We start from the raw sequence: 57,671 nt of genomic DNA, 5'->3' as shown, positions 1-57,671 counted from the left end.
GCGGGGTTGGCGGACTGGCAGTTGGGGTTGGGGCACGCGTTCGAGATCAACCCGGATGTGCCGGAGTCGTTCCGGCTGGAGTTGGCGCACGCGTTGCTGGCGCGGGAGTTGTTTCCCGACGCGCCGTTGAAGTGGATGCCGCCGACGAAGCACATGACCGGGGACGTGTTCCGCGGGAACCTGCTCGACGGGTTCTTCAACCTGGCGGGGACGATGACCGGGCAGGGCATCCTGCTGGTGGGAATGATGACCGAGGCGGTGGTGACGCCGTGGTTGTCGGACCGGGACATCGCGCTGCAGAACGTGCGGTACGTGCTGGGTGCGGCGGGTGGGCTGCACGAGGATTTCGTGCCGGCGCCGGGTGGGTTCATCCAGCAGCGGGCGTACGCGGTGCTGCGTGAGGCGGTGGACCTTTTGGAGCGTATCGGTTCGCAGTCGTTGTTGACGGCGATCGCCGAGGGCACGTTCGGCATCATGAAACGGCCGCCGGACCGGGGCAAGGGCCTGGACGGGGTGGCGCGGCACGAGGCGGACTACTGGAATCCGGCCACGGAGATCCTCGAGGCGCAACCGGCGGTTGTGCGTGGTGACGTGGCGGGCGCGGGCGTGACGGCGGGCCGGTCGTGAGCGCGGACGGTGTCGAGAAGAAGATCGTGCGGCCGTACGGGGACACCACCGGCGACGGGATGGTGCAGGTGTCGTTCACGCTGCCGGTGCCGCACGACAAGCGGGCCGAGGGCGCGGCGATCCAGTTGGCCGGGAAGATGGGCATCGACCCGGCGATGCTGGTGCACGCGAAGCAGATGGGCGACGGGTACACGTTCTTCGTCGTGTACGGGCGGGTGAACCATCTGGTGGACGTGTCCGCGGTGCAGGTGGTGGAGCGGGACTATCCGCTGCTGTCGGCCAAGGAGGTCAACGCCCTGGTGCGGCAGAAGCTGCGGCGCAAGTTGTCGGTGGTGGGGGCGTGCATCGGCACGGACGCGCACACCGTGGGCATCGACGCGATCCTGAACGTCAAGGGCATCGCGGGGGAGAAGGGCCTGGAGTACTACCGGGAGTTGAAGGTCACCAACCTGGGTGCGCAGGTGAGCGTGCCGGAGCTGGTGGAGGCGGCCCGGGTGGAGAAGGCCGACGCGGTGCTGGTGTCGCAGGTGGTGACGCAACGCGACGCGCATCTGCACAACACGCGGGAGATGTCGGCGGCGTTCCGGGAGGCCATGCCGGCGGGGCGGCGTCCGTTGCTGATCGTGGGTGGGCCGCGGTTCGACGAGACGATGGCCGAGGAGTTGGGTGTGGATCGGATCTTCGGCCGGGGCACCACACCGGGCGAGGTGGCCAGTTACCTGACGCACGCGCTGGTCACGAACAGGAAGGCGAAGGCATGACGGGGCAGGATCCGCGGTTGGGGTTGACGGTGACGCACCGCCGGTACGTGCCGTACTCGCACGCCCACTATGCGGGGAACCTGGTCGACGGGGCGTACGCGTTGGGTTTGTTCGGGGATGTGGCTACCGAGGTGTGCATCCGTACCGACGGCGACGAGGGGTTGTTCGCCGGTTACGCCGATGTGCGGTTCCTCGCCCCGATCCGGGCCGGTGACGTGGTGGAGGTGACCGCGCGGGTCGCCCGGGTCGGCACCCGCAGCCGGACGTTGGAGTTGAGCTGCGCGGTGGTGTGCCGGGGCCGCCCGGACCGGGGTGAGTCGGCCGCGGAGGTGCTCGACCCGCCCGTCGTGGCGGTCACCGCGACCGGCACGGTGGTCGTGCCGCCTGCGGCGTGAACGTCGCGGTCTGCGCCGACGTCGGGTCGACGTACACGAAGGTGGCGGTGGTCGACCTCGACGGCGGTGAGCTGGTGGCGGCGGCCGCGGCGCCGACCACCGTCGGCACGGACGTGCTGCACGGCCTGGACGCGGCCGTCGCGGCGGCGACCGCAGGCCTGGGGGTGCGGGATCCGGCCTGGTACGTGTGCTCGTCGGCCGGCGGTGGGCTGCGGTTGGCGGTGGTCGGCTACGAGCAGCTCGTGACCGCGCAGGCGGGCTGGCGGGTGGGTTTGTCGGCGGGCGCGAACGTGGTGCACGTGGCCGCGGGCCGGTTGGGTGCCGCGGAGCTTCGCGCGTTGCGGGCGGCCCGCCCGGATGTGGTGTTGCTGGTCGGTGGCACCGACGGCGGGGACGCCGAGGTGTTGACGCACAACGCGACCCGGCTGGCCCGGGCCCGGTGGCGGGTGCCGGTGGTGCTGGCCGGCAACGTCGAGGTGCGGGCGGAGCTGGCGGCGGTGTTGGCGGCGGCCGGGGTACCGGTGACGGAGGCCGGCAATGTGCTGCCCCGCATCGGGGTGCTCGCGCCCGAGTCGGCGCGGGCGGCGATCCGGGAGGTGTTCCTGCGGCACGTCATCGGCGGGAAGCGGCTGTCGCGGGGGGCCCGGTTCGCGCGGCTGGTGCGGGCGGCCACCCCGGACGCCGTGCTGACCGGGGTGGAGGTGCTCGCCGACCGGGTCGGCGGGGACCTGGCGGTGGTGGACGTCGGTGGGGCCACCACCGACGTGTACTCGGTGCTCACTCCCGACGAACGGGCCACCGGGCCGGGCCGTGAGGTGGCCGGTTCGCTGTGGCGGGCCCGCACCGTGGAGGGGGACCTGGGGATGCGGTGGAGCGCGCCCGGGGTGGTGCGGGCGGCGGCCGAGGAGCGGCTGCTCGGCCCCGGGGAGCAGGAGGAGCTGACGCCGGCGGCGGCGGTGCGGGCCGCCGAGCCGGGATTCCTGCCCGTCGGCGCGGCGCAGCAGGCGGCGGAGCGGCGGATCGCGGAGCTGGCCGCGACGGTGGCGCTGCGCCGGCACGCGCGCGGTGGCGCCACCGGCGAGCGGGCCGGCCGGGACCTGCGCGACGTGCGGCTGGTCGTGGGTTCCGGTGGTGTGCTGCGGCACGCCCCGGCCGGGCAGGCGGTGCGGGTGCTCAGCGCGGTGCTGGCCGATCACGCCGGTGGGTGGCCGTTGCCGAGGGCGGCGCGGCCGGTGGTGGACGTGGAGTACGTGTTGGCTGCCGGTGGGTTGCTCGCGGCGGAACATCCGCAGGTGGCGGGGGTGTTGCTGGGTCGACATCTGGGCGCGGATTGATGTTTCCCGTCACGACACGCCAGTCTGCGACACGCGACAGGCCGGGGGCGGGTTGACAGGGCCTGGGGGGCAGCACGTACCGTCTTTGAGTCCTACTACGGGAAGCGGCTGTTGTTCGCTTCGTCCCTTCGTCCGCTGGCCGAGCGACACAGTTGTTCGTCGCGGCGGCCAGGTCCAGCGGGCGGGGGTCGGCGGGGCGGCGCGAACCGGCCGCGGTAACCGGTGTACGGGTGGAGTGAGGCGCACGGCCAGTAGACAACGGCCCGGCGGGGGCAGCCAGTCCGCGTCTGGTCGGTCCGAAGGTCGGCGTGCCGCATTCTTGCCCCACCGGCCGGGAAGGGCCTGGGAGCATCGGGGCGCGGCGCTGGCCGCGCCCCGATTTTCATGTCCGGGCACCGGTCGTGGTGGGGTCAGCGGGCGTGAGGTCGGGCCCGTACGTGCAGGCGTTCCCCTTGCGGGCCGAACAGGTTGATCACCTCTGCGGTGTCGGGGCCCGGGTTGAGCAGTCGGTGCGGTACCCGGGTGTCGAATTCGGCGACCTCCCCCGGGGTGAGGATCAGGTCGTGGTCGCCGAGCAGCAGCCGCAGCCGGCCGGAGAGCACGTAGAGCCACTCGTAACCCTCGTGAGTCTGCTGGCCGGGGTCGCCGGTGGGGGTGCCGGGCGGCAGGATCTGTTTGAACGCCTGCGGTCCGCCCGGGCGGCGGGTCAGCGGCAGGAACGTCATGCCGTGGCGCACGATCGGGCGGCCCTGTACGCGCGGGTCGCCGACGTGGGGTGCGCCGACGAGTTCGTCGAGGGGCACCTGGTGGGCGCGGGCCAGCGGCAGCAGTAGCTCCAGGGTGGGGCGGCGGCCGCCGGACTCCAGCCGGGACAGGGTGCTCACCGAGATGCCGGTGGCGTCGGCGAGCTGGCTCAGTGTGGTGCCGCGTTGTTTACGCAGGGCCCGTAGCCGCGGGCCGACCTCGGCGAGCAACACCTCGTCGTTTGCCATACCAGCAACAATACTTGTCGCCATGGTGGTGGTGGGTGCAGCGTGGGCGGCGAGCGGAACACGACCGGGAGGTGCCTCAGGTGGGCGACAGGTATGACGTGGTGGTGGTCGGCGGCGGCGCGGCCGGACTCGCCGGGGCGGTCGCCCTGGCGCGGGCGCGCCGCTCGGTGCTGGTGGTGGACGCCGGTGAGCCGCGCAACGCCCCCGCCGAAGGCGTGCACAACTACCTGACACGGGAGGGCACCCCGCCGGGTGAGCTGCTGGCCGCCGGACGGGCCGAGGTCACCGGCTACGGCGGGAAGATCGTCACCGGGGCGGTGGAGGCCGCCGTCCGCGACGACAGCGGGTTCACCCTCACCCTCGCCGACGCGACAGTGGTGCGGGGACGGCGGCTGCTGGTCACCACCGGGCTGGTCGACGAGCTGCCCGACGTGCCCGGCCTGGCGAAGCGGTGGGGCCGGGACGTGCTGCACTGCCCGTACTGCCACGGGTGGGAGACCCGCGACCGGCGGATCGGGGTGCTCGCCACCGGCCCGACCGGCGTGCAGCAGGCGCTGCTGTGGCGGCAGTGGAGCCCGCACGTGCTGCTGCTGGTCCACGACGCGCCGCAGCCCAGCGGCGACGAGCTGGAACAGCTCGCCGCCCGGGAGATCACCGTCGTGGACGGCCCCGTCGAGGAGCTCCTGGTGGCCGGTGACACGCTCACCGGGGTGCGGCTGGCCGACGGGGGTGTCGTCGACCTCGACGCGCTGGTGGTGGCGCCCCGGTTCACCGCCCGTGCCGGGCTGCTCGCCGAGCTGGGCCTCACCCCGGTCGAGGTGGAGATGGGCGGGCACGTGTTCGGCACCCAGATCCCCGCCGACCCGGGCGGCGCCACCACCGTGCCGGGGGTGTGGGTGGCCGGCAACGTCGCCGACGTACGCGCCCAGGTGATCAGCTCCGCGGCCGCCGGCCTGACCGCCGGCGCGGCCATCAACGCGGACCTGGTGGCGGAGGACACCCGCGAGGCCGTGCGGGAACGCCGACAGCGTGTCGCGACCATGTTCACCGAGCAGGCGTGGGAGCAGCGCTACTCGTCGCGGCCGTCGGTGTGGAGCGGACGACCCAACCCGCAGCTGGTGGCCGAGGCCACCGACCTGACCCCGGGCCGGGCCCTGGACGTGGGCAGCGGTGAGGGCGCCGACGCGGTGTGGCTCGCCCGGCGCGGCTGGCAGGTCACCGCCGTGGACATCTCCCGGGTCGCGCTGGAACGGGCCGCCACGCACGCCGGCGCCGCCGGCGTCGCCGACCGCATCGACTGGATCCACGCCGACGTGCGGGAGCAGCCACCCGCCGAGTCCGGGTTCGACCTGGTGAACGCCCAGTTCGTGCACCTGCCCGGCAACGACCGCGACGTCCTGTTCGCCCGGCTGGCCGCCGCCGTCGCCGCGGACGGCACGCTGCTGATCGTCGGACACCACCCGTGGGACCTGCGCACCAGCATCAACCGGATGCACCTGCCGGAGATGATGTACACCGCCGAGGAGCTCGCGGCGGCGCTCGACCCGACCGGGTGGGACGTGCGGGCCGAGGCGCGGCCCCGTACGGCGGTGGACCCGCAGGGGCGGGAGGTCACCATCCACGACGCCGTACTCGTGGCCCGCCGCCGTTCGTGACGGGCCTACCCGGCCGGGTAGCCTTCACCACCGTGATCGTGCTGAGGCGCCCGTGACGACCGTCGACCCGGACGAGAAGCGAACCGACGCGGCGCAGCCGCGCCCGGCCCGCCCGCGCCCGCTGCCGCTCGCGGTCGCGGTGCCGGTGGCGGTCGCGGCGGGCCTGGCGCTGCTGGTGGCGTTCCCCCCGTACGGGGTGTGGCCGCTGGCGCCGGTCGGGGTGGCGTTGCTGGCCGCCGCGACACACCGGCGGCGGCTACGCGCCGGCGCCGGTCTGGGTTTCCTGACCGGTCTGGCGTTCTTCGCGCCCCTGCTGGCCTGGACGAATCTGCACACCGGTCTGCTGCCGTGGCTGCTGCTGTCGCTGCTTCAGGCCGGCTATCTGGCGCTGCTCGGCGTCGCCACGGCCTGGGTGTCGCCGCTGATCGACCGGGCCCGGTGGTGCTGGGCGCCGCTGACCGGGGTGCTCTGGGTGGCGCAGGAGGCGCTGCGGGACCGCACACCGTTCGGTGGGTTCCCATGGGGGCGGCTGGCGTTCAGCCAGGGCGACTCGCCGCTGCTGCGGCTGGCCGCGCTCGGCGGCGCACCGCTGGTGACGTTCGCCGTCGCCACGGCCGGTGGGCTGCTGCTCGCCGCCGGGTGGCGACGGTGGGACGTCGGCCGGTGGCGGCAGACCCGATGGTGGCTGCCGGTGGCCGGACTGACCGCCGGGGCGGTGCTGCTGTGCGCGGCGGGACTGCTGGTGCCGGTGGGACGCGCCGGCGGCGGCGCGACAGCCACCGTGGCGATCGTGCAGGGCAACGTGCCGCGCCTGGGCCTGGACTTCAACGCCCAACGGCAGGCGGTGCTCAACAACCACGTCGACGCCACCCTGGAACTCGCCGGCCGGGTCGCCGCCGGCACGCAGCCGCACCCCGATCTGGTGGTGTGGCCGGAGAACGCCAGCGACATCGATCCGCTGCGCAACCCGACCGCCGGGGCGCGGATCTCCCAGGCCGCCGACACGATCGGCGCGCCGATCCTGGTCGGCGCGGTGCTGCTCGGCCCCGACGCCGGGCAGGTCCGCAACGCCGGCATCCTGTGGCGCCCCGGCAGCGGCCCCGACCTGGACCAGCTGTACGTGAAGCGGCACCCGGTGCCGTTCGCCGAGTACGTGCCGCTGCGGAACATCGCCCGCATGGTCAGCAAGCAGGTCGACCGGGTACGGACTGATTTCGTGGCGGGCAGTACCCCGGGCGTGGTGCGGGCCGGCGCGGTGCTGCTCGGCGACGTGATCTGCTTCGAGGTGGCGTACGACGAGGTGGTCCGGGACACCGTCACCGGCGGCGCGCAGCTGCTCGTGGTGCAGACCAACAACGCCACCTTCGACGCGGCTGAGGCCCGCCAGCAGCTGGCCATGGTGCAGTTGCGGGCGGTGGAGCACGGCCGGCCGGCCCTGATGGCCTCCACGGTCGGGGTGTCCGGGTTCGTCGCCCCGGACGGGCGGGTAAGCGACGCCACCGGGTTCAACACCCGTGAGGTGGTCGTGCGGCAACTGGCCCTGGCCGACGGGCGCACGCTGGCCACCCGGGTGGGGCTGTGGCCGGAGGTGGTGTTGGCCGGCCTGGCCGTGGCCGCCCTGGCCGCGGCGGCGGTGTTGCGCCGCCGGCAGCGCGTCGGACCCGGATAGGCCCGGCCGGTACGCCGGCGGGGAGCGGAGGGGGGACCGTGAGCGAGGCGACCGACCCGACACGTCGCGCAGGCGTCAACGGCGTCGGCAGGGTGCTGGTGGTGATCCCCACCTACAACGAGGCCGACAATGTCAGTGACATCGTGGGCCGGGTACGACGGGAAACACCCGCGGTGGAAATTCTCGTCGCCGACGACAACAGCCCCGACGGCACCGGGGTGATCGCCGACGCCCTCGCCGCCACCGACCCGCGGGTGCACGTGCTGCACCGAGAGGGCAAGGAGGGGCTGGGCGCGGCCTACCTGGCCGGTTTCGAGTGGGCGCGGGAACGCGGCTACGACGCGGTGGTGGAGATGGACGCCGACGGGTCACACGCCCCCGAGGACCTGCCGGCGCTGCTGGACGCCGCCCGCGACGCCGACGTGGTGATCGGGTCGCGGTGGACCAGGGGCGCGCGGGTGGTGAACTGGCCGCTGCGGCGCCTCGCGTTGTCCCGCTGCGGCAACCTGTACGCGCGGCTGGCGCTGGGCATGCCGGTCTCCGACGCCACCGGCGGCTACCGCGTCTACCGGCGCGGCGCGTTGGACGCGATGGACCTGTCGTCGGTCTGCTCGCAGGGCTACTCGTTCCAGGTGGAGCTGTCCCGTCTGGCGCACCGGGCAGGCATGCGGATCGTCGAGGTGCCGATCACCTTCGCCGAGCGGGAACACGGCAGCAGCAAGATGAACGCGCTGATCGTGGCCGAGGCGCTGTGGCGGATCACCAGCTGGGCCGTTCAGGACCGGGGGCGGGCGTGGCGGCGCGGCACGGGTCGGGCGTCGTGACGTTGAGCCCAGGCGTGTCATGCTGGACGGGGGCGCCCGGCGCCGAGGGCGCCACGGGACGACCGATGGGGTGAGATGCGCCGAGGACTGAGGTTCGTACCACTGGCCCTGCTGGGCGCGGTGGCGATCGAGCTCGCGGTGTTCGTCCTGGTGGGGCGGGCCGTCGGGTTCGGGGTGGCGGTGCTGCTGGTGTTCGCGGTGTCGCTGCTGGGGCTGGTGCTGCTGCGTCGCGAGGGGATGCGCGCCTGGCGGGGTTTCCGCGCCGCCGCGCAGGCCGGGCAGCCGCCGGGACGGCAGGTGACCGACGGGCTGGTGGGTTTGCTGGGGTCGCTGTTGCTCGCGGTTCCCGGGCTGGTCAGCGGCGTCGCCGGTCTGCTGCTGCTGGTGCCGCCGGTGCGTGCGCTGGCCCGTGCCGGGGTGCAGCGGGGCGCGGAGCGGCGGGTGTCGTCGATGGTCGCCGGTGACCTGTTCGGGCCGCGCCGGGTGCGGGTACGTCGAGGCGAGCCGCAGCCGCCGCCTGGCCCCACGCCCGCCGAGCAGCCTGTGCTGGTCGACGAGGGCCGGGCGATCGAGGGTGAGATCGTCGAGCGTTGAACGTGCGAAAAAGGGCGGCGCCCCCGAGGGAGTGATCCCCGGGGGCGCCGCCCTTTTCGGTGCTCGCTGTTCGTCAGGCCCGGCCGCGTCGGGTCCGGACCTCCTGGAGCCGCTCGGCGAGGATGTCCTCCAGCTCGGCGATCGAGCGCCGCTCCAGCAGCATGTCCCAGTGGGTACGCGGCGGCTTGGCCTTCTTCTGCTCCGGCTCGCTGCCGTCGACCAGCCGGGCGACGCTGCCGTCGAACTTGCACTCCCAGGTCGTCGGGACCTCGGCGTCGACGGCGAACGGCACCTCGAACTGGTGGCCCTTGGCGCACAGGTACTCGCGGGTCTGCCGTGGCGCGAGCTCGGTGTTGCGGTCGGACTCGTAGCTCACCGCGCCAAGGCGGCTTCCGCGCAGCATACGCTCGCCCATGATCGACTTCCCCTCGTTCGTGGTGCTGGTCTTCTCGTGTAACGGTCCGGGCCTGCCAGCCCATTCCCGCCGAAAGGGCGCGCAGCGCCCACGGCCGAGCCTGGACAAGGGTAGCTGGCCGTCACAGCGGCCCGGCGAGGTCGCCCCGGCCGAACCGCGATGATGAAGCTGTGACTGTCCCGGCGATGTTAACCGCCGCGGCGGCACGCAGGTTGCGGCGGGCGGCGCAACCTGCGTCATCCGGTAGGTGAGACCCCGGTCACGCCGCCGGTGTCGGAGGCAGCGGCAACGGCAGGCCGGGCAGCCCGTCGATGCTGCTCGCGACGTGCTGCTTACCGGCGAAGTAGTCGCTCAGCGACGCGTCGTCCTCCCGGGTGAACCGCTTGCCGTGCAGGTCACGGTCACCGTCGTAGGTCATGAACGGCACCGCGTAGCCGCAGGTGTCCCGGATCAGCTCGGCCCGCACCACGATGATCGCCCGCAGGCCGTGCACGCTCGGGTCGATGTCGGGGAAGTGGCCGATCAGCTCCCGCCAGCGCGGGTCGTCGCGGAACACCGGTTCACCCCGCCCGTGCACGCGGACGATGTTCGGCGGCCCCTGGAACGCGCACCACATCAGCGTGATCCGGCCGTTCTCCCGCAGGTGCGCGACCGTCTCGGCGTTGCTGCCGGCGAAGTCCAGGTATGCGACAGTCTGCTCGTCGAGCACCGCCCAGGAGCCACGCAGGCCCTTGGGGGACAGGTTGATGGTGCCGCCGCCGGCCAGCGGCGCGGTGGCGGTGAAGAACATCGGCTGGGACTCGATGAACGACCGCAGCCGTCCCTCGATCCGCTCATGCGTCTTGCCCACCTGGGAAGCCTCCCACGCGGCCGGAACCCGCCGCTGCCCTGCCGGTCGGCGTCCCAACCCGCGGATCGACCGGCACCACGCCCCGGCCGGGGGATGATCCCCGCCGCGCTGACCGGGGCGCACGTCCCGATGGGTCGGCCTCGGCGCCGCCGGTGGCCGGGCTCAGCGTGCCGGGACGTCGGGGCCCGCCGCGGACGCGGCACCCGAACCGAGGCGCGCCAGCGCCGCGGCCAGGTCACTGACCTGACCGGCGAGTTGGGCCACCCGCTGCTGAGCGGAGTCCCGGTCGGCCTCGGCGGCGTGCAGTCGTACGGTCAGCTCGGTCAGCCGGCCCTCGGCGGTGGCCGCGGCCCGCCGCGCGGCGGCCAACTCGTCGGCGAGCGTGTCGGCGCGCGCGGCGGCGGCCGTCAGCTCGGAGCGCAGGTGACCGGCCGTGGCGTCGGCCTCCAGGCGGGCGGCCTCGGCCTGCCGGGCGGCCGTCTCCGCCCGGTCCCGGGCCCGGTCGGCCTCCTCGCGCGCCCGGACGGCGTCAGCGGCGCCGGTGCGGGCCCGGGCTGCGTCGGCGCGGGCCTGCTCCACCTGCCGGCGTACGTCCTCCACCTCCGCCTGCCACCGCTGCGCGCGTTCGTGCGCCTCGGCGGCGTCGCGGGTGGCCCGGTCGGCGTCGGCGCGGGCGGTGTCCCGCTCCGCGGTCAGGTCGGCCACCCGGCTCCGTTCGGTGTCACGTTCCGCGCGCACCGTACGCAGTTCCTGCCGCGCCGCGTCCCGGTCCCGTTCGGCCTGCACCCGCAGCGCCTCCGCCGCGGTGGCCGCGCGGCGGGCCTCGTCCCGGGCCGCTTCGGCCTGCCGCGCCCGTTCAGCGTCCCGGTCGGCCTGCTCGGCGCTGCGGGCGGCGTCGGTACGGGCCGTGTCCCGCTCGGCGGCCGCGGTCCGCGCCTGCTCACGGGCCCGCGCGACGGCCGCGGCGGCGTCCTCGGCCTCGCGGCGTGCCTCGTCGCGTTCGGTCTGCGCGGCGGCGATCTCGGTTGCCGCCGCGGCGCGGGCCTGGGCGAGCTGCCGTTCCACCCCGACGGGGGAGAGTTCGGCGTGCAGCGCCTCGGTCAGCGTCTCGACGATCTGGTCGAGGCGGTCCACCGCCTCCCACGTCCGGGCCACCTGGCCGGGCAGGCCGGGCGCGTTGCGGTGCCGCATGCGGCTGTTGCGCGAGGCTCGCTGGCAGGCGCCGTCGTTGTCGCGGCAGTAGCGGAACGGCCGGCCTGCGCCGACGCGCTGCGGCACCGGGCGTCCACAGTGGGCGCAGGGGCGAAGGTCGGGGGCGGGCTGGGCGTCCATCGAGGGCGAAGTCTAGTGCGGGCCCCCGCAACCCGCCCTCACGTACTCCCGGGCCGGTCGGCCGGCGGCGCACGGCGACGCGGGACCCGCCGACGGGTCGCCACGCCGGCGCAGCAACTGTTCGAGGGCATCGCTACGCCGGCGCGAGATCAGCAACCGTTCAGGGGGTGGCCACGGCGGCGCGGGACCGGTCGGCGGCGATGCGCACGGCGAGCGAGCCCAGCACGCTGCCCATCACCCAGCGCTGCACGCGCAGCCACAGCGGCCGGCGGGAGAAGAACCCGGCGAGCGAGCCGGCGGTCAGCACGATCAGCCCGTTCACGGCCACGGCGATGCTGACCTGGGTCAGACCCAGCAGCAGACTCTGCATGGCGACGTGCCCGCGCTGCGGCTCCAGGAACTGCGGCAACAGCGACACGTAGAGGATCGCGATCTTCGGGTTGAGCAGGTTGGTCACCAACCCCATGGTGAACAGCCGTCGCGGCCGTTCCGCCGGCAGCGGCGCCGGCGTGAACGGCGAACTACCGCCGGGCCGCAGCGTCCGCCAGGCCAGCCAGAGCAGATACGCCGCGCCGGCCAGCTTCACCGCCGTGTACAGCGCCGGCACCAGAACGAACACGGTGGCCAGCCCGGCGACCGCAGCCACCAGGTAGACCCCGAACCCGGCGGCGACGCCGAGCAGCGAGATGAAACCGGCCCGTCGCCCCTGGGTCACCGAACGGGACACCAGGTAGACCATGTTCGGGCCGGGCGTGAGCACGATGCCGATCGCCACGAGCGATATCCCCACCAGCGCACCCGTATCCACCATTGACCACACCTTCCTGTCACTGATCAACAATTGGACTCTACGGTCCCGTTACCGGTCGGGGAAATGCCGCCGGACCGGCGGGTGGCCCACCGCCGCACGCCCGTACCGGGAATGCGTGGCGGCGGCTCGGACGCTTCGACTACCGGGCCGACGCCTGGGCGGCGGCGCGTTACGGTGGGCCGGGGAGGGGGTCGGATGACGAACATGTGGGAAGCGGCGGTCGAGGCGGAGATCCGCTCGGCACAGGAGCGCGGCGAGTTCGACAACCTGCCAGGTGCGGGCAAGCCGATCCCCGGCCGGAACCTGCCGTACGACGAATCGTGGTGGATCAAGAGCTTCATGCAGCGGGAGAAGCTCCCCAGCGACCTGCTGCTCCCCACCCCGCTGCAACTGCGCCGCCGGGTCGAGCGGGTGCCCGACGAGGTGCGTGACCTGCCCACCGAGCAGGCCGTACGCGACTTCTGCGCCCTGCTGAACGCCGACATCATCGCCTGGCTGCGGCTGCCGACCGGCCCGCGGGTCGTGGTGCGCCCGGTCAACGTCGACGAGGTGGTCCGCCGCTGGCGCGACGACCGCCGCAGCGCCATGGCCCCACCCACGCCGTCGACCGTGGGCGACGACGACCGTACGCCCCGGCGGGGCTGGCGGCCGTGGCGTCGCCGTTCCGCCGCCTGAAGGACAGGCTTCGGGGTACCCGGTCGGGGCGTTCGATCGCGCAGAATGAGCTTGTGTCGATCATCCTGCGCGCCCCGGCGACCGCGTCCGCTCCGGAACTGCTTCTGCGTCCCTGGCGCGACGACGACCAGGACGCGCTGATCGTGGCGCACCAGGACCCGGTGCTGCGCAGCCGCACCCGGTTCCCGGTGCGCACCACGGCGGACGCGCGTCGCTTCCTCGACGAGGCACGCGAGGACTTGCAGGCCGGCGTACGGTTCGCGTTCGCCGTGTGCGAGCCGGACCCACACGGCGGCGACCGGCCGGTGGCGAACGTGGTGCTCAAGAACGTCGCGCCGGGCCGACCGGACGCCGAGGTGGGCTACTGGACGGCCGCGCCGGCCCGCGGACGTGGCGTGGCGGGCCGCGCGGTCGACGCGGTCAGCCGCTGGGCGTTCGCGCACTTCGCCGGGCTGACCCGGCTGGACCTGCTGCACCAGATCGACAACCCCGCCTCCTGCCGGGTCGCCGAGAAGGCCGGCTTCGGGTTCGTCGAGGTGCTGCCGGCCCGACCACCGTTCCCGCGCGACGGGCACCGGCACGTACGCCACGCCACTGCGGTCGGATGAGCCTCGGCGCCCTGCCGCCACCGACGATGAGATCTTGAAATTGACTTGCCGTGGATCCGGTGCCTGTTACCGTTGCCCGGCGACCGACCGATACCAGGGAGACCAGACATGGTGGGCGAAGACGACATCTCCGGGTGACACCGGACAGTGAGTGGCCACCGGCGGCGCGGGTAAGCGTCGGCGTCGTGGCCTGACCATCGTCTTCCTGATTCGCCTCCCGGGCCGCGCCCGCGGCGCGCCCGCCAGCCTTCCGAGGTCCACCCATGTCCAGCGCGTCCATCATCTGCTCCAACCTCTCCTTCTCGTGGCCGGACGACACCCCGGTGTTCGAGGAACTCTCCTTCACCGTCGGCGAGGGCCGAACGGGGCTCGCCGCGCCCAACGGGGCCGGCAAGAGCACCCTGCTGAAGCTGATCGCCGGCGAGTACCAGCCCACCGGCGGCAGCGTGTCCGTCGACGGAGTGCTCGGCTACCTGCCGCAAACCCTGCCGCTGGCCGCCGACCTGACCGTGGCCGAAGTGCTCGGGGTCGCCGCGCTGATCGAGGCCCTGCACGCAATCGAGTCCGGCGACACCAACGAGGAACACTTCACCACCATCGGCAACGACTGGGACATCGAGGAACGCACCCGCGCCGAACTCGACCGGCTCGGCCTCGGTGACGTGTCGCTGCACCGACGCCTGCACACCCTCAGCGGCGGGCAGGTCATCTCCCTCGGCCTCGCCGCGCAGCTGCTGAAACGTCCCGACGTGCTGCTGCTCGACGAGCCCACCAACAACCTCGACGCCGACGCCCGGCGGCGGCTGTACGAGGTGCTCGACGACTGGCACGGCACCCTGCTGCTGGTCAGCCACGACCGGGCGTTGCTGGACCGGATGGACCGCATCGCCGAACTCGACCGGGGCGAGCTGCGCCTGTACGGGGGCAACTTCACCGCGTACTCCGAAGCGGTGCGCGCGGCCCGGGAGGTCGCCGAGAAAAACGTGCGCAACGCCGAACAGGAGGTCAAACGGGAGAAACGGGAGATGCAGCAGGCCCGGGAACGGGCCGCCCGCCGGGCCAGCAACGCCAACCGCAACCTCGGCAACGCCGGGCTGGCCCGGATCGTCGCCGGCGGGTTGAAGCGCAGCGCCCAGGAGTCCGCCGGCCGGTCGAACGAGGTGCACGCCGCCCGGGTCAACGATGCCCGCGCCCGGCTCGACGAGGCCAGCCGCGCGCTGCGCGACGAGCAGAAGATCGCCATCGAGCTGCCGGACACCGCCGTACCGGCCGGCCGTACCCTCTTCGAGGGCGAGGACATCCAGGTGCGCCTCGGTGACCGGGCTGTCTTCGGCGGCGACGGCGTCGACCTGATCATTCGCGGCCCGGAACGGATCGCCCTGTCCGGCCGTAACGGGGCCGGCAAATCCACACTGCTGCGGCTGATGAACGGCGACCTGACACCGGAAGGCGGCCGGATCCGGCACGCCGAGGGACGCGTCGCGTACCTGTCGCAGCGGCTGGACCTGCTGGACCTCGACCGCACCGTGCTGGAGAACCTGGCCGCGTACGCTCCGGCCCTGCCCGAGGCGCAGCGCATGCACCTGCTGGCGCGGTTCCTGTTCCGCGGTCCCCGCGCGCACCTGCCCGTCGGGGTGCTCTCCGGCGGCGAGCGGCTACGCGCCACCCTGGCGTGTGTGCTGTTCGCCGAGCCGGCGCCGCAGCTGCTGCTGCTCGACGAGCCCACCAACAACCTCGACCTGGTGAGCGTCGCCCAGCTGGAGAACGCACTCGGTGCGTACCGGGGCGCGTTCGTGGTGGTCAGTCACGACGACCGGTTCCTGCGGGAGATCGCGGTGAACCGCTGGCTGCGCCTCGACGACGGCCGGCTGCAGGAGACCGGCCCGCCCGAACAGGCCTGAGGTCACTGCCGGCCCGTTGGCGTCGCCCCGCAGTCGCGTATCGCTTCCGCCACGTCGGCCGGGAGCAATACCCGGTGGCCGGACGGGTTCGGCCAGCCCGGCCGGTCGCGCCGCGACACCGGCCGTGGGCGCGCATCGGCTCAGCCGAGGGCGGCCCGCCAGCTCCAGGATGTGCGCCGGACCCGGCCGGGCAATTCGCCCCGGCCGGTCAGCCAGCGCAGCACCTGCGGCGGCGGGCCGCTGGGCGCCTCCGGGAACAGCCGGTCGATCACGGCGGCGCTCAGGTCGGCGGGTGGCTCCCACGCCAGCCCGAGACCGGTGGTGATGTCCCAGGTGTGCAGTAGCGTCTCGGCTACCCCCATCGCCGCGAAACCGCCCGGGTCGCACGGCCCGTAGTGCCAGGCGCGGGTGCCCGGGTCGGCCGTATCGATTGTCGCGGCGAGCAGGCCGGCGCAGGCGGTGACCACGGTCAGCACCTCGCGTGGGTTCGCGCTGGGGGCGACCCGCAGGTCGAACGGCAGGTAGCCGCCCGTGGGTCGGGCGCTGACCTGCCCGGCGTACGCCAACAGGTCGTGGGCGACGTGCGCGGCGGTGGTCCAGCAGCTCCAAGTCAGCCCGCTGGCCGGCACATCCCACTGCGTTTCGGTGTGCGGCCCGAGCACCCGGACCATCTCAACAGCCGCACGTACGACCTCGCCCCCGGTCATCCCCGCCACGCCCCGACCTTCGCACAGCAGCCGTGGGTCGAGCGGGAAGGGGTCGGCTCGGAGAGGCCCGGACGCGGGAGCCGCTCGAGTACCTACGTCGGACTGGCGGTGAGCAGCAGCGGGGTCGTGACGCCGTGCAGTGCGCTCAGGTCGGCGAGGAAGCCGCCCAGCCAGCCGATCGCGTCCAGGGACCACTCGGCGAGCGTTCCGTGCAAGCTCACCCGGTGCAGCGGCGGGCCGTTCCAGAGGCCGTCGTCGAACGGGGGGCGCGTCGCCAGCGGGTCGTGCTCGGTGAGGGAGTACGACCCGCAGGCGAACACCCTCTGGTCCAGCCGGTTCATCGACTCTCGCAACGCGGGGGCCGTCGCCGGGACGGCCGGGTCCTGGCCGCTGTCCAGCGTGATCCGTACCTGAGTCCGCGAGCGTGGATCGCCGTCAGCGAACCAGCCGGGGGCGCGCATTGACGGGATTCGCGCGGATGCCGGGTGCGATGTGCCGCCGAGGACCTGGACGGGCAGCAACACCTGCACCGCGTGCAGTTGCAGGGTGCCGAGTCGCGCCGCCGTGTCACCGGCGCAGCGCAGGAACGGCTGCACCGGCAGCGGCCGGTCGTCGGCCACCGGCTCGACTCCCACCTGGAACCACGCGACCAGCGACGACTCCGGTGCGGCGAGCGGGTGATCCTGCCCGGCGTCGTTCATGCCCCACAGGCCCGCCGCCCCGGTCCGCCGCTCCTCGACGCCTGCGGCGGTGTGCCGGACGACCCCGCCGACGTCGTCGAGCCAGCCCATGGCGAGGGACCGGTCGTAGAAGAGCGAATAGGCGTCCTGGTCCGTGGTCCGCCACGGGTGCGGGGTCAGCTCGCCGTACAACGCCGCGAACAGGGTGCCCACCGGACCGCCGGCACCGGGTGCCAGACCGGGACGAGCCTGCTCGGTATGCGGGTACCAGCCCGGCATCCGGCTGTCGGGGACGTCCATCGCCGCACTGTACGTCCACCGGCCCCGCCGCAGACGGCGATCATGCTGGACGCCGTTCGGGATCACTTCCACGACCGGACGGTTGAGCGGCTGGCGGCACGTCCAGCGGCCTGGCATGAAATGACCCCCACGCCCGCTCGACGTGGGAGACCGTGTCCGCACCACAGCCGGTGCCGTTGCCCGTCCCCGCTTGCGGGACTAGGGTCGTTGGCGTGACTGCCGGGTCGGCCTTGGGCCACGAGCGAGTGGGGCACCCGGCCGCCCAGTGACCGCGCGGCGGGCCCGTGGCCCGCCCTGCCACGCCTGCGCATCCGCCTCACGCCTGCACTCACGGCCACGCCGGCCTTCTTCTCCGAACTCTTGCGTCGCGGACGTCACTCACCTGCGTCACGCGCGTCTCCGTGTACCCGCCGAATCGAAGAAAGCGGAGCATTGCCCAACGACTTCAACACCCAGATCATCGCCGAGTTCCGTGCCAACGGAGGCCGGGTCGGTGGCCCGTTCGAGAACGGACGGCTGATCCTGCTCACCACTACCGGATCGCGTTCCGGCGCGCCGCACACCACCCCGCTGGGCTACCTGCCCGATGAGGGGGGCCGGATCCTGGTCATCGCCTCGGCCGGCGGCGCCCCCCGGCACCCGCACTGGTTCCACAACATTCTCGGCGATCCGCAGGTCACCGTCGAAGATGGCATCTTCACCTACCCGGCCCGGGCCACCGTCCTCGTCGGGGCGGAGCGGGACGAGGTGTTCGCCCGCGCGACCGAGGCCGACCCGGGCTGGGCGGCGTACCAGGCGAAGACCAACCGCACCCTTCCGGTGGTCGCGCTCGAACGCACCGGCGGTGGTCCACCCCAGGCGTCGTCCTGGGGTGCGGCCCTCATCCGGATCCACGACGCGTTCCGCCGGGAACTCGCCCTGATCCGCCGTGAGGTGGCGACGACGGGCTCCCGGCTCGGCGCCCAGCTGCGAGTGAACTGCCTGGCGGTCTGCCAGGGGCTGCACCACCACCACACGCAGGAGGACGGCGGAATGTTCGTCGGGCTCGCCGCGCAGCACCCTCAGCTCGCGCCGACGCTGGACCGGCTGCGCGCGGAACACGTCCGCGTGGCGGGCCTCGTCGACCAGCTCCAGGCAGTGGTTCGCGACCAGACGGCCGACCCCGCGGAGGTACGACGGCAGGTGGATCAGCTCACCGACGAACTCGAGCGCCACCTGGCGTACGAGGAGGAGCAGCTCGTGCCGCTGCTCGACGCGATGGGCTGACGTACGTGTCCTGTGCCGCCGGTCATCGTCCGGTGGCACAGGGCGCCCCGGCGCGCAGAGGCGCGACGGCCGTCAGCGATGCGATGCGCAGGCGACGGTGAGCAGGTGGCTGCTCGCGCCGAACAGGCTCGGCTCGTCCTCCACCGCGCGCAGCATCTCCAGCAGCAGGTCGGTCCGGCCCGGATCCGCGAGGATCTCCGGCAGCCGGGCCCCGGTCATCCACAACGGCCCCTCGACGGCGACACGCCGCCGCAGGATCAGTCCCGCCTCCGAAACCTCCGCCGCCGGCTCGTCCGGGTGATGGAAGTAGGCGCTGGTGAACCACGTCCGGCCGGCGTCGGTGTTGTGGTGCACCCCGTCGGCCAACGCGCGCTCCACCAACGGCCGGAACCGCGCGTCGCTGAAGTAGTCCCACACGAAGCCGTCGAGCAGCGACGCGAACCGGCTGATGGTCGCGCCCACGACCACGCCGCCGGGGCGTACGGCGCGGGCGGCCTCCCGCCACGCGGCGACCCGTTCGGCCCGGACCGGCAGGTGGTACAGCGGCCCGAGCAGCAGGACGGCGTCGACGCCCCGGTCGGCGACGGGAAGGGTGCGCGCGTCTCCGCGTACGGCGGTCACTCCCGGGCGGGCCGCCGCCTCCGCCACGTGTTCGGGCACCGGGTCGACGACATGTACCCGGTAGCCGGCCCGGGCGAGCGGCCCGGCGTACACGCCGGTGGCCCCGCCGACGTCCAGCACCACCGCGGGCGGATCTGGCAGTACCCGGGTCAGGACGTCCCACGTACGCAGGAACTCCAGTCTGCCCGCGCCTGCGACCAGGCGGTCCCGTTCGCCACCCTGCCGGTAGTAATCCATGATCTCTGGGGTCAGCACCCCGCAGATCGTGCACCGCGCGCCGGCGTCGGACCACCGAATTCCCGGCGCCGGCGATCCGACACCCTGGAGCCGTATGAGCCAGCCAGCCCATCGTCCCCGTACCCGTGACCTCGGCATCGTGGTCGGGACGTTGCCCACCGGGCGGCACAACGCGATCACCGACGTACCGGGGGTGCTGGTCGGGCACACCACCGTCGAGGACGGCCACGACCTGCACACCGGCGTCACGGCGGTCGTGCCGAGCCAGCTCGGCCCGCAGCGGTGGACGTTGCCGGCTGCCGTGTACCGCGGCAACGGCTACGGGAAGCTGGTGGGCTCGACGCAGGTGGACGAGCTCGGGGTCCTGGAGTCACCGATCGTCCTGACGGCCACCCTGTCGGTGTTCCGCGCCGCGGACGCGCTGCTGACCTACCTGATGGACCGGCGGCCGGACGGCGTGTCGTTCAACCCGCTGGTGGGGGAGACCAATGACGGGCACCTGTCGGACATCCGGCAACGCCCCATCACCGAGGAACACGTGCATGCCGCCCTCACCTCAGCAGCCGGCGGCCTGCCGGCGGAAGGGTGCGTCGGAGCCGGGACCGGCACCACGGCCCTGGGCTACAAGGCGGGAATCGGCACCTCGTCCAGACTGGTGGACGGGTTCGACCGCCCGGTGACCGTCGGCGCGCTCACGCAGTCCAACTTCGGGGGCGTGCTGACCGCGCTCGGCGTACCGCTGCCCGTGGACGAACTGATCCCGGACGCCGACCGGACCGAACCGCCCAGCAACTCGTGCATGATCGTGGTGGCCACCGACGCACCCCTGGACGCTCGGCAACTCGGTCGCCTGGCCCGCCGAGCCATCTTCGCCATGGGCCGGGTCGGCGCGTCGTACAGCAACGGAAGCGGCGACTACGCGATCGCGTTCAGCACCGCCGCGCCGGACCGGCCGACGATCCCCGACGCACAGATCAACCCGATCTTCGCCGCTGTTCTCGATTCGGTCGAGGAGGCGCTGCTCAACTCGGTCTTCACCGCCACGACCACCAGGGGAGTGGGTGGTCGCACCAGCCACGCCGTACCGCACGAGGCCGCCGTACGCCGATTGGCGGCCGCGGGCCGGCTGACCGTGCCCGGCTGACGTACGGTCGCGGTCGAGCGCGCTGCTGGGTGACCGGCGCTACCGGGATCGTCGGCCCTGCCGGCGCCTTGACCCGCCGCCGGGGTCAGACCGCGCGGAGGGTGGCGCGTCGCGGACGGTGGCGCAGTTGCTCGACCGCCGTGGCGGTCGCTTCGTCGGCGGGTAGCCAGATGACCAACTGTTGGGCGTCCGGGGTGGGAAGTTCGAGCGTCTCACGATCCCAGCTCAGTTGGTGGGCGCGAGGGTGGTGCATCGTGAGCGGCACCCGAGGCGGGGGAAGGTGGCGGTGGAGTCGCCGGGTGAACTCGGCGCCGGCGACGGGCGCGAACTCCGCCGTGAACCATTCGAAGCTCTCGGTCGAGGGCCCGAGCCACAGGTTGAAGACCTGCTCGTCCGCTATCTGATCCCAGTTCGTGAGGATCGCCCGGGCCTGCGGGTGCGCGAAGACGTACCTGGTGAGGTTGGGCTCCTCGGCATCCAGCAGCCCGGTGTCGCGCATGACCGTGGCGAACCCGTCGGTGTGGGCGAGCACGTCGCCCAGCCGGTTGGTGACGAAGGCGATGCCCGGTTCCAGGAGTTCGAGGATCTGGCGGACGGTCGGCCGCACGGTCCGCTCGGGTGGTACCGGCCGCGAACGGTCGGGGCAGAGGCCACCGCTGATCTTGGCAAGGTAACGCAGATGCGTGCGTTCGGCCGCGTCGAGGCTGAGCGCGTCGGCGAGCGCCCTGACGATGGGGTCGGACGGATTACGGTCGCGTCCCTGCTCGATCCGGGTGAGGTACTCGACACTGATGCCGGCCCGCGTGGCCAACTCGGAACGCCGAAGCCCCGGGGCGCGTCGTCGCTCGTGTGCCGGCAGCCCCAGATCCTCCGGCCGGATGCTGTCGCGCTTGGCCCGAACGAAGTTCCCCAACGGCGTACCCATGCTCCGAGCGTACGACTCAATCGGCCCACCGGACGGGGCTCAGGGTGGCCGTGTGGGGGCCAGCCTGCGCCCGGTCTGGTTGCGAAGCCGAGAACGGCCGACCGTTTACGGCATGAACGCCAAGAACAAACTTGTGATCATCATCGGCAGCGTCCGCGAGGGCAGGTTCGGGCCGGTCGTCGCCGGGTGGGTGGCGGAGCAGGTGCGGACCCACGGCGGCTTCGAGGTCGACATCGTCGACCTGGCGGACGCCGACGTTCCGCTGTCGCTGCCGGCCGTGCCACCGAAGTTCGCCGGCGAGAACTACCCCCGGCCCGAAGGCATGCGGGACGTCACCACGAAGCTGGTCGACGCGGACGCCTTCATCATCGTCACGCCCGAGTACAACCACAGCTACCCGGCCTCGCTGAAGGCGCTCATCGACTGGCACTTCACCCAGTGGACCGCCAAGCCGGTCGCGTTCGTCAGCTACGGCGGCGCGGGCGGCGGCCGGCACGCGGTGCTCCACCTGCAGAACGTGCTCACCGAACTGCACGCGGTCACCATCCGTGACGGACTGGCCTTCCCGAACTACTTCACCGCCTGGCAGGACGGCGTGCCGCTCGACACCGCGACGGCCGGGTACGCCAAGATCCTCCTGGATCAGCTCGCCTGGTGGGCGAACGCCTTGCGCGCCGCCCGGACCGCCGCGCCGTACCCCGGCGGAGCGTGACTGCTGGTCGGTTGGCAGTTCGCCTGAGGCGGCAGGACGGCCTGCCGGCCGCCTCGGGCGCCGCGCCGGGCGGATCCGTGCGCTCCTGCTGTGCGCGTCAGCGCCACGGCTCTTCGGAGGTGCCGGTTCGCCGGTTGTGGTGGTCCAACAGCCGGGACAGCAGCTCGGTCAACCGCTGCCGTTCCTCGGGTGAGAGCGGAGCCAGCAGCTCGTCCTGGCGTTCGGCCAGTCGCTTCTCCAGTCGCCGCAGCTGCTGTTTGCCCGACGGCAGCGCGGCATGGCCGGCTGCCGCCGCTGGCACGGCTATCCTCCGCCGTGCCAGCGGCGGTCGCTGTCCCACGAGAACGCCGACCCTGCCAGCTCCTGGCCGACGGCGTCTCAGATCTGCTCGGGGTCTCGCCAGCCGCGGCCGGGTGACCACGCGAGCCCGTCCCTGTCATCGCCTCGGCCACCCGCACCCGGACGCCCCCAGCGGCCACTGTCGGCCCGAGACCGCTCAGGCGGATCAGTTGGGCGTGCCGAACCAGCGGGAGAGGTGATCGTCCAGGTCCTGCTGGTCGTCGCCGATCCAGGCGACGTGGCCGTCGGGGCGGAGCAGGACGCACGGAACGTCCAGCGCCGCAGTGGGATCCGCGAGGTGATCGACGCGGTCCGACCAGCCGCCGACGGTCAGGCGTTCGGTGCGGTCCAGCAGCAGGCCGCGGCCGCGATGCAGCAGACCGTAGAGGTGGCCCTGTTTCACGTCGATGTCGGGCAGGCGGCGGCCGAGCAGGTCGGGGCCCGCGCCGAAGTCGTAGCGGACGCCGATCGCGGTGATCTTCTCGAGCAGGTAGCGGTTCACCTCGTCGAAGTCCATCAGGTCGGTGAGCAGCCTGCGCACGGCCTTCGGGCCCGGTTCGGTGGACATCAGCTCCGTCTGGGCGCGGGTGTTGTCCAGGACGTCCGCGGCGACCGGATGGCGTTCGGCCTGGTAGGTGTCCAGCAGTGCCTCCGGCGCCCAGCCGCGGACCTGTGCGGCCAGTTTCCAGCCCAGGTTGAACGCGTCCTGGACGCCCAGGTTGAGGCCCTGTCCGCCGGTGGGTGGATGGATGTGTGCGGCGTCGCCGGCGAGCAGCACCCGCTCGACCCGATAGCGTTCGGCCAGCCGGGTGGCATCCCCGAAGCGGGACAGCCAGCGCGGGGAGTGCACGCCGAAATCGGTGCCGGCGATGGCGCGCAGCTGTTGTTTGAACTCCTCGAGGGTAGGCGGTTGCGCGTGGTCGCTGACTCCCGCGGCGGGGACCACTACGCTGTAGATCCTTTCGCCGAACGGCCTGAGCCACCATCGCTTGTCGGTGTCGCGGATTCCGGCCATCTTGGCGGCGATCTCCTCCGGCGGCACCCCCACTTCCATCTCGCCCATCAGCGTGTCGTTCCGCGAGGGCTCACCGGGGAAGCCGACCCCGAGCAGTTTCCGCACCATGCTGCGCGCCCCGTCACAGCCGACGAGATAGCGCGTACGCAGCTGCTCCCCGCCGGCCAGCTCGACGGTCACACCGTCGTCGTCCTGCTGGAAAGCGGTCACCGCACTATCGCGCCGGACCTGCGCACCCAGCTCGATCGCGTGTTCTTCGAGCAGGTGAACGATGACCGGCTGCGGGATGCCCAGCAGATAGGCGTACGCGGAATCCAGGCCCGCGGGCGCGGGCTTGTCGATGCCGGCGAAGTAGGCGCCGGCCGGACGCCGTCTTCCGCGTTCGAGGATGCGCTCGAGTAGCCCGCGCATGGCCATCAGTTCGAGACTGCGAATGTGCAGACCGACAATGCGGACGAACGACGCCGGCTCGGTTTCCTTCTCCAACACGAGTACCCGCACGTCGTGCAGCCGCAGTTCGGCGGCCAGCATCGCACCGGTCGGCCCGCACCCGGCAATGATCACGTCGAACAGGTGGGGCGCTGGGTCGGCGTCGGAGGCCGGCGCTGGGAGCCCGAGGACGTCACTCACGTCGCCCCCGGTCGAAGCGGTGGACGATGGCTCGGCGGTGAATCGCAGAGAGGGCATAGGTGTTGCCTTTCGGGAGTGCCTTGTTGGCGAGGCGCTCCCGGCGACACCTACGTCGATCGCCCGACCGTGACGGGAAGGGGGAGCACCCACATCGATACAGCGTTCATGGGTCTCACCTCCTCGGGCGGCGTCACGGGCAACCGCAAGCTACAAGCCTGAGCACCACCTGGTCCACTGCTTTTCCCGCCGCCCGGGTACGACTCCGAGCGGGCCGGTGCGGTGCAGCGAGGGTTCGGCATGGCGGCCCGGCCGGTCACGGTCGACGGTCCGGCCCTGCCGTCGACAGGGACCGGCTCCGGCACATTTGATCTTGTGGCAAGATCGCGGGGTGCTGCGACTCACCGACTTCATCATCGACTGCCCGGACACGATGGCGCTGGCAGCCTTCTATTCAGAGGTGACGGGTCGCCCGGTCAAGGAGGGCAGCCACGGCGACTGGGCCGGTATCCGGTTCGGCGAGATCGAGCTGGCCTTCATCCGGGTGGAGGACTACCGCGCCCCGCAGTGGCCCGACAGCGAGCACCCCAAGCAGTTCCATCTCGACTTCGAAGTCGACGACATCGAGGCCGAACAGAGCCGCATCCTGGCCCTCGGCGCGACCCTGCGGCAGGACTCCATCGGCCCCGACGGCTACGGCTGGCGCGTCTACACCGACCCCATCGGCCACCCGTTCTGCCTCTGCCGCAACAAGGGTGTCACCTGGACCGACCAGGGCCCCATCTGGCGCAAGAGCGAGTAGAGCGGCCGCCGGGCTCTCCTCGCCAGGCCGAGGAGAGCCCACCACGCAACCAAAGGTCAGAAGCCGAAAGAGTTGAACGGTTCGGGGTCAACGCGGAAGACGCGGGCGGTGTCGGTCACCGCGCTGAGCCGGTGAGGGCGGATGCGGCCGGCACCGGCCAGCACGGCGGCGGACATGCCGCCCAGGTATAGGGAGCTCAACGACTGGATGTCCGTGGTGAGATCCGGTCGCCGGTCCGTTCGAGTGCAGGTCGCCCCCGCGGGAGACACTGCCAGCCGCCAGGTGCCGACGTTGTGCGGGCACATGCTGTCGTCCTCGATCGCGAACGTCAGTTCGGCGGTGGTGTCGTAGGCGCGCGCGGTCAAGGCGCCCGGCAGGTCGAGGATGCGCAGCCATAGGTTGTCGGACTGCCGGGTGATCCGCATGGCACGGGGATTACGCAGCATCCAGCGCAGTGGTTCGTCTGTCGGCCGGGAAGGCGCGACGATCTTCCGCGTGAGGTCGAAGTCGGTCAAGAGCATCCACATTGACCGATAGGCGTCCGGGGTCGAGGCTTGCAACGCCTCGACGACGAGCGTCCCGGCGTGTTCCGGCAACGGCGACCACGGGAGCCGGAAGTTCGCCACGCCGTCAAGGTTGCCGTCCACGTCACGGTGCAGTAAGTACCGCATCGGCCCGTCGGTGCCGGTGGCCTCATCGGACAGGCGGTCCCACTGGCCCGGCTGGGGTGTGAGTTCACCAATCTGGCGTTGCCGAATCTGCTCATGGATCTGCGGCCATGCCTGTCGCGCCGCGGCCGCGTCCACCAGCTCCAGCGAGCCCGATGGAAATTCGGAATCCCTGAAGCGGGCGTCGCCGCGCTCCAACTCCCAACGGGTGCGCATCGTTGCGGGGGAGAACCCGAAGCGGCCGTAAATACTGCCCTCACTTGCGCTCAAAGCAGCCAGCGGTTCGCCGCGCTCCAGGGCTTCATCGAACATCGCCTGCATCATGCCGCGCAGGAGCCCGCGCCGACGGTGGGTCGCGATCACCGCAGTCGCCGTGACACCGCCGAACGGCACAGCACGCAGCCCCGGCACGGTGATGGCCAGCGAGAGCATCGCCGAGCCGCCCACCAGCTTCCCGTCCACGAAGGCGGCCTGAGGATGGAAGTGGTCATCCATCACCTCCTCCGCCCAGATCTTCAGCTGCTGCTCGGTGGCCGGCTTTCTCGGCGGCGGCCACGCTTCCGGGCCGCCGTGCCCCGCGCTGGGGGCCGGCTCCCAGTTCGGCAGTCCGTTGACGTACGGCAGGACCTTGAGGTAATCGGCCACCTCGGAGCGTTCGACGGGCCGGATCTCGGTCTTCACGGTCGGCATCCTTCAGGTGGGCCAGCGCCGAGGCAACGGAGATTCGGTCTCCGCCAGGTCGCCGACGGCCTGCCAGAAGACGGGGGACCGCATTGGTTGTCGTCGGCTCGCCACTTCAGCTGAGGATGTGCCACCCGTGTCGCGTCCTGCGCGTTGCTCTGGCCGGGTGAGGGGGTTGAGGAACATCGGAACGAAAACCGGCGCTAAGGATCTGTCGGCCCTGGTGGGCGGCTGACGGAGTGTCGGGGGCGGACCCGTCTGAAGTTGTCCCACAGATAACGCCCTATTGTCTGCGGCAACGCTGATCACGACCTGCGGCAAGGACTTCGGCGAGAGTCGGCCGCTGGCGTCCGTTGCCGCTGACGAGATCGGTGAGGCCCTCGAACTGTTGTAGGGCGAGGCCGCGGTCAATACCTGGAACGCCCGTCGTGCCGGAGTGCTGTCCTGGCTCGGCTGGTGCGGCGAGCGCGGGTACGAGGGCCCGTCGGTCCCGGCCTGGGCGAAGCGGATGACTCCGCCGGACTCGGAGACCCCGGCCCGCTCGAAGATGGCGATCGACAGGCTGATCGCGCGGCGCGAGGTGCATCTGCGGGAGAAGACGCTGTGGCGCATGCTGTATGAGACCTGCGCGCGGGCGGAGGAGATCCTCAACGTCAACATCGAGATCCGGACCTCGCCGGCCGCCGCTGCCCGGTCAAGGCCAAGGGCGCCCGCCCGCGCGCCCGCCGCCGCGGTCAGGTCCGCGAGGACTTCGTGTTGGAACCCGTGTACTGGGACGCTGGCACCGCCCGCCTTCTGCCCCGGCTGCTCAAGGGCCGTACGCGGGGGCCGGTGTTCGTCACCCACCGCCGTCCGGGTCCGGGCAAGGTCGTCAGCCCGCGCGACGTGTGCCCGGACACTGAGTTCGCCCGGCTGTCGTACGGGCAGGCCCGCGCTCTGCTGGACGAGCACACCTCGGTCGGCGGCACACCCGGCACCGGGTGGGACCTGCATGAGTGGCGGCATTCGAGCCTGACCCACCTCGGCGAGGCCGGGGCGAGCCTGCTCATGCTGATGGCGAAGTCTCGGCACAAGAAGCCGGAGAACGTGCGGAAGTACTTCCACCCTCCCCGGAGGCGATCGCCGAGGTCACCAGCCTGCTCGCCCCCGGCGACAGCCGGCGGTGATCGTCAAGTGCTGGCGAGGCGCCAAAGCGAAGTGACTTCCGTGGCTCGGGCGGCGTGGAGGGGATCAGTGGTGTCCATCGCTCGTGGATGCCGCGGCCGAGTATCAGTCCTGTCCACCACATGCAGACCCGCTGCCTTGATGTCGGCCAGAAGTTCGCTGCGCGTCCTGAGTCCGAGGCGCTCGGCCAAGTCCGACAGGATGAGCCACCCTTCACCTCCCGGTTCGAGATGCGCGGTGAGTCCGTCCAGGAAGCTGCGGAGCATGCTGCTGCCCAGGTCGTAGACACCTTGCTCCACGGCGGAGGTGGGCCGGGCTGGAATCCAGGGTGGGTTGCAGACGATGAGGTCCGCGCTCCCGTCCGGAAAGAGGCCGGGGCCCACGATGTCGATGCGCCCGGTGAAGTGCAGTCGGCGGACGTTCTCGCGTGCGCAGGCCAGGGCACGCGGGCTGATATCGGTGGCCACGACGTGGTCGATCCCCCGGCGGGCCAGGACGGCGGCGAGTACTCCCGTCCCCGTCCCGAGGTCGAATGCGGTACGGCGACCCGCGCGATGGGCCGCTGGCGCGGGGAGCGGTGCATGTGCAACGAGGTCGACGTATTCGCCCCTGATTGGGGAGAACACGCCGTAGTGAGGGTGAATGCGAGCGTCGAGGGCGGGTACCTCCACGCCCTTTGTGCGCCACTGGTGCGCTCCGATCACGCCCAGTAGTTCTGTGAGCGGGACGGCCATCGGCTCGGACGGTGGACCGTACGCCTCGGTGCATGCCTGGCGCACATCGGGGGCCCTGCGCAGGTTCAGGCAGTAGTCGTCTTCCAGTAGAACGAGGAGCCTGCCGAGCACGCGGGCCCGGCGGCCGCGGGCCCTGCGGTGCAGGTGGAAGGACTCTGCTGGGCTGCCGCCTTGCCAGGAAGGTTTCCGGTCGATGCGGCGGCCCATCGCTTGCAGTAGTTGACGTGCGTTGTGGAAGTCGCCCTGCCACAGCAAGGCGGTGCCTTCGCAGGCCATACGGTAAGCAGCGTCGGCTTTCATACGGTCGTCCGCGCCGATGATCCGGCTGGGAGGCGGTGTCGCGCTCTCGGAATGCCAGCGGGCGGAACGGGGGGTGTTCGTCTCGGTCCAGTGGATCGTGGACACCGCGTACTCCTCGTGATCGAACGTGCAGGGGCACGAAGAGCACTTCGACGAGGAGCAGGGCAAACGGCCCGTGCTGCAGCACGGGCGCGTGTGTCAAGGCAGGTAGGGCTACCGCTCCCGCGTCGAAGCGCGAGAGGAGTAGTCGCCGAGAACCATGCCGAGCGTCACGACCAGCCCTTTCAGGGAGATGAGGTAAGAGGCTCGCACAGCGACCTCTCCGCAGGCAAACCAGCCTATGGGCTGGGCGGGGAGAGCTCCCACAGCCGCTGGTTCGCCGCCGCCCGCGCCGAGGCCACCAGCCAGGCGAGCGTCGTCACGCCGGGCAGCAGAACACGGCGCTCGCGCAGCCACCCCACCGCCGCGTCGAACAGCGCCTTCGGACCCTCCCCGGTCGTCCAGGCCCGTGCGTCCGCCCACACCCACAGCTCGGCTTCCGCCTCGGCGAACTCCGTGCACTCCAGGACCCGCCGCAGCTCACGGACGTGATCGAGCCGGGTGTTCTCCCGCTCGCCGTACGCCTTCAACGCCGACGCGTCCGCGACGCCCAACTGCTCGGCGAGGTAGTCGACCACCTCAGCCGGCACGTCCGTCGGATCGTCCAGGAACACCCCGAGGAACGGCACCGTGGTCATCTGCACCGTGAACCCGAGCCGGTTGTGAGCCCGCCGCTTTGGCTCGATCAACTCCCGGTCCGCGTCGTCCAGGAAGAAGAACCGCTCCAACTCCCTACGGGACGGCGCCCCGTCGCACTCCGCATACTTCGCGGCTTGCTCATCCGTCAGAAACTCGACCGGCACCCCGGACCTCCAGACAGTCAGTGATCAACACGACTGCCGAAGGCTCCGCCCCCGCCGAGCCCCAGGTCAAAGCGCTCTCAAACCCTCCAAGGGCTTAGCGCCGGTTTTCGTTCCGATGTTCCTCAACCCCGGTGAGCCGCGAACCGACAGACCCGACCTGTCGAAGGCCTGTGGCGACTCCATGTCTAGCCATTACTGAATTACTGGTAATGCTAATCGGATAAAAGACGCGGACTATCCGGACATAACGTCAGCACACCATAATGACTGTTATGTGCGGCGCAGGATTCCGTTCAGCGGGCCGCACCGTTCAGCAGACCCGCCGAGCAGGTCTGCTGTGCGCCGAGTGCGACTACGGCCTACGCCAGCGGGGCGGGGCGCCACGGACCGCCAGCCCTACAACGTCCCCCGGCCCGAGAGTCCGGGACGGGTCCGCCGGGTGTGCCGGCGGTGCGCCATCCACGAGGGCCTCGTCTCCGGTGGGCCGGAGCGCCAGTGGTTACCAAGCATTGGCTCATCGCTCGAAGTTCCGGCCGGGCCGACAAACGAGGGCGCCGGCTCCGGCAGCGTCACCAACCGGTCGGGGTTGCTCATGATCCCGAGTGCGGGGCCCGCGGCCGGTGACAGGTTCCACTCGGGCCCGGCCGGGCCGAGCATTGAGGGCCGCCGCCGCATCCGCTGTGTCGAACGCGAGTTGTGAATCGTCAGCTCTCCACGACCGACGATGCCGTCAAACTCGAGCCGCCCGCCCCCCGGGGTCCGATCGATGGACAAGACGAGCGAGACGTCGAAGCGGCCGGTCGTCGAATTAATTCATCGTTCTGAAGGTTCCGATGGGACACACGACACCGGCAGCAGGCTGCTCACAGCGTCAGGGTCTTCTCGATTGTTCAGCTGGATTTCCTGAGCGGCGAGTCGGCGGCAGCGGCGAATACCCCATCAGAGCAGGATCGGGGCGCGCGCTCCCTCGCTGGGCATTCAAGGCCTGGTCAGGGCGGGTTCACCTGGGGTTCGCTCAAGATCATTAAAGTTGCGCGGTCCCCGACCCCATTGGGGCGGAGCGGGCACTTCGACGCCTGCTGCCGCTCCGAGTTAAGGATCGCAGTGAAATCGAAAACCCCAAACGCCAGGAGGGTCACACCACTGGTGGGCGTGCTCGCCGCAGCGGTCACGCTGATGGCGTTTCCGGCGGCCGCGCAAGCCAATCCGCCTCAGCCTGACGCACCCGTCACCGGCGGTCTGCCGTTGGTCAACACGAATGAGAAGATCGGTCCGGGTATCGGTCTTCAACACGTCAAGGCGCTGGACCAGCGCGGTTGGTACGACGCGCAGTTCCTGACCGTGGACCTGTCGAACCACGCGGTCAGCACGGACCTGCTGACCTCCGGCCCGGTCGCGTCGGGCGGTCCGTTGAGCGTCGCGGCCAACAAGGCAGGCGCCGCGGCCGGTGTCAACGGTGAGTTCTTCGACATCGGCGGCAGCAACGCGGCGCTCGGTGGAGAAATCCAGAACGGCCAACTGGTCAAGACAGCGGACATCGGCGGACGCCAGCACGTCGGCGTCAGCCAGGACGGCATCGCCCAGCTCGTCGACCTCACGGTCGACTCGACCGCGAACTTCGCCGGCGCGGATCACAAGGTGCTGTCGATCAATGCCGCCAACGGCGGCGGCGTACCCGCCGACGGCCTGATCGCCTTCACCGCGGCGTGGGGAACCTACAGCCGCAACCGGGGGCTCAGCGGAGTCGACGCCAGCCGGATCGCCGAGGTGGTCGTCTCCGGCGGCAAGGTGGTCTCCGTCGCGCCGAACGGGCCGGCCGGCTCGGGGGCGATTCCGGAGGACGGCTTCGCTCTCGTCGGTCGCGACGCTGCGGCGACGGCGTTGCGCGAACTGCACCCGGGCGACCCGGTCACGCTGAAGTACTCGCTGTCGAACGACGTGACCAAGAAGATGAAGTTCGCGCTCGGCAACGGCGGGACGATCGTCTCCGGCGGCAAGGTCGCCCCCGGCCTGGACACCTCGATCGCGCCACGCACCGCGCTCGGTTTCAAGGACGGCGGCCGTACCCTGATCCTCGCCACCTGGGATGGCCCAGGCGGTACCGGCAAGGGTGGTGTCGGCATCGACAAGGAGGCCCGCGACCTCGCCGCTCTGGGTGTCGAGACGGCAGTCAACCTCGACGGCGGCGGCTCCACGACGATGGTCGCCCGCGCGCTGGGCGCGACCGAGGCGACCGTACGCAACGTGCCGTCCGACGGCCACGAGCGCAACGACCCGAACGGCGTCGGCGTGTTCGTCGCACCGGGTGATGGCAAGCTGCACCAGCTCGTGATCAAACCGGCCGAGGGTGGGACGTCCAGCGACGGCGGCGTGAAGGTCTTCCCGGGGCTGCACCGTGCCCTGGTCACGCAGGGTGTCGACGACCACGAGGCGCCCGTCGCGGTGGATCCGAAGTCGGTCCGCTGGCACTCCCGTGGCGCGTCCGTGAAGTCCGGCGTGCTGGCGGCCCCCACGCGCGCGGCGGGCGCCGTCTCGGTCACCGCCGGCGTCGGGCACACGGGTGCCCTGATGAAGGTCGATGTGCTCGGCAAGCTCGACAGCGTGGAGCTGTCGGCCAGTCGCCTCTCCATCGCCGACGCGACGCCCGAGGCTGCGGCCACGGTGAGCGTCACCGGCCGCGACGACCAGGGCTACACCGCGCCGATCGACCCGACCGACCTCACGCTGGACTACGACCACAGCGTCGTCGACGTTCAGCCGTTCGCCGGCAAGCTGAAGGTCACTCCGCTGAAGGCCGCCGGCACGATCCTGACCATCTCCGTCTCGGGTAGGTCGGTGCAGCTGCCGATTACAGTCGGCGTGCAGACGGTCTCGGCGTACGACTTCAGCGACGACGTGCTCGCCCGGTGGCGCAACAACAGCACCGCGGCGACCACGTTCTCGAAGGACCCTGACGGCCTGCGGATCGACTTCGCCGCGATGCGCAACGTCGGGATCGCCGCGACCTCCGTCGCCAGCCGGGTGACGGTGCCGGGTCAGCCGCTGCGCGTACGGCTGCGGCTCAAGTCGAGCATCGCCGTGCCGAGTGGATTGACCTACCTGGGTTACTCGGACGCCAACGGCAAGGGCACGGGCGTCTACGGAACCGCGCTGGTGGCCAGCGACGACTGGCAGTACGCCACGTTCACGCTGCCCGCCGGCACGGCGTTCCCCATCTCGATCTCAGGCTTCCAGGGAATCAACACCAACACGGCCGAGCAGCACGCGGGCACGTTCATCCTCAACCGGATCGAGGCCGACGTCCCGACCTCGGTCGAGCTTCCGGCACAGCCCGCACTGCGGGCGGACCGGCTGGTGTCGCCCGACGGCTCGTTGGAGCACGGTGCCGGCACCTGGAACTTCGCGTCGCTGTCGGATGTGCAGTTCACCGCGGACAACCCGAACCTGACCCAGGTCGCGACGGCCGCCCTGCGGCGGATCCGCCAGACCAAGCCGGACCTGGTGATCCTCAACGGTGACGTCACCGACCGCGGTCTGCCGCAGGATCTCGCGTTGGCCCGGCAGGTGCTGACCGATGCGGGGTGCGATCTGATTCCGGTCGGCCAGGAGCCGGCTGAGAACAGCACGCCCGACCCGCGCACCGGGAAACTGCCCTGCTACTACGTCCCCGGCAACCACGAGTCGTACGGGCTCAACAACACCCAGTCGGATCTGTCGGCGTTCAAGGCCGAGTTCGGACAGCCGTACCGGACGTTCGACCACAAGGGCACGCGGTTCATCCTGCTGGCCAGCTCGCTGGGTACGCTGAGCGGCACGGCTTGGGAGCAGCTGCCGATGATGCAGAAGGCGCTCGACGAGGCCGAGCGCGACCCGTCGGTGCACAACGTCGTCGTGGCCGCCCACCACCCGGTGGACGACCCGGCCGAGACGAAGTCCAGCCAGCTCGGTGACCGCGACGAGGTACAGCTGGTCGAGAAGCTGCTGACCGACTTCCGCGACGATTCCGGCAAGGGTGCCGTGATGTTCGGCTCCCACGCCCAGGTCGCGAGCGTCCACCGCGTCGAAGGCGTTCCGTACGTCGTGCTGCCGTCGTCAGGCAAGGACCCTTACGGCACGCCGGACCGGGGCGGCTTCACCGGCTGGGTGAACTGGTCGGTGAACAGCGATCGCAACGCGGACCAGCAGTGGCTGGAGGCGGACGTGCGGGCCTTCGCGCAGTCGGTCACGCTGAACGCGCCGGAGAAGCTCGACCTGAACAAGACGGCGCAGCTCAGCGGCAGCATCGTCCAGCCTCAGGGGGTGTCCACCGGCACCCGGGTGGTGCCTCTGCAGTACCCGATGTCCGTGCATTGGAGCGGATCGTCGAACCTCGCGATCGGCAGCGGTGCCGCGGCCATCGTGGAGGCCCACCGCGCCGGCAAGGCCGCGATCCTCGACCCGCAGACGCGGACGCTGACGGCGCTGCGTCCCGGTTCGGTGACGGTCACCGTGACGAGCGACTCGATGCGGCAGTACACCGACGACACCTCGCTCGCGCCGATCACCACCTCGAAGACCATCCAGGTCGGACCGGCGGTCCCGGCAGGGCCGCGCGGCGAGCACTGAGCTCCGATGGAGCTGTAGCAGCGGAGGTCCGGCCGGGTACCCGGGCCTGACCGGTCCGCCCCGGGTCGAATAGATCCGGACGCGGGAACGGTTCGGAGTCGGGCCGCGACAGCCGGCGAGCCACCACCGGGTTCGGGGTGGGCAACAGGTGCCCACCCCGAACCCGATCAATCAGCCCGGTCAACGCCTCACCGAGGCCGCGATCCGAGGTGGACGCCGAAGCCCCCGGCGTGACAACGACATAAGCGCGCATCCGGAACTGAAGCTCGCCCGCTGGGCAGCCCGCGAAAACGCCTTCGCCGAGTTACGAGACGTCCGTTAGCCAGGCCCTGTTCCGCTGTTCCCGTCGTCTGCCGCGTTCAGTCCGCCCGCGCGGCGTGGATCGTGGTGAAGGCCATGAGGAGCGCGGCGGTCCGTGGCGGATCCTCGAGCATGGGCGAGTGCCCCACACCGGGAAGCGACTCGACTCTCGCGCCCGCCACGGTGCGGTAGTCGTCAGCGGACGAGGGTCGCCATCTCTGGTCCTCCGTCCCGAAGATCACCAGCAGTGGCTTGCCAAGGGGTGCCAGTCGGTCCGGGAGCGGTCCCTGCGTCAGGTAGTCGTCGGTTGCCCGCGACGTCGTGGTGAGGGCGTGATAGGTCATGGCCCGCACATCGTCGACGATCTGTTGCGGGATCTCGTAGCCATGGTTACCGAACGCGGTGCTCAGGCCTTGGCGAACAACCTCGTCGGTGCGAAACCGCCACAGCAGTTGTCCGAGGATGGGGACGAACAAGAGTCGGCCGACGAGTCCGTCCGAGATGTAGGCGTCCAGGCGAGGCCCGGAACCGATGAGCGCGAGCGCGGTAACCAGGTCGCGTCGTTGCTCGGTGAGAGCGGTGGCGACGGAACCGCCAGTGGAGTGCCCAACCACTATCGCTTGCTGTACGCCCAGCCGGTCCAGTGCCTCACCGACTCGGCGTCCCTGCTCCGGGATCGCATAGCCGCCGCCTGCCGGCTTGGCCGACTCGCCATGTCCGAGCAGGTCGATCCGGATGACGCGGTGGGACTTCGCCAGCATCGGAACCACCGGATCCCACCAGTGCGTCGACCCGGCGAGTCCGTGGATCAGTACGAGTGCCGGGGCGTCGCGGGGTCCGTCCTGCCGTACGTGGATGTTCCCGCCGTCAAGTGGCAGGGGCGAATCCGCCGTGGCCTCGGCGTCCTGGCGCGACACCACTATCGCGTTGGTGATGAGCAGCCCGACGACGGTGACGAGGATGATCGATAAGACGATGCGGCGAGTTCGGCGCCTCTTCGTACGTCTCACGTCCGGCTCCCTGTCAGGGAACCGGGGGCCTTCATGATCCGACTGGCCACTCTTTTCGACCTCAGAGAAGTTGGCCATGTGCCAAGTATCGCCGTCCTCGCCCGCGCGATGGCTTGGACAAATGTCTCGGTCGACGCGGCCGATTGTCGGGCTCAGGCATCGGTCGGCCGACTTGCATCGCATGTGGGAATGCGGCCCACCCTGCTCGAACGCCCCGGGTCAGCCACGTTGGACACCGCCCGGCCGGTGCGGCCCGGCCAGGTGCTCACGCGGCCCCTCGCATCTCGTCACGTTCAGGCGGAACGATCCTCACGTCCCGAGGCCACGCAACAACATCATCTCGTCAGGACCTCTTAGTCGGCGGGCGACGGGATTTCGGAATTTCCCGTAGGCACAATTGCGCCCCGCGAGCCCGGGGGGATAGGACGGCATTTCCTAAACTGCGCGTCGCTGGTTCGATCTCAGCTCGCGCGTCGACGGATACGCCGCCTGGCCGGGGGAGTACGCCCTGGTCATCGCCGATGAGGTGCACGATCAGGCCGCGCACTCTGCGATGGCGGCGGTCGGGGCGCAGGAGAACATGGCGATCCGCGCTGGTCAGCGCGTCGATGATGCTTGCCGGAGTAGTACGGCTTCTGGTTTGCTACGCGATCGATCGGAATCAGCGTGCCGTCCAGGATCGCGTACGCCAGTTGCCGGATGCGCCGCATCGCCGTGGCCAGGTCCTCGGCGACCGCCGCGAGAAGCACGATCGCTTCCTGTACGTACCGCCAGGCGGTGGCGACGCCGACGGCGAACCCGGCCGCGAGGCGGGTGTAGGTGTCACCGTTGCGCAGGTGGGCGAGGACGAGCACTGCTTGTCGGCCCGGGTCGAGGCGCCGCCACCGGGATCGATGCTGGTTGCGGTGCGCTCGGATGAGGCCGGCTCAGCGCATCTGATGCGAACACGGCGGTGGCCGTGGGCGGGCGCCGGGAACGTCGGGTTGAATGATTCGGTGATCACGATGCGGGCGGTCGTCGAGGTTCCGACGTTCGACGCCGAGGCGCCACTACCGTGGCCGGTGGAGTCGGCGGCGCCGTTCTCGTGGCTGGCGCTCGATGCCAGCTGTAGCGATGAGCAGGTCGGGCTGTTCGTGGCGGCCCTGGCTGACCGGATCGATGTTCCTGCGCCCGGCGGACGGGATGAGGTGGTGGACGCGCTGCTGGCCGAGGAACTGCTTATCGTTCCCGGCGGGCTACAGGTGTGCGATTCCAAAACCGGGACCGAAGTAGTTCCAGGTTGCTGTGCTGGTCTGGAAGGCTGGCGGGAATGGACCCAAGCCCTTGCCGGCGATTCGCCGTGGCTGGGTCACGATCCGGGTCCGGAGGTCGAGGTTCTTGGCGACCATCTGCGGGTGTGGCAGGACGGCGCCCCCAATCGCCATCACGGCCGCTGGGCCGGTCTTCACATCGACCTGCCACGGGTGGCGCTGCCAGCGCTGCTGATGAGTGTGCATCGCGACCTGGTTGGCTTCGTCGCCGTCCTCACCGGCTGGGCCGAGCGGCTCGGATTGGGACCACGGGGCGGCGCGTTGGTGGAGGCGATCGACAGGGACTTCGCCATCACCACCCCGTTTGACCTGGCGGCTGCTTGCGAAGCGCCAGGCTGGCATGCCTGACAGCGATCGCGCCGATGACGGGTCACCTGACATCCAGTGAGACCGCCTTGGTCGGGAGAAAAGGATTGTGAGCCGTCGTGGGCGGGCAGCTGGGCGTGGCGGGGTCGTAGCGGTCGGGGTAGCGACCTCGGTAACGCGCTGGGGTGCTCCGGATCGAGTCCGGAGCACCCCAGCGGATGGTGCGCTCAGGTCATGAGCCTGTGGTGAAGGTCCATGACGTGGTGGGCAGAGGGTTCCCGGCCAGGTCGCGCAGGGCGGTGGGGCCACCGATCAAGGTGACCTCGTACTCCACGTTGGCGTGCAGCTCGACGTTCGGGTCGATCGTGAGCACCCGGGTGGCGGAGTCGTAGCTGACCCGGGTCACCAGCACGTTGCCGTTCGACACCCGTTTCAACTGCACGGCGGCGGTGCTCACGCCGGTGACCGCTTCGTTGAAGGTGACCGTGATGTTGCCGGTGCGGGGCACGGTGGTCGCCCCGGGCTCCGGCGTACGGGCCGTCACCTGCGGCGCGGGGCCGGTGGTGAAGGTCCAGCTCGTCGGCGCCAGGGCGTTGCCGGCGACATCGGTGATCGCACTTGTCAGCGTGACCCGGTACGTCTTGTCCGGGGCCAGGGTCGCGTCGGGGTTGAGGGTGAACCGCCCGGTCTGACGGTTGTAGGTGACCGCCGCCGGGACCAGGGCATTGGTGGCGGTGTCACGCAACTGGACGGTGTTTGCGTTGACCCGGTTCACCACCTCGCTGAACAGGCCCTGGATGTTCCCCGCGCGGGCGACGCTGGTCGCGTCGGGCAGCGGCCGTTCCACCGTCACCGTCGGGGCAGTGACGTCGAGGAACGGGGTGACCTCGTTGGACAGCGCCGAGTACGCCCCCGTGCCCAACTCGTTGACCGCCGCCACCTGGAACCGGTAGGTCTGGCCATTGGTCAGGCCGGTGACCAGCAGGCGCGTCACGTCCGCCGGGGCGGTACGCGGCTCGCCGACCTGGTCGCCCGCCGCGTCCACGACCCGAACCAGGTAGCCGGAGATCGCCGGACCGCCGTTGTCCGCCGGTGCGCTCCAGGTGACCGTCGCCGACTCGTTACCGGCATCGGCGGTGCCGATCGCCGGTGCCCCGGGGGTGAGCATCGTGACGGTGGTGTCGGTGAACTCCAGCCGCTCGATGTTCCGGAGCGTGTCCGTACCGTCGCCGCCAGCGCCGCCCTGGTCGCCGGGGGGCGGAACGTTGCGGGCGTGGACCACGGTCAACGACCCGTCGGCGTTCGGGATGATGTCGTAGTCCGCCCGCGGCCCGCTGAACACGGCCGTGTCGACCCCGGCCGGTCCGGTGTGCAGGATCTCGCGGACGATCACGATGTTGTGCGGGTTGAGCGCCCCGCTGAACACCGCCTGGTGCAGGGTCTGCCCGGTCGGGTCGCCGGCGGCGTCGCGCAGGTACCGATCGTTCAGGGAGTTGGCCGTTCCGATCTCCGTCGTCGGGTCGGCCGGGTTGGTCCGAACGCTGAGCCGCACGTTCAGCCAGGCGTCCCCGTCGATGATGTCGTCGGCTCCGCGACCGGTGATCTCGTCACTGCCGCCACCGCCGATCAGGATGTTGCCGCCGCCGAAGCCGCACACCGCGGCGGACGGGCTGACGTCCGGTGGGCTGGCGACGCACGCGGTGCGTCCCGCCAAGAGCGGGCGGAGCCCCTGGATCCGGTCGATGCCCTCCTCGGTGAGCACGTTGGAGCCCCACGGCGTGTTCAGCTCCAGGTCCTGCGCGAGCGGGACCACATCGTCTCCCTTGAGGACGTCGTCCTTGTCCCAGCCGGACAGTGCCTCGGTGAGCAGGAAGCGGTCGGCCAGCATGATCGGCGCGTCGGCGATGGCGATGGTCAGGTCGGAATCCGCGGCTTCCGCAGAGCGAGCGTGGATCGCGAAGTCGAAACCCCGTACGCCATGGTTCCGCTCGATGCCCGGACCGGCGACCATGATGTCGTCGCCACCCTCGGCGTCGTAGTCGTCCTCGCCGCTGTTGCCGATGAGTACGTCGTGTCCAGGCGCGTTGATGTCGTCGAAGAAGGGTGCGCCGCTGTCGCCCTGGAGCAGGTCGTTGGAATTGCCGCCCTCCTGCCAGTCGTCACCGCCGCCACCGAACACGGTGTCGGGTCCGTCGCCGGCGATGACGAAGTCGTCACCCTCACCGGCGAAGGTCTGGTTGGCGTTGAGACCGCCGTTGGTGAAGTCCTTCCCGTCACCGCCGATGATGATGTCCAGGCCGGGTCCGGCGTCGATGGCGTCGTTGCCCGCCCCGCCCTTGTGCACGTCGTCACCGGCGGAGTCGGTGATGATGTCGTCGCCCAGCCCGCCCAGAGCCTCGTCGGCACCGTCGTTGCCCTCGACGCGGTCGTTGCCGTCGTTGCCCCAGAACGTGTCGTTGTCGATACCGCCCCACATCCGGTCGTTGCCCGGGGTGCCGTTGTAGGTGCTCTGGGCGTTGAGACCCGGTGGGTCCACGGAGTTCGACTGCCGGTACCGGATCGTCCCGTCAGCCATCCTGATGAGCACCTTCGACTCGTCGCACTCGGACTCCGGATCGTCCGCGATGGTGTTGCCGGTGCCCGCGAAGGTGGGCCGGTTGAGGTCGAACTTGCAGTCCGAGGTGGCGAAGACGTCGGCCTTCAGCGCCTGCGCGGTGGTGTTGCGCATGGTGAGTTCGGCCATCGTGTTGCCTTCGAGTTCCGTACGCAGGTTGAGCCCGGAGGTACGCGACAGGTAGTAGAGCCGGTCGCCGTCCTGCAGGTCGGTCAACTGCCGCTCGAAGACGTAGTTGAAGGTGGAGCCGAGCAGGCCGCCGAAGAAGACCTGCGACTCGGCCAGGCCACCGACCCACAGGTCGATGTCGTCCACGCCGGTCCTGGACCCGCCGTCGGCGGTGTTCGCCCAGGCCCCGATGCTGTTGACGAAGTCGGCGCTGTCGGCCGGGGTCTCCGGCACCGGGTGCACGGCCGCGTCGTTCTCGTAGATCAGGCGGGCGGCCTTGCGTCGGGAGGCCAGGGTGGCCGGCCTGTTGTCGGCGCTCTCGTCGACGGTGGTGGCCGGGTCGTCCTCGACGATGTGGTCCGGTCCGGCGTCGGTCAGGATGCGCGGATGCGTCCCGTACGCCGCCATGAAGTTGATGACGGATTCCGGGTGCTTGATGCTGAGCCCGAAGTCGACCCAGTCCGTGTACGGCTGGAGGGCGCTGTCGTTGGTCTGCGCGTACACCTGCTTGCGGAAGTTGTTCAGCGACGGAACACCGGCGTCACGGGCCCGGGTCATGTTGACGGCGGCGAGGTCCAACGGCAGCCCGAGCAGGTTGTTACGGAGTGCTCCGGTGACGAACTCGTCGAGTTCGTTGCCGGTCTGCTCGGTCATGCCCTGGGCGATCGCGCCGGCGGCCTGGGCCGCGGTGTACGTGCCACCGCTGCCGTTGCGGTAGTAGGCCGGCGGATTGAGGAACGCGTCCAACAGCGGGACGTCGCTCCTGGTTCCGTTCTCATTCGTCCGGGCGACCGTGTCGGTCAGCATCGAGTGCCCGAACCGGTACACGGCGTGGGCGAATTCGGCTCGGACGTCAGGGTTGATGCCGGTGTCCGACTGGGTGAAGACGTTGAACGGGTTGATCCCCGGCTGGACCTTGCGAGCGAAGTCCTCGAAGACGATGTGCTGGTACTCCATCTCCGTCACGAACCGCGCGGCCTGGAAGAGCCGCTCACCGTTCCACCCGTCGGCGCCGGTCGGTGACTGCCACTCGGGAACGTCGATGCTCTCCTCGATGATGAGGTTCTTGATGTAACCCACCAGCCGGTTGTGCTCCGAGTGGAACACCTGGTGCACGGCGACGAGACCGATGTTCTCGTTCACCCGGCCGTCACCGGCGACGAAGTGGGCGTCGAGCATCTCATTGTCGTACTGGTCCGCGGGCAGTTGAGTGCCCGGTGGGTTGATCACGGTGTCGGCATCCGGGGTCTTGGCGACCGATGGCACCGCGTGGTGCGCGATGTCGTCGAGGAAGGCGATGTTGATCCGGCTGACGTTCGCCGGGATCGCGATGGGCGCGGCGGGGTTGCCTTCGACCAGGCCGCTTGCCGTCACCAGCTGCGGATATCCGTTGGGGCCGCGCAGGAACCGGCCGTACTGGTCGGCGGCCACCATCGGCACGTTCAGCACGTCGACGTCGGTGAGGCGGATGCCGAGCAGCGAGGCGGCTTGGTCCTTGACGGTCGCCCAGGTCCCCATGCCCCCGTTCGGGCCGTCCAGCATCCTGCCGGTGGCGACCGGCTTGCCTGCGCTGTTGTTCTTGTACTGGCGCAGGAAGACCTGGTGGGAGGAGTGCGAGGCGTACGTCTGGCTCTGGTCGACCCACGACGAGTCGAGGTTGGTGGCTTCCTGAACGTCGTCCGCGCTCTCGTCGGTCGGCGTGTTGGGGTTGTCTCCGACGTGGCCGTCCGGACCGGGCTGGTTCTTCGCCCGGGTGACCACCATGAACCGCATGTTCGGCGGCAGGTCGTCGGTGGTGCCGAGTTCTCCGTCCGGTCCGGGGATCAGCGGGTCGTCGGCCTGAAGCGGAACGATGACCGAGCCGCTGCCGCCCTTGGCGGTGAGGTCGACGCCGTGGTCGAAGAACTGACCGAACAGCGCGAACCACGAGTTGTACGGCGCGGACAGGCCGAAGTCGGTGGTGACGTTCGGGATGAACAGGGTTTCGCCGCGGGGCGTACAGCCGGGCGGTGAGCCTTCGGTGGGCGGCGGGCCGGGGTCCGGTTCGACGACGCAGGGCACTGCCGTGGGGTCCTGGTTGAAGCTGCGGTGCGGTTTGCCCGCGGCCACCACGGCGGCCGGGTTGGTCGACGACTGGTCGACGATCAGGTTGCTGATCACCCGCGGCTCGGAGTCGGCGACCACGCCCTTCTTCTGCGAGTACGACGAGTTCGCCGGGCCGCCGAAGCCGGTGGCGTCCTCACCGGGCCGCCACTGCGGTGCGGCGTGCCGGGGGAAGGTGTTGGCGACGGCGCCGTACGCGCTCTGGCCGGGGATGCCGTTGTTGTCGGATCCGTCCACCGTCCGCAGGCCGTACGGCAGTAGCGCGTTACCGATCTGGTTCGGTCCGGGTCCGAAGAGCGGTTGTCCGGCGACCGGCTCTCCGCCTGGCCCTTCCTTGGTCGCGTGGTTCTCGGCGATTTTGATCTGCCTGAGTATGAACCTCAGGTCGCCGGCATTGAGCTCGAACCCCTGACCGACGGGCGCGGCCTGGGCAGGGACCGCGATCAGTGGCAGGAGGCTGAACCCGAGTGCGGCGGCGAGTCCCGCGGCCAAGGCTTTTCTTCGTCTGGTCACCATTCTTCCCTCTCGGTAACTGATATGCATCGATTTGGGTAAGGGCGGTGACAGGAAAAGGGGCACGCGGGAATCCCGGCGCCGTCGCCGGCACGCGGTGCGAACCGCGCCCCGATGAACCTTGCCGGCTTACTGCGGCACCTCACCCTGCATGGCGTTGCCTCAACGCTGTCCGGGCAGACGTAACCTGCGATAGGCGGTGATCTTTGAGCAGAGACTTAATCGCTGTTAAGGCAACTTGCCAGGGATATTAGAACGGTTCCAGTCAATGAGTTGACCGCCGTTCGGATGATGCCATGCGGTCGCAACGGATAGCGTGGGCCGCGCGTTCGTTCGATGGACCCACCAGAGCAACCCGGCGGGCCGGCTTCGCCGTGCGATGCGGTGCGGTCGACAACCAGCGCTGGGTGCCGCCGTCATGCATCCACAAGGGACGCATTACGGCAGTCGCAGGCGGCGGACCAGCGCACATTGCCGTTCGCGGCGATGGGCGGTCCACAATTTCGTTCCGGCGGGCCGGGGAGGATCCGTCCTTTCGGCGCCTGTGCAATCCGGCCGCCCTATCAGTGATGGGATCGGGGGAGAAGGCAAGGGTCGGCTTTCGGACGTCCGCCGGCATACCTCGGCGCTCGTTCGGTTGTCCGGCACCTCACATCGGGCGTGATCGACGAAGCCGTGTTGCTTCCTGGCGCGAATCGTCCCGGCGGCGGGTGGCGGTTGAGCCTTCCATCTCACGCCTTGATGTCCGGTTGCTCAATGTCCGTCGGGTGCAAGCTGAAGTGCCGGCCGTTCAGATGCCCCGCCGATGTGAGAGACGGCGAAATGCAGGCAAATATCGGAGATTAGCGGCCCGACGAGCGGCACGAACCAATGAGGCCTTTCCAAGCTGATCTTGCAGCTCATTCGGCTGCGGCGAGCCCGGAGATCGATGAGGGTGAGGCTCCAGGTAAGACAGCAGTTGACCAAGATCCGATGCCCCGACCGGGAGCCTCGCCTGTGGCGTCTTACCCCTCCACGATCCCGCTGTCCAGCCACACCCTGAACCGGCTCGCCGACCTCATCCGAGCGCACCGCAACCAGCACCGATCCCGGTGGCGGCGCCTCGACCCAGGCCGGCAGGCGCTGCTTGCCCCTGGCCCACCTGCGCAACAGCGACACCCATGCCCGGCTCGCCGCCGCCCGCAGTCACGGCATCGTCGACGCGCTGACCAGCGCGGACGAGGGCTAGCAGGGCGCTCGCGGCAGCGTGCGCACACCGTTCAAGCGGCGCAGCTTCCGGCCGAATCTGTCACGCCGGCAGAAGGCGGTCAACCGGGCCCACGCGGAAATCCGTGCCCGCGGCGAACGCGCCATCGCCACGCTCAAGAGCTGGAGAATCCTGACCAAGCTGCACTGCTGCACTCGCCGCGCCACTGCGATCGTGCAGGCCATCGTGGTCCTGCACCACGTCGAAGCGAACCGCTACGCAGGATGGAAATGGCTTATTTATCAGCGGCGCGGCTCAGGCGCGAGGACATCGGCCGCTCCGGAGTGGATCCGCTCGTCGTTCTCGCCCGAATCACCGGTAAACCGCGCACGCCCCTGTCGGGCCCCACCGGGCCCGTCGCTGGGCTCGGCGGCGCGGTACCTGCGTGGGGTGGCGACGTACGCGCTCTCCGCTACCACCGGAGATCGCTGAGGTCTGCTCCGGGGACCTTTTCAGCCGCGCCTGCTCACCGCTGAGACCAACAAGGGGATCTTCTGGTAGTGACACGGGAGGTGGCGGGCCTTCGCTGGAACCCCCGTAACGCCCATCCTGTCGGCGACGCTTGATCAACGGGACGAAACACCCGTCCCGTCGGTCCTACGGACCGGCTCATCTCCGCACCGAGGTACAGATAGATGCCCCCCATGTCTCCGGCCAGGCGGTACCGCCTGGCCGCACGCCTCGCACTTGGCGCGCTCGGCGCCCTCGCGGTCACGACCCTGTCCGCCACGCCCGCCCTCGCCGCGCCCAACCGTGCCGACCTGGCCGTCACCGCGTCCGTCAACCCGGCGACGGTGGTGGACGTCGGCGGCGGGGCGGCCGTACAGGTCGACGTCCACAACGCCGGCGCCAAGGCGGCCGACGACGTCGCCCTGCAGTACGCCCTGCCGGCCGACGCCTACTTCACAGACGGCAACTCCATCCCGGCCGGCTGGCATTGCGACCTCCGAACCACCCTGACCTGCACGTACGGCTCCCTGGCCGCCGGCGCGACCGCCCCCCGGCTGCGCTTCTACATCTCCTTCCCCGGCGGGCAGGTCGGCGAGACCGCGACGGTCACCACCACCGCGTCGACAACCAGCAACGAGCTCTCCCTCGCCAACAACACCGGCCAGGCGACGGTCAGCTACATCCGCGGCGTGACCGACCTGGCGGTCAACCAGATCTGGGCCCCCACCCAGGCCCAGGTCGGTGACACCGTGGAAATCGGCATCGACGTGGCGAACAACGGCAACATGACGGCCCAGGAGGTCTACGTCAGGGTGCCGCTGCCGGTCGGCTTCACCCGCCAGTCCGAGGGCCCCACCGGTCCCTGGTACTGCGACTTCATCGACGACCCGGCGCTTGGCGGGCCGGAGTGGCGGTGCACGCTCTACCAGCTGGTCAACGGTTGGCAAGCGGACACCCTCTACCTGACCGCGACCGTCACCTCCGGCACCTCGGGCGACTCCGTTCCGGTGACCGTAACGGCCTCCACCAACTCCCCAGAGGACAACCTCGGCGACAACAGCGCGCAGACGAGCATCGCCCTCGTCTGACCGCGCCGACGCGGGTTTCCGCGTCCGCGCCGGCCCCGGCGCCCGGAAACCCCGGCGCCGGGGCCGGCCGCTCACGTGTGCTGGCACCGGTGGTCCGCCCCGGCTGCGACTGGGCCGCGGACTTGGCCCGGCAGCGGGGGCTTCTGGGCACGAGACGGGGCCGGCCCCGGGAAGGAGACCGGCCCCGTCGGAGCCACGGTCTGGGTTACCGGATCACGACGACGTGGTCGGCCTGCGCGTGCAGGAACGTGGCGTCGCCGTCCCACCGGACGGTGTACGTGTACTCGCCGCGCGCGCCGGGCGTGTCGGTGAAGTCGAAGGTCCCGTCCTCGGCGGGGGTCACGGCCGGCAGGTAGACGGTGGTGATGTCTTCGCCGTTGAGGATGCGAGTCACTGTGAGCGTGGTGCCCGGGGCGAGTGCCCGCCCGGGGGTCGCCAGCTCGCCGCTGAAGCGGAGGCTCCGATTGGTGCTGGCCGTGTTCGGGCCCGTCAGGCTCAGCGTGGACGGCTGCCGAGCCACTTCGACGGTCGCGGTGGCCTGGCTCCAGCGGAAGGCCGAGTTGCCGTCCCAGAGCACGTCGTAGTGGACTGTCCCGCCGGCCGGCGGTGTGTCGGTCAGACTGAAGGTGCCGTCGGTGGCGGTCGTCACCGGGGCGAGCGTGGCACTGGTGCCGTCCGGGTGCCGGCGCGTCACCATCACCGGCTGCGCGCCGGGCACTGACCCGTCGGACAGGGTCAGCCGGCCGGTCACGGTGAGCGGTACGAGCGCCGTCCCGGTGGCCTGGGCGGTCGCGGTCACCGAGGACGCTGCGAGGGTGATGCCCCGCAGCCGCCACAGCGTGTAGCGCCCGGTCGACATCTCATACAGGACAGTGAAGGCGTCGGTGCCGGAGAAGGTGAGTGCGCCCTCCACCACCTGGCCGGACGGGTTGTCAGCGGTGTGCAGCTTCGTGGTCGTCGCCGCGTCGTACACGCCTATACGGGGGCCGGCGAGCTCGATGCGGTCGCGGGAGGCGCGTGCGCCGATGACGTGGGCGCCGTCCGGGCTGAGTGCGACGGCCTGCGGGAAGCCGACGAAGGTGGGTTCCTCGCCGTACGCGCCGACCCTGGTCATGCTGGCGGTGTCCCAGATGTCATAGCGGTACGGCGAGTCGAACGCCGTGATCGCTCTCGAACCGTCCGCCGTGATGGTGATGTCCTTCAGGTACATGAAGTTGTTGTCGTGGCCGTCGAGCACCCCGCGCAGGGTGGCAGGGGTGGTGCTGACGTCGTACACGTACAGGTCGGCGGGGCTGCTTCCGCTTTCGCCGGCCACCACGGTGGACCCGCCGGCGGCGACTTTCGGTGGACCGTACAGGCCGCTGGCGATGCGGACCGGCTCCGGCGTCGCCGCAGACAGGTCCAGGCCGACGACACCGCCGCTCCAGCTGTTGGTGGGGCCGTGCCCGACCCAGAGACGGTCGCCCGCCAGCGACACGTAGGCCGGGTACGGGTATGCGGCCAGGTCGAACCGTCGGGTGACGGTGAGGGAGGCGGTGTCGATCTCTGCGATCTCGTTCGAGGCGTTGAGCGCCGCATAGAGGCGGCTGCCGTCTGGCGTGACAGCGAGGCCTTGGGGTTCGGCGAGCCCGGTGACGGCACCGATCGTGGTGCCACTCTCGTCGGTGACGACGATCTGACTGCTGGCGGAGATGAACAGCCGGCCGTTCGCGGCGGCGATGTCCTTGACGAACTTCACTCCCTGCAGAACGGTGCTGGTATCCGCGGCCTGGGCGGGTGCGATGGCGGCGACCAGTCCGGTCGCCGCGATCAGTGTCGATGCCAGGGCCGAGCGGGCCACTGTGCGGAACCGCATACGCGGTCTCCCTTCGGTTGATACCCGTGATGCCGGCGAGCCGGCGTGTCGTGATCGGAGGCCGGTGCCGGGTCGGCGACAAGATCGTCACCCCATTGGTACAGGGCGATACCGTCGCCAAATGCGTTACACGGGGCGGGGCACGACCGCGAGGGAGGCTCACGTGTGGCGGGCTGACGGTCGGCACTCCTAAATCGTGCGAAGGAAGGCCGGTCTTCCAGACGTCCGATTCCACGACCTGCGGCACACCTGGCTGACCGTGCTGCTGACCCGGCACCCCTCCGCACATCACTCAGGCGATCCAGAAATGGATCCACCCGCCCGCCCGGTCGCCCAGCGGTGGGCACACCGGGCATGTTTTCCACTGGTGAAGCTTCGGAGCCACCGGCCGCGATCGAATCGGCGACATCTCGCTCACAGGCTCTGTGCGTCGCGTCCACACGCGTCCGGCAACGTTGCTGTCAGCGTTGCTGTCGACAGCAGTTCCGCCAGCGACCCAGGACGCCGCCCGCTGGGGGGATCCGGGTCCGTCGTACTGATTAGCCTCAGACGGTCTCGTCGAACGTGTCGGCACAGGGGCCTCTTGTCGTCTATTGACATCGCTGACGCCCAGGGCCGTAGCTGTTGCTGCCTTCGGACTGCCTCGCGGTACCGCTGGATGGTCCCTACGTGGCTCGCGCTCCAGATGATCCGTCGGCGTCACCGAGGGCAGCGGGTCGGGCGACGTGCGCGAGGATGGATACATGCCGAATTTGAACGAGTTGCAGGCTCTCCAGGATCGGGCACTGGGACGCTGGGAGTACCTTCAGAGCAATTGGCGCCGACGCGCCAGGGTCAATAAGGGCACCTCCATGCTCCTGGTCTACCTGAGCGTGACACTGGCAGTCTCCGCCACCGTGTTGGCGGCGGTGCCGGCCGTTCCGAAGTGGTTGATCGCTGCCATCAGTGGCGGTACCGCCCTCGCGACGACCCTGCTGGCTGCTACCAAGGCTCAGGAGCACTGGGCGCTCGCTCGATCGATACAGAACCAGCTTCATGCCGAGCGATTTCTCTACGAGCAACAGGCTGGCCGTTACGCCCTCGTGAACACTTCTACTAACGAAGCGCGAGCTCGGCTCTTTTCGGAACGCATCACCGAGATTGCATTGGCGGCTCATGACTCGTGGGCGACCCGGATAGCCACCACGCCCGCTCCCGTCGCGGCTTCACCTGCGGCGGCACCGCCCGTGACCTGATCCATCGAGCCGATAGTCGCCTGGATGATCAAGAGCTGGTCCGGCATCCTGACCAAACTGCGCTGCTGCCCGCGCCGCGCCACTGCGATCGCGCAGGCCATCCTCGTCCTGCACCACGTCGAAGCCAACCGCGCCCCAGGATGAAAAATGGCTCAATGGACGGAGCATGATTTGCGGGCAGCGGGTGACGGGCGGCAGCCATCGGCAGCTGTCGACCCGGCACGCGTGCTGCCGATAGGTTGGTCGCGTGGAACAGGACGACCAACTCCTGCACGCGTCGTCGTTCGGCGCGGCGGCGACCGCGTACGCCGAACACCGCCCGGACTACGCCCAGGCCGCGGTGCGCTGGGCGCTGGAGCCCGCGCCCGGCTTGCGGGTGCTCGACCTCGGCGCCGGAACCGGCAAGCTCACCGCCACGCTGGTTGCGGTGGGCGCCGACGTCACCGCGGTCGAGCCCGACCCGGCGATGCTGGCCGAGCTGCGCCGCGTACTCCCGGATGTCCGTGCCCTGCCGGGTAGCGCCGAAGCCATACCGCTGCCGGACGCGTCCGTGGATGCCGTGCTGGCCGGCAACGCCATGCACTGGTTCGACATGGCCGTAGCGGGGCCCGAGATAGCCAGGGTCCTGGTACCCGGCGGCATCCTGTCCGGTTTGTGGAACGTCATGGACGACCGCGTCGACTGGGTCGCCGGGCTGGCGCGGGTGAGCGGCAGCGCGGCCATCGGCCCGCGTGACACGCCCACCAGTTGGCGCGCCGAGACGGCCCGCGCGCATCTGCCGAAGGCCGGCGGGGCCGCCCGCTTCGGCTCACCGGAGCAGGCCGGGTTCCCGCACGGGCAGCACCGCACCGCCGACTCTCTGGTGGCGACACTCGCCACGCGGGCGGGGATGCTGGTCATGCCGGCACCGGAACGAGCAGCCACTCTCGGCCGGATCCGCGCTTTCCTGGCGAGCAGACCGGAGACCGCCGACGGCGAGTTCAACCTCCCGATGCTGACCTGCGTGCTGCGCCTCCGGCGGCTACCCGTAGACCCACCTCCGGCCGGCGTCCCGACGGCTTGAGTCGACTCGGGTCCTGGCGGTCAGGGTTTACCGCCGCCCGGACACCCCTCGTCCGCCGCGAGATCCGGTGGGGTGCGTGGCCGCTCAGCCAGGGATCGTCGAGTCCCGGATGAACCGCACCTGGTTGGCGTACCCGGCCGGTGCCACGGTCGGTCCATGACCACTACGACTCACCTCGTCACCGGCCACTGGATCGGCGGCGAGATCGTCGCCGGCTCGGCCGGCACCATTCCCGTCGTCAACCCGGCCACCGGCGAGACCGTCGCCCACACGCCGGCCGGCACCGCCGCCGACGTCGATCGCGCCGTCACCGCGGCCCGGGCCGCCCTCCCCGACTGGGCGGCCACCACCCCGCAGGAGCGCGCGGAGGTACTGCGCCGCCTGGCCGCGGGGCTCGCCGCGCGGCAGGAGGAGATCGCCGCCGCGATCACCGCCGAGATGGGTGCCCCGATCTCGCTGTCCCGGACCGCTCAGGTCGGTTTCCCGGCGGCGGTGATCGAATCCATCGCGAGCCTTGCCGGCGAGTTCCCGTGGACCGAGGAGATCGGCAACTCGCTGATCGTCCGTGAGCCCATCGGCGTGGTCGGCGCGATCACCCCGTGGAACTTCCCGCTCCAGCAGGTCGTGTCGAAGCTCGCCCCGGCGCTGCTGGCCGGGAACACGATGGTCTTCAAGCCGTCCGAGAACGCCCCGCTGACCGCGCGGATCCTCGCCGAGGTCGCCGCCGACGCGGGCGTACCCGCAGGCGTGTTGAACGTCGTGTACGGCACCGGCCCGGTCGTCGGAGAGGCGATGTCGGCCCACCCGGGCATGGACATGATCTCCTTCACCGGCTCCACCCGGGCCGGACGGCGTATCGCCGCGGTGGCCTCCGAGACCGTCAAGCGGGTCGCGCTGGAGTTGGGCGGCAAGGGCGCGAACATCATCCTCGACGACGCAGATCTGCCCGAGGCGGTGCACAAGGGCCTGATGATGGCGTTCAGCAACGGCGGTCAGGTCTGCGGCGCGTGGCCACGGATGCTGGTACCGGCGGCCCGCCAGGACGAGGTCGTCGCGCTGGCGGTCGAGGCGGCCCGGCAGTACACGGTGGGTGATCCGACCGACGAGGCGACCCGGATCGGCCCGATGGCCTCCGAGGCGCACCGGGTGAAGGTGAACGGGTACATCGAGCGGGGCATCGCCGACGGCGCGCGGCTGGTGTTCGGTGGCCCCGGCCGGCCGGAGGGCCTGACGACGGGTGCCTACGTCCAGCCGACGATCTTCGCCGACGTCGACCCGGACTCCGCGATCGCCCAGGAGGAGATCTTCGGCCCGGTGCTGACGATCATCCCTTACGCGGACGAGGAGGAGGCCGTAGCGATCGCCAACGGCACCCAGTACGGCCTGACCAGCGGCGTGTTCGGCGCGCCCGAGCACGCGCTCGCGGTCGCTCGGCGGCTGCGGGTCGGGCAGGTCGACGTCAACGCCGGCCACTGGAACGCGCTGGCCCCGTTCGGCGGCTACAAGCAGTCCGGCAACGGCCGCGAGTTCGGCCGCTTCGGTCTCGAGGAGTTCCTGGAGATCAAGTCGATCCAGCGTTGATCGCCACTGCGGGCGGCCCGGTCCACGCCGCCGGACCGAGGCCGCCCGCAGCTGCACCGGCCGGTTCGTCGCGCAGGCTCGAAGGTGGCTGGGCAGCCGGGCGTCGAGGCGGCCCGGACGGTGAGCCGTGTCCTGGTCGCCACCAGTCGTGCCGGCGGGGTCCAGGGCCGCGGCACGGACGTCGCCCCGTGGTGCCGCTGATACCACCGGGAACCGTGATGACGGTGTGACGACAGCGGCGCGCAGCCAGGGACAGATGAACCCTGGATGCGCTGGGCCGGACGCGTCACCGTTGGTCACGTCACGGAACAGCGCACCGGGTCCCACTGGTTGTCCCCAGTTGCGGACGTCGGGCGGAAGGGGGGAGACACCGTGGATCGCGCTCAACTCGCCCACTTCCTGCGTACCCGGCGGGAGGCGCTCCAGCCGGAGGACGTAGGTCTGCCCCGTGGCCCGCGCCGGCGTACCGGGGGTCTGCGGCGCGAGGAGGTCGCCTCGCTCAGCGGCATGTCGACCGACTACTACAGCCGGCTGGAGCAGCAGCGCGGCCCGCAGCCCTCCGAGCAGATGCTCGCCGCCCTGGCGCGCGGGCTACGGCTGTCGCTGGCGGAGCGGGACCACCTGTTCCGGCTCGGTGGGCACGCCGTGCCGCACCGCACCGTCCGGGCCGACCACGTCAACCCGGGGATGATGCGGATCCTCGACCGGCTTCAGGACACCCCCGCGATGGTGGTGAACCATCTCGGCGAGACGCTGGCGCAGACGCCCCCCGCGGTGGCGTTGGTCGGCGACGAGACCCGGCACACCGGGCTGACCCGCAGCCTGCACCACCGCTGGTTCACCGATCCGGCCACGCGGCAGCTGTACCCGGCCGAAACCCACGCGACGCACAGCCGGCTGCTCGCCGCGCACCTGCACGCCGCGTACACCCGGGACGGGCGAGGTTCGCGCGCGGCGGAGATCGCCGACGCGTTGCTGGCCGAGAGCCCGGAGTTCGCACGACTGTGGCGCGAGCATCCCGTCCCGGGTGGGATGTGCCCACCGAAACGCTTCCAGCATCCGGAGGTCGGCGCGCTGGAGCTGCACTGCCAGATCCTGGTGGATCCGGACCAGTCGCAGACACTGCTGGTGTTCACCGCCGTGCCCGGTTCGGCCAGCGACGAGAAGCTGCGGCTGCTCTCCGTCGTCGGCGCCCAGCACATCTGACGCACCCCTGACGGGTCGTGTCCACGCGGGGCCGGTGCCTCAGAGCGCGCCGGGCGCCGCGGTCACGCTCGGCCGAGCGCCCCGCCAACTGTTCGCGAGGCTCCAGCCAGGACAGCCGCACCCTCGAACCAACTGTCCGAACGCGTGGCGCGGCTTCACCGTAGGCAGCGCAGATCCCGGTGGCGGCGCCCTGGTCGAGCTGCGCTGCTGCCCACGCCGAGCCACCGCGATCGTCCGAGCCGTCCTCGTCCTGGACCACGTCGAAACCACCCGCGACGCGGGATGCCAGGTGGCTCAGTCACAGTCCCGCGCCACGCACCGCCTCGTGGATCGCCGCACTGTTGTCGATCAGCTCGTTGACGTCCTTGCTGGCCATCGTCGCGGTCACGTAGACGTGGTGCACCCCGCCCTCAGCCAGGACAGCCAAGTCCTCGACCAACTGCTTCGGGCTACCGGCGAAGGGCTGGCGGCCCGCCGCCGGCACTTCGGACAGGTCCTGCACGAGCACCTGGTAGATGCAGCTGATCTCGGCCGGGTCCCGTCCCACCTCGGCTGCCATTTCACGAAGTTGCGCGAGCTGCGCCACGACCGATTCAGGCGGGACGCCGGTGGGCAGCCACCCGGTGCCGCGGCGGGCGATGCGGCGCAGCGCGGCCGGACCGGTACCGCCCAGATAGATCGGGATCCGGCGAGCCGGCTTCGGTTTCACCATCGCCGGGGCGATGCGGTAGCGCTCGTTGTCGAACGACACCGGGTCGGGGCCCCACGCCGCCGAGGCCACGTCCAGGAACTCGTCGAGAGCCGCGCCGCGCTCGGAGTACGGCCGTGGCGCGGCCGCGTCGAACTCGTCGATCGACCAGCCGACGCCCAGGCCCGCGATGACTCGGCCACCCGACTGGTGATCCAGCGTCGCCAGGGACCGGGCCAGCTGCAACGGCGTGCGCAGCGGTGGAACGAGGACACCCGTGCCCAGCTCGATCCGCTCGGTGACAGCAGCAGCCATCGCCAAAGTGATCAGTGGCTCGCCGGTGGACGAATAGACGTCCGGCCAGGGCAGATCAGGAACGTTGTACAGACCATGGGGGCCGCTCTGGTCGACGGGCATCAGCACACGCTCGTACACCCACAGGCTGTCGTACCCGATCTCTTCGGCGGCCCGCGCGAACTGCACGACGTCCGTCGTCAGGTCGTACCGGGAGTCTTGCGGAAGGTTGACGCCAAGTTTCAGTGGCATGTGACTGACTCCTTCTCTCGATGCCGGAAATGGAACGCGGCGAGCGCGCCGACGGGACGCCTCCGCTGGGCAACGAGATCCGCCCTCCCGGTGACGTCGGCATCCTGAGCTGCAAAGAGGCCGATGCCAGGATGTGAGCGTCCGCACCGGCACCCACAGGACGCGGCTGCCCGCACGTCCGCGAGCACTCGGGTCAGTTCTCAGCTGGGAGAGTTGGTTCGAGACGAACGGGCTGCCGTGGTTCCCGGCCGATTCCCTGGTCCGAGACTGTAGCTCCTGCGGCTCCGGCCTCACGATGGTGCTGATCACAATCGAGTCGCCTTCACGATCATCGCCCGGCGTAGCCGTGGTGGCGCCACCATCTGACCTGCGCCGATTCCCGCCCGAACCGATTCAGGCGCGGGCCCCGCCGAGGCCGAGCAGCACGGCGAGCCCGAGCGCGCTGCGCGGGGCGTACGGCACCCGCCACAACCCGCCGTGCGCCGCGGCGTACGCCTCGTCCTGCCACGGATGCGCGGACGCCGGGACGCCGTTGCGGAGGTTGTGCACGAGCAACGCGGCCATCAGCGTGTTGCTGGTCGCCGGTTCGAACACCTCGATGCCGAACCGGTGTGCCCCGGCGTACGCGGCCGCGAGCGCCCGGTTACGCAGCACCGAACGGGTCCGGGTGGGCGGCGCGACGTTGAACGACACCGTTGCGCCCGCCTCCCGCGCGACCGTGGCCCGCCACCGCTGCAACCGCTTGGCCAGCGCGTAGTTGGGTCCCTGCTGCGGCACCAGGCTGTCGTTGATACCGGGGTCGGCGCCGGGCGGGTAGTTGCGGCGCAGGAGCCGACCGGCGGAGAGCAGCCGCACCGCGCGATGGGTGGTCCTGCGGTCCGCGTACCCCTCGTTCGCGTGACGCACCGCGTCGGCCGGGACGGCGAAGACGTCGGTGGGGGTGGCGAGGAACGCGAGAGCCGTGTCGGGTCGGCGCTGCTGGAGGTGTCGGCTGAGCGCGTCGACCGCCACCGCGACCCGCACGTTGGTCGCGCCGTCGGCGTACACGTAGTTACCCAGCACGAGCGGGCCGTCGACTCGGTTGAGCCACTCGGCCACCTGGGGCAGGCGGTGCAGCAGATCAGCACCCGCGTGCGCCGCCAGCGTCCGGTCGTCGTCCGTGGCGCTGCCGGCGGGCAGTGGCAGGTGGAGCCGGCCGCCGTAGCGGCGGGCGGTGTTCAGCAGGCGTCGCCAGATCTCCGGCCGAGGCAGGTCGACAGCCATCACCTCGCCGCCCCACCGCAGCACAGATGTCAGCGGGCCCATCTCGGCGCCCGCGCCGAGCACGACGATCCGCTGGTCACGCAGGTCCAGCCAGTCAGGATTGTCGATCACCGTGCGCACCGCGTCGGCGCACGAGGGTTCGACGACGCCGCTGGCGACCCACGCGTCCAGACGGCGTCGCAGGTCGTCGCCGCGCAGGCGTTGGCCCCGGTACGGCAGCGCGAGTTCCCGCTCGACCGGGCCGGCACCGGTGACGGTGGCCGTGTCCAACGGCGGATGCCCGCCGGATGTCGAGAAGACCTCGTCGAGCCCGACCTCACGGCCGTCGTCCTCGATCACCGCCATCCGGGCGTGCAGGGAGGCGAGCCCGGCGCGGGCGATGGTGACCGCGGCGTCGGGGGAGAGCAGGCTCGCCTCCAGCAGCCGGCGGAAGTGGCCGAGGTACCCGTGCCGCCAGTCCGTCTCGTGCTCGGCCGACCGGGCACCGACCGGATCGACAGCGCGCAGCGCGTCGACCACGACCGCCCGGCCGAGCGCGGTCGTGCTGCGCCTGCCCTCGACAGCGGGGAAGACCACCCCGGTCGGACCCTCCACGGTCGCTCCTCCCCGCCTCGGCCGTCCCACGCCTCGCGCGACACTCTGCCGTATCCCGCGTCGGAGCGCACTGTCGCATCGACGCGCCTGCCCGGGCCCGGCGGCCGGACCGAGCCACCGGGCAGGGCCGACAGGAGCCGCACGCCCACATGCGACAGGTGACGCCCGAGCTCCGGATTCCCCCCGCGGCCCGGGCGCGCGAGGGCCGGTGCGAAGATCAGCTTTGTTCCCCGACCGGAAGGATGGCCATGCGCTACCGGACCCTGGGCGCCACCGGCACGGTGGTGTCGACCCTCTGTCTCGGCACGATGACGTTCGGCGCGGAGACCGACGAGGAGGGCAGCTTCGCCCAACTCGACCGGTTCGCCGAGGCCGGCGGCACCTTCATCGACACCGCCGACGTCTACTCCCGCGGCGTCTCGGAGGAGATCGTCGGAAGATGGCTGCAGGCTCGCCCCGGCATGCGCGACCGGATGGTGATCGCCACCAAGGGGCGCTTCTCGATGGGTCCGGGAGCGAACGACGCGGGCCTGTCCCGGGTGCACCTGACCCGCGCCCTGGACGCGAGCCTGCGGCGGCTCGGCGTCGAGGCCATCGACCTCTACCAGGCCCACGCCTGGGATCCGCTGACTCCGCTGCCGGAGACGCTGCGGTTCTTCGACGACGCGATCAGCGCGGGCAAGATCCGTTACGCCGGGGTCAGCAACTTCACCGGTTGGCAGCTGCAGAAGGCCGCACTGCTCACCCAGCATCTCGGACTCGCGCCGATCGTGACGCTGCAGCCGCAGTACAACCTGCTGGCTCGGGAGATCGAGTTCGAGCTGGTGCCGGTCTGCGAGAACGAGGGCATCGGCATCCTGCCGTGGTCCCCGCTCGGCGGTGGCTGGCTGTCCGGCAAGTACCGCCGGGACACCCCGCCGACTGGCGCCACCCGTCTCGGTGAGAACCCCGAGCGCGGCGTCGAGGCGTACGCGGGCCGCAACGCCCAGGAACGCACCTGGCGGGTACTCGACGCGGTGCGGCAGGTCGCCGACGAGCTGGGTGCCTCCATGTCGGCCGTGGCGCTGGCCTGGTTGGCGGCGCGGCCGGCGGTCACGTCGGTGATCCTCGGAGCGCGGACCACCGAACAGCTGGACGACAACCTCACCGCCGCCGATCTGACCCTCGACGCCGCGCAGATCCACCTGTTGGACGAGGTCAGCGCCCCGCCGGTGGGCGACTACCCGTACGGCCGGCCGGGTGTGCAGCAGCGCGGCCGCGAACTGCCCACGGGCTGAGCCGCCCGCATCGCCGTGGCGGCGGAAAGCTCATTCTCCGGACTGAGCCTTCTGCCGCCACCGATCGCGAAGGAGGTCGCTGGCGACAACGGCGGCCAGCACCAGCGCGGCCGCGACGGCGACCATCACCGGCGGCCAGCCGGGCGCCCACGGGATCATGACGCCCAGTACCGGCAGCCAGACCACCCGATGCCACGGCACACCCCCGCCGAGCTGGTAGGTGAAGATCCCCCGGCCCAAGATGAACAGCACGGGCCCACCCAGCATCAGCATGGCCACGCGCACCGGTGTGTCCCCGGTCGGCCGGTTGATGACCTGGTCGGCGCCGGCGGCGACGCAGACCACGCCGATCAACATCACCAGATGGGTGTACGGGGCCAGCCGGGCGGCCCGGCCGCGCATGCGTCGGGACAGTCGGAGGATCGAACCGGCCCCGTACACGTAGAGCTGCCAGAGCAGCAGCATCGTGATGAAGGCCGTCACGAACCCGGCCAGCCGCGGAGCGGCGAAGTCCGAAGAACTGATCTTCAGGGTGGGCACGAGGATGATGTCGCCGAGGGCGAGGATGACGAACTGCTGGTACCGCTCGCCCAGATGCTCGGTCACCTTCTCGTACTGGTCGACCGGCACCCGGCCCAGCCACGGCGTCGGAAAGCGCGCCCCGGTCGCCACATACTCGATGACCACGGCGGCGGTCCAGAGCCACCAGTACGGCTGGCCGGGCATTAGCGCCCCGAGAAGCCACAGGACCCCGGAGACCGCGAACCAGAAGAAGAACCGGGCCGCGCGCGTTTGGACGGCGCGCCGGTGCCGGTGCAACGCGGCGACCAGGATGACACCGCGAACCAGGTGCGGTGCCACGTACGCGACGGCGAACATCAGCGATGGGCCCTGTGCGGCCTGCGGCAGCGCGGCGGCCGTCCCCACAGCGCCGAGCGCGGTCACCATGAGCACGGCCTGGATGGGCCGCTGCTCCGGGTCGTAGAAGTCGGTGAGGACCGAGGTGATCGACCAGGTCCACCAGATCGCCATGAACAGCAGCAGGGCCCGTCCTGTTCCCGTCCAGGATTCGCTCTGCGAAATGATCACCGAGATGAGCGCGATGGCGGCCACGAAGACCACGTCGAAGAGCAGCTCCAGCAGCGTGGCACGGTTCGACGCGTCCGGTCGGCGCACCAGACCGGTGCCGCCTCCGGTCGTCATCCCGGCCTCCCGCCCCGTCGCGCCCGGATCGCGGAACCCCGCGGGCGGCCCGCTCAGCCACCGGGCGCCCCGCCGCCGTACGGCCGTTCAGCCGTACCCCGACAGGAATTATCGACGCAGCTGGACGGGCCCGTCCCCGGTTCGACGATTCCGCAGCCTCGACGAGCACGCGGTGTCCGG

The 57,671-nt window shown here is 70.8% G+C and carries 43 protein-coding genes and 3 pseudogenes (1 of these 46 only partly in view); 25 read left to right on the top strand and 21 right to left on the bottom strand.

Annotation, left to right across the window (positions count from 1 at the left end; all coding sequences use genetic code 11):
• The 4 genes in view from AB0F98_RS17785 to AB0F98_RS17770 are tightly spaced (each overlapping or abutting the next) and all read left to right on the top strand, a layout consistent with a single transcriptional unit that may run on beyond the window.
• Positions 1 to 627, top strand: partial view of a lysine 5,6-aminomutase subunit alpha gene (locus tag AB0F98_RS17785; RefSeq protein WP_357736156.1) — the end only. The gene continues 984 nt to the left of window position 1, outside the view; only the last 627 of its 1,611 coding nucleotides appear in the window; the start codon falls outside the window, past its left edge; its stop codon occupies positions 625 to 627.
• Entirely contained in the window at positions 624 to 1,388 is a 765-nt protein-coding gene (locus AB0F98_RS17780; RefSeq protein ID WP_357736153.1) for an OAM dimerization domain-containing protein, read from the top strand. The genes AB0F98_RS17785 and AB0F98_RS17780 overlap by 4 nt, the downstream gene beginning before the upstream one ends.
• Complete coding sequence (locus AB0F98_RS17775; protein ID WP_076471821.1) at positions 1,385 to 1,783, top strand: hotdog domain-containing protein; 399 nt, start codon at positions 1,385 to 1,387, stop codon at positions 1,781 to 1,783. Before AB0F98_RS17780 ends, AB0F98_RS17775 begins: the two co-directional genes overlap by 4 nt.
• The gene (locus AB0F98_RS17770; RefSeq protein WP_357736149.1) at positions 1,780 to 3,117 is read left to right on the top strand and encodes a glutamate mutase L; all 1,338 of its coding nucleotides are present in this window, start codon (positions 1,780 to 1,782) and stop codon (positions 3,115 to 3,117) included. Before AB0F98_RS17775 ends, AB0F98_RS17770 begins: the two co-directional genes overlap by 4 nt.
• Positions 3,118 to 3,527: 410 nt before the next feature.
• On the opposite strand, the gene AB0F98_RS17765 is transcribed toward AB0F98_RS17770, so the two are convergent.
• Complete coding sequence (locus AB0F98_RS17765; protein WP_357736146.1) at positions 3,528 to 4,109, bottom strand: XRE family transcriptional regulator; 582 nt, start codon at positions 4,107 to 4,109, stop codon at positions 3,528 to 3,530.
• Positions 4,110 to 4,189: 80 nt separating this feature from the next.
• On the opposite strand from AB0F98_RS17765, the gene AB0F98_RS17760 reads away from it, so the two are divergent.
• The 4 genes from AB0F98_RS17760 (at position 4,190) to AB0F98_RS17745 (ending at position 8,851) form a co-directional block, all read left to right on the top strand.
• On the top strand, positions 4,190 to 5,764 hold the full coding sequence (locus tag AB0F98_RS17760; RefSeq protein ID WP_357736141.1) for an FAD-dependent oxidoreductase: 1,575 nt from the start codon (positions 4,190 to 4,192) through the stop codon (positions 5,762 to 5,764).
• Between the two features lie 52 nt (positions 5,765 to 5,816).
• On the top strand, positions 5,817 to 7,433 hold the full coding sequence (lnt, locus tag AB0F98_RS17755; protein WP_357736138.1) for an apolipoprotein N-acyltransferase: 1,617 nt from the start codon (positions 5,817 to 5,819) through the stop codon (positions 7,431 to 7,433).
• Between the two features lie 38 nt (positions 7,434 to 7,471).
• Positions 7,472 to 8,257: a polyprenol monophosphomannose synthase gene (locus AB0F98_RS17750; RefSeq protein ID WP_357736135.1), complete on the top strand. Its 786-nt coding sequence runs from the start codon at positions 7,472 to 7,474 to the stop codon at positions 8,255 to 8,257.
• 75 nt (positions 8,258 to 8,332) lie between these two features.
• The gene (locus AB0F98_RS17745) at positions 8,333 to 8,851 is read left to right on the top strand and encodes an FxsA family protein (protein ID WP_357736132.1); all 519 of its coding nucleotides are present in this window, start codon (positions 8,333 to 8,335) and stop codon (positions 8,849 to 8,851) included.
• A 73-nt stretch (positions 8,852 to 8,924) separates the two neighbouring features.
• On the opposite strand, the gene AB0F98_RS17740 is transcribed toward AB0F98_RS17745, so the two are convergent.
• The 4 genes from AB0F98_RS17740 to AB0F98_RS17725 form a co-directional block, all read right to left on the bottom strand.
• Positions 8,925 to 9,266: an RNA polymerase-binding protein RbpA gene (locus tag AB0F98_RS17740; protein WP_046564157.1), complete on the bottom strand. Its 342-nt coding sequence runs from the start codon at positions 9,264 to 9,266 to the stop codon at positions 8,925 to 8,927.
• 259 nt (positions 9,267 to 9,525) lie between these two features.
• Positions 9,526 to 10,116 (bottom strand): pyridoxamine 5'-phosphate oxidase family protein, encoded by a 591-nt coding sequence (locus AB0F98_RS17735; protein WP_357736129.1) that lies wholly within the window; start codon positions 10,114 to 10,116, stop codon positions 9,526 to 9,528.
• A 162-nt stretch (positions 10,117 to 10,278) separates the two neighbouring features.
• Positions 10,279 to 11,448: a hypothetical protein gene (locus AB0F98_RS17730; RefSeq protein ID WP_357736126.1), complete on the bottom strand. Its 1,170-nt coding sequence runs from the start codon at positions 11,446 to 11,448 to the stop codon at positions 10,279 to 10,281.
• A gap of 160 nt (positions 11,449 to 11,608) precedes the next feature.
• Positions 11,609 to 12,259, bottom strand: a complete 651-nt coding sequence (locus AB0F98_RS17725) for a LysE family translocator (protein ID WP_357736123.1) — start codon at positions 12,257 to 12,259, stop codon at positions 11,609 to 11,611.
• A 195-nt stretch (positions 12,260 to 12,454) separates the two neighbouring features.
• Between AB0F98_RS17725 and AB0F98_RS17720 the strand changes: the two genes are divergently transcribed.
• The 3 genes from AB0F98_RS17720 (at position 12,455) to abc-f (ending at position 15,443) form a co-directional block, all read left to right on the top strand.
• Positions 12,455 to 12,934, top strand: a complete 480-nt coding sequence (locus tag AB0F98_RS17720) for a DUF1992 domain-containing protein (protein ID WP_357736120.1) — start codon at positions 12,455 to 12,457, stop codon at positions 12,932 to 12,934.
• Between the two features lie 53 nt (positions 12,935 to 12,987).
• Entirely contained in the window at positions 12,988 to 13,542 is a 555-nt protein-coding gene (locus AB0F98_RS17715; RefSeq protein ID WP_357736117.1) for a GNAT family N-acetyltransferase, read from the top strand.
• 263 nt (positions 13,543 to 13,805) lie between these two features.
• Complete coding sequence (abc-f, locus tag AB0F98_RS17710) at positions 13,806 to 15,443, top strand: ribosomal protection-like ABC-F family protein (RefSeq protein WP_357736114.1); 1,638 nt, start codon at positions 13,806 to 13,808, stop codon at positions 15,441 to 15,443.
• 140 nt (positions 15,444 to 15,583) lie between these two features.
• Here the strand turns inward: abc-f and AB0F98_RS17705 are convergent, their stop codons facing one another.
• Entirely contained in the window at positions 15,584 to 16,150 is a 567-nt protein-coding gene (locus AB0F98_RS17705; protein ID WP_357736602.1) for a maleylpyruvate isomerase N-terminal domain-containing protein, read from the bottom strand.
• A gap of 92 nt (positions 16,151 to 16,242) precedes the next feature.
• On the bottom strand, positions 16,243 to 17,130 hold the full coding sequence (locus AB0F98_RS17700; protein WP_357736111.1) for a hypothetical protein: 888 nt from the start codon (positions 17,128 to 17,130) through the stop codon (positions 16,243 to 16,245).
• Positions 17,131 to 17,562: 432 nt separating this feature from the next.
• On the opposite strand from AB0F98_RS17700, the gene AB0F98_RS17695 reads away from it, so the two are divergent.
• Positions 17,563 to 18,396 carry a nitroreductase/quinone reductase family protein gene (locus AB0F98_RS17695; protein ID WP_357736108.1) on the top strand — a complete coding sequence of 278 codons (834 nt, stop codon included), beginning with the start codon at positions 17,563 to 17,565 and terminating at the stop codon, positions 18,394 to 18,396.
• A 72-nt stretch (positions 18,397 to 18,468) separates the two neighbouring features.
• Here the strand turns inward: AB0F98_RS17695 and AB0F98_RS17690 are convergent, their stop codons facing one another.
• Entirely contained in the window at positions 18,469 to 19,272 is an 804-nt protein-coding gene (locus AB0F98_RS17690) for a methyltransferase domain-containing protein (RefSeq protein ID WP_357736105.1), read from the bottom strand.
• A 76-nt stretch (positions 19,273 to 19,348) separates the two neighbouring features.
• Here AB0F98_RS17690 and AB0F98_RS17685 point away from each other — a divergent pair, with 76 nt between their 5' ends.
• Positions 19,349 to 20,398 (top strand): P1 family peptidase, encoded by a 1,050-nt coding sequence (locus AB0F98_RS17685; RefSeq protein WP_357736102.1) that lies wholly within the window; start codon positions 19,349 to 19,351, stop codon positions 20,396 to 20,398.
• Between the two features lie 85 nt (positions 20,399 to 20,483).
• Here AB0F98_RS17685 and AB0F98_RS17680 read toward each other — a convergent pair whose 3' ends face one another.
• Complete coding sequence (locus tag AB0F98_RS17680; RefSeq protein WP_357736099.1) at positions 20,484 to 21,323, bottom strand: helix-turn-helix transcriptional regulator; 840 nt, start codon at positions 21,321 to 21,323, stop codon at positions 20,484 to 20,486.
• Between the two features lie 112 nt (positions 21,324 to 21,435).
• On the opposite strand from AB0F98_RS17680, the gene AB0F98_RS17675 reads away from it, so the two are divergent.
• Positions 21,436 to 22,035 carry an NAD(P)H-dependent oxidoreductase gene (locus AB0F98_RS17675; protein WP_357736096.1) on the top strand — a complete coding sequence of 200 codons (600 nt, stop codon included), beginning with the start codon at positions 21,436 to 21,438 and terminating at the stop codon, positions 22,033 to 22,035.
• Positions 22,036 to 22,132: 97 nt separating this feature from the next.
• Here AB0F98_RS17675 and AB0F98_RS17670 read toward each other — a convergent pair whose 3' ends face one another.
• Together AB0F98_RS17670 and rox are read right to left on the bottom strand one after the other, a co-directional pair.
• The gene (locus AB0F98_RS17670; protein ID WP_357736092.1) at positions 22,133 to 22,336 is read right to left on the bottom strand and encodes a hypothetical protein; all 204 of its coding nucleotides are present in this window, start codon (positions 22,334 to 22,336) and stop codon (positions 22,133 to 22,135) included.
• Between the two features lie 204 nt (positions 22,337 to 22,540).
• Positions 22,541 to 23,962 carry a rifampin monooxygenase gene (gene rox, locus AB0F98_RS17665; RefSeq protein WP_357736599.1) on the bottom strand — a complete coding sequence of 474 codons (1,422 nt, stop codon included), beginning with the start codon at positions 23,960 to 23,962 and terminating at the stop codon, positions 22,541 to 22,543.
• A gap of 445 nt (positions 23,963 to 24,407) precedes the next feature.
• On the opposite strand from rox, the gene AB0F98_RS17660 reads away from it, so the two are divergent.
• Positions 24,408 to 24,818 carry a VOC family protein gene (locus AB0F98_RS17660; protein ID WP_357736088.1) on the top strand — a complete coding sequence of 137 codons (411 nt, stop codon included), beginning with the start codon at positions 24,408 to 24,410 and terminating at the stop codon, positions 24,816 to 24,818.
• 56 nt (positions 24,819 to 24,874) lie between these two features.
• Here AB0F98_RS17660 and AB0F98_RS17655 read toward each other — a convergent pair whose 3' ends face one another.
• The 3 genes from AB0F98_RS17655 to AB0F98_RS17645 all read right to left on the bottom strand — a co-directional run bounded on the left by AB0F98_RS17655 (position 24,875) and on the right by AB0F98_RS17645 (position 29,267).
• The gene (locus AB0F98_RS17655) at positions 24,875 to 26,167 is read right to left on the bottom strand and encodes a GNAT family N-acetyltransferase (RefSeq protein ID WP_357736085.1); all 1,293 of its coding nucleotides are present in this window, start codon (positions 26,165 to 26,167) and stop codon (positions 24,875 to 24,877) included.
• 1,169 nt (positions 26,168 to 27,336) lie between these two features.
• Entirely contained in the window at positions 27,337 to 28,470 is a 1,134-nt protein-coding gene (locus AB0F98_RS17650) for a class I SAM-dependent methyltransferase (RefSeq protein WP_357736082.1), read from the bottom strand.
• A gap of 233 nt (positions 28,471 to 28,703) precedes the next feature.
• On the bottom strand, positions 28,704 to 29,267 hold the full coding sequence (locus tag AB0F98_RS17645; protein ID WP_357736079.1) for a DUF4158 domain-containing protein: 564 nt from the start codon (positions 29,265 to 29,267) through the stop codon (positions 28,704 to 28,706).
• A gap of 1,104 nt (positions 29,268 to 30,371) precedes the next feature.
• On the opposite strand from AB0F98_RS17645, the gene AB0F98_RS17640 reads away from it, so the two are divergent.
• A complete protein-coding gene (locus AB0F98_RS17640) occupies positions 30,372 to 33,872 on the top strand; it encodes a phosphodiester glycosidase family protein (RefSeq protein WP_357736076.1) in 3,501 nt (1,166 codons plus the stop codon).
• 359 nt (positions 33,873 to 34,231) lie between these two features.
• On the opposite strand, the gene AB0F98_RS17635 is transcribed toward AB0F98_RS17640, so the two are convergent.
• Positions 34,232 to 35,182: an alpha/beta fold hydrolase gene (locus AB0F98_RS17635; RefSeq protein ID WP_357736073.1), complete on the bottom strand. Its 951-nt coding sequence runs from the start codon at positions 35,180 to 35,182 to the stop codon at positions 34,232 to 34,234.
• Between the two features lie 605 nt (positions 35,183 to 35,787).
• A pseudogene (locus AB0F98_RS17630) lies at positions 35,788 to 36,099 on the bottom strand (transposase family protein); the annotation flags it as partial.
• Here AB0F98_RS17630 and AB0F98_RS17625 point away from each other — a divergent pair.
• Positions 36,019 to 36,840 carry a hypothetical protein gene (locus AB0F98_RS17625; protein ID WP_357736070.1) on the top strand — a complete coding sequence of 274 codons (822 nt, stop codon included), beginning with the start codon at positions 36,019 to 36,021 and terminating at the stop codon, positions 36,838 to 36,840. The pseudogene AB0F98_RS17630 and the gene AB0F98_RS17625 overlap by 81 nt on opposite strands.
• A 190-nt stretch (positions 36,841 to 37,030) precedes the next feature.
• On the opposite strand, the gene AB0F98_RS17620 is transcribed toward AB0F98_RS17625, so the two are convergent.
• A complete protein-coding gene (locus AB0F98_RS17620) occupies positions 37,031 to 42,196 on the bottom strand; it encodes a peroxidase family protein (protein WP_357736067.1) in 5,166 nt (1,721 codons plus the stop codon).
• A gap of 996 nt (positions 42,197 to 43,192) precedes the next feature.
• Between AB0F98_RS17620 and AB0F98_RS17615 the strand changes: the two are divergent.
• Positions 43,193 to 43,667: pseudogene (locus AB0F98_RS17615) on the top strand (transposase family protein); the annotation flags it as partial.
• 419 nt (positions 43,668 to 44,086) lie between these two features.
• Positions 44,087 to 44,980 carry a hypothetical protein gene (locus AB0F98_RS17610; protein ID WP_357736064.1) on the top strand — a complete coding sequence of 298 codons (894 nt, stop codon included), beginning with the start codon at positions 44,087 to 44,089 and terminating at the stop codon, positions 44,978 to 44,980.
• 205 nt (positions 44,981 to 45,185) lie between these two features.
• Here AB0F98_RS17610 and AB0F98_RS17605 read toward each other — a convergent pair whose 3' ends face one another.
• Entirely contained in the window at positions 45,186 to 46,835 is a 1,650-nt protein-coding gene (locus AB0F98_RS17605; protein ID WP_357736061.1) for a hypothetical protein, read from the bottom strand.
• A gap of 743 nt (positions 46,836 to 47,578) precedes the next feature.
• Here AB0F98_RS17605 and AB0F98_RS17600 point away from each other — a divergent pair.
• The 5 genes and pseudogenes from AB0F98_RS17600 to AB0F98_RS17580 all read left to right on the top strand — a co-directional run.
• Positions 47,579 to 48,070: a DUF4231 domain-containing protein gene (locus AB0F98_RS17600; RefSeq protein WP_357736058.1), complete on the top strand. Its 492-nt coding sequence runs from the start codon at positions 47,579 to 47,581 to the stop codon at positions 48,068 to 48,070.
• Between the two features lie 247 nt (positions 48,071 to 48,317).
• Complete coding sequence (locus AB0F98_RS17595; RefSeq protein ID WP_357736055.1) at positions 48,318 to 49,133, top strand: class I SAM-dependent methyltransferase; 816 nt, start codon at positions 48,318 to 48,320, stop codon at positions 49,131 to 49,133.
• Positions 49,134 to 49,289: 156 nt separating this feature from the next.
• A complete protein-coding gene (locus AB0F98_RS17590) occupies positions 49,290 to 50,714 on the top strand; it encodes an aldehyde dehydrogenase family protein (RefSeq protein ID WP_357736052.1) in 1,425 nt (474 codons plus the stop codon).
• 372 nt (positions 50,715 to 51,086) lie between these two features.
• Positions 51,087 to 51,920 carry a helix-turn-helix transcriptional regulator gene (locus AB0F98_RS17585; protein WP_357736049.1) on the top strand — a complete coding sequence of 278 codons (834 nt, stop codon included), beginning with the start codon at positions 51,087 to 51,089 and terminating at the stop codon, positions 51,918 to 51,920.
• Between the two features lie 190 nt (positions 51,921 to 52,110).
• A pseudogene (locus tag AB0F98_RS17580) lies at positions 52,111 to 52,203 on the top strand (IS5/IS1182 family transposase); the annotation flags it as partial.
• Between the two features lie 15 nt (positions 52,204 to 52,218).
• On the opposite strand, the gene AB0F98_RS17575 reads toward AB0F98_RS17580, so the two are convergent.
• Both AB0F98_RS17575 and AB0F98_RS17570 read right to left on the bottom strand, forming a co-directional pair.
• Complete coding sequence (locus tag AB0F98_RS17575) at positions 52,219 to 53,154, bottom strand: LLM class F420-dependent oxidoreductase (protein WP_357736046.1); 936 nt, start codon at positions 53,152 to 53,154, stop codon at positions 52,219 to 52,221.
• 393 nt (positions 53,155 to 53,547) lie between these two features.
• The gene (locus AB0F98_RS17570; RefSeq protein WP_357736043.1) at positions 53,548 to 55,011 is read right to left on the bottom strand and encodes a hypothetical protein; all 1,464 of its coding nucleotides are present in this window, start codon (positions 55,009 to 55,011) and stop codon (positions 53,548 to 53,550) included.
• 248 nt (positions 55,012 to 55,259) lie between these two features.
• Between AB0F98_RS17570 and AB0F98_RS17565 the strand changes: the two genes are divergently transcribed.
• The gene (locus AB0F98_RS17565) at positions 55,260 to 56,288 is read left to right on the top strand and encodes an aldo/keto reductase (RefSeq protein WP_357736040.1); all 1,029 of its coding nucleotides are present in this window, start codon (positions 55,260 to 55,262) and stop codon (positions 56,286 to 56,288) included.
• 30 nt (positions 56,289 to 56,318) lie between these two features.
• Here AB0F98_RS17565 and AB0F98_RS17560 read toward each other — a convergent pair whose 3' ends face one another.
• Positions 56,319 to 57,491 (bottom strand): low temperature requirement protein A, encoded by a 1,173-nt coding sequence (locus AB0F98_RS17560; protein ID WP_357736037.1) that lies wholly within the window; start codon positions 57,489 to 57,491, stop codon positions 56,319 to 56,321.
• Between the last annotated feature and the right edge of the window lie 180 nt (positions 57,492 to 57,671).

This window comes from Micromonospora sp. NPDC023737 (assembly GCF_040639715.1).
Lineage (GTDB): Bacteria > Actinomycetota > Actinomycetes > Mycobacteriales > Micromonosporaceae > Micromonospora.
Note: the sequence above shows the minus strand (reverse complement) of the source record. Positions and strands in the feature narration are given on the sequence as shown.

Bases quoted from the DNA above. Each gene is read 5' to 3' on its own strand.
- AB0F98_RS17775 (WP_076471821.1), top strand. From the start codon at position 1,385: ATGACGGGGCAGGATCCGCGGTTGGGGTTGACGGTGACGCACCGCCGG.
- AB0F98_RS17765 (WP_357736146.1), bottom strand. From the start codon at position 4,109: ATGGCAAACGACGAGGTGTTGCTCGCCGAGGTCGGCCCGCGGCTACGG.
- AB0F98_RS17745 (WP_357736132.1), top strand. From the start codon at position 8,333: ATGCGCCGAGGACTGAGGTTCGTACCACTGGCCCTGCTGGGCGCGGTG.
- AB0F98_RS17740 (WP_046564157.1), bottom strand. From the start codon at position 9,266: ATGGGCGAGCGTATGCTGCGCGGAAGCCGCCTTGGCGCGGTGAGCTAC.
- AB0F98_RS17730 (WP_357736126.1), bottom strand. From the start codon at position 11,448: ATGGACGCCCAGCCCGCCCCCGACCTTCGCCCCTGCGCCCACTGTGGA.
- AB0F98_RS17725 (WP_357736123.1), bottom strand. From the start codon at position 12,259: ATGGTGGATACGGGTGCGCTGGTGGGGATATCGCTCGTGGCGATCGGC.
- AB0F98_RS17720 (WP_357736120.1), top strand. From the start codon at position 12,455: ATGACGAACATGTGGGAAGCGGCGGTCGAGGCGGAGATCCGCTCGGCA.
- abc-f (WP_357736114.1), top strand. From the start codon at position 13,806: ATGTCCAGCGCGTCCATCATCTGCTCCAACCTCTCCTTCTCGTGGCCG.
- AB0F98_RS17705 (WP_357736602.1), bottom strand. From the start codon at position 16,150: ATGACCGGGGGCGAGGTCGTACGTGCGGCTGTTGAGATGGTCCGGGTG.
- AB0F98_RS17700 (WP_357736111.1), bottom strand. From the start codon at position 17,130: ATGGACGTCCCCGACAGCCGGATGCCGGGCTGGTACCCGCATACCGAG.
- AB0F98_RS17685 (WP_357736102.1), top strand. From the start codon at position 19,349: ATGAGCCAGCCAGCCCATCGTCCCCGTACCCGTGACCTCGGCATCGTG.
- AB0F98_RS17680 (WP_357736099.1), bottom strand. From the start codon at position 21,323: ATGGGTACGCCGTTGGGGAACTTCGTTCGGGCCAAGCGCGACAGCATC.
- AB0F98_RS17675 (WP_357736096.1), top strand. From the start codon at position 21,436: ATGAACGCCAAGAACAAACTTGTGATCATCATCGGCAGCGTCCGCGAG.
- AB0F98_RS17610 (WP_357736064.1), top strand. From the start codon at position 44,087: ATGTCTCCGGCCAGGCGGTACCGCCTGGCCGCACGCCTCGCACTTGGC.
- AB0F98_RS17605 (WP_357736061.1), bottom strand. From the start codon at position 46,835: ATGCGGTTCCGCACAGTGGCCCGCTCGGCCCTGGCATCGACACTGATC.
- AB0F98_RS17600 (WP_357736058.1), top strand. From the start codon at position 47,579: ATGCCGAATTTGAACGAGTTGCAGGCTCTCCAGGATCGGGCACTGGGA.
- AB0F98_RS17590 (WP_357736052.1), top strand. From the start codon at position 49,290: ATGACCACTACGACTCACCTCGTCACCGGCCACTGGATCGGCGGCGAG.
- AB0F98_RS17575 (WP_357736046.1), bottom strand. From the start codon at position 53,154: ATGCCACTGAAACTTGGCGTCAACCTTCCGCAAGACTCCCGGTACGAC.
- AB0F98_RS17565 (WP_357736040.1), top strand. From the start codon at position 55,260: ATGCGCTACCGGACCCTGGGCGCCACCGGCACGGTGGTGTCGACCCTC.
- AB0F98_RS17560 (WP_357736037.1), bottom strand. From the start codon at position 57,491: ATGACGACCGGAGGCGGCACCGGTCTGGTGCGCCGACCGGACGCGTCG.